At 70.8% G+C, this 55606-nt stretch carries 52 protein-coding genes, 3 tRNA genes and 1 pseudogene (2 of these 56 cut by a window edge); 31 read left to right on the top strand and 25 right to left on the bottom strand.

All coding sequences use genetic code 11. The features are described from left to right. Positions 1-852, bottom strand: the start of a protein-coding gene (locus tag HNR00_RS06810) for a chloride channel protein (protein ID WP_183566883.1). It extends 984 nt beyond the left edge of the window; the window shows 852 of its 1836 coding nt (coding positions 1-852); it begins with the start codon at positions 850-852; its stop codon lies off the left edge, out of view. Positions 853-996: 144 nt separating this feature from the next. On the opposite strand from HNR00_RS06810, the gene HNR00_RS06805 reads away from it, so the two are divergent. Beyond that, positions 997-1073: transfer RNA gene (locus tag HNR00_RS06805), tRNA-His, on the top strand. A gap of 106 nt (positions 1074-1179) precedes the next feature. Here the strand turns inward: HNR00_RS06805 and HNR00_RS06800 are convergent. Continuing rightward, positions 1180-1338 carry a hypothetical protein gene (locus tag HNR00_RS06800; protein ID WP_183566880.1) on the bottom strand — a complete coding sequence of 53 codons (159 nt, stop codon included), beginning with the start codon at positions 1336-1338 and terminating at the stop codon, positions 1180-1182. A 62-nt stretch (positions 1339-1400) separates the two neighbouring features. On the opposite strand from HNR00_RS06800, the pseudogene HNR00_RS25475 reads away from it, so the two are divergent. Continuing rightward, positions 1401-1544, top strand: a pseudogene (locus HNR00_RS25475) (IS3 family transposase); the annotation flags it as partial. Between the two features lie 242 nt (positions 1545-1786). Here HNR00_RS25475 and HNR00_RS06795 read toward each other — a convergent pair. After that, positions 1787-1862 (bottom strand) — tRNA-Lys (locus tag HNR00_RS06795). 283 nt (positions 1863-2145) lie between these two features. On the opposite strand from HNR00_RS06795, the gene HNR00_RS06790 reads away from it, so the two are divergent. Next, entirely contained in the window at positions 2146-2403 is a 258-nt protein-coding gene (locus HNR00_RS06790; RefSeq protein WP_183566878.1) for a hypothetical protein, read from the top strand. A gap of 4 nt (positions 2404-2407) precedes the next feature. On the opposite strand, the gene tgt is transcribed toward HNR00_RS06790, so the two are convergent. Together tgt and queA are read right to left on the bottom strand one after the other, a co-directional pair. Beyond that, positions 2408-3559, bottom strand: a complete 1152-nt coding sequence (gene tgt / locus HNR00_RS06785) for a tRNA guanosine(34) transglycosylase Tgt (RefSeq protein WP_183566875.1) — start codon at positions 3557-3559, stop codon at positions 2408-2410. Positions 3560-3573: 14 nt separating this feature from the next. Further along, positions 3574-4674, bottom strand: a complete 1101-nt coding sequence (gene queA, locus HNR00_RS06780; protein ID WP_183566872.1) for a tRNA preQ1(34) S-adenosylmethionine ribosyltransferase-isomerase QueA — start codon at positions 4672-4674, stop codon at positions 3574-3576. A gap of 36 nt (positions 4675-4710) precedes the next feature. On the opposite strand from queA, the gene HNR00_RS06775 reads away from it, so the two are divergent. From HNR00_RS06775 to HNR00_RS06745, 7 genes are all read left to right on the top strand, one after another. Next, positions 4711-6246: an FAD-dependent monooxygenase gene (locus HNR00_RS06775; RefSeq protein WP_183566869.1), complete on the top strand. Its 1536-nt coding sequence runs from the start codon at positions 4711-4713 to the stop codon at positions 6244-6246. A gap of 75 nt (positions 6247-6321) precedes the next feature. Beyond that, the gene (locus tag HNR00_RS06770; protein ID WP_183567365.1) at positions 6322-6570 is read left to right on the top strand and encodes a hypothetical protein; all 249 of its coding nucleotides are present in this window, start codon (positions 6322-6324) and stop codon (positions 6568-6570) included. A 10-nt stretch (positions 6571-6580) separates the two neighbouring features. After that, positions 6581-6793, top strand: coding sequence for a hypothetical protein (locus HNR00_RS06765; protein ID WP_183566866.1), 213 nt, complete (start codon positions 6581-6583; stop codon positions 6791-6793). Positions 6794-7046: 253 nt separating this feature from the next. Continuing rightward, complete coding sequence (locus HNR00_RS06760) at positions 7047-7934, top strand: cation diffusion facilitator family transporter (protein ID WP_183566863.1); 888 nt, start codon at positions 7047-7049, stop codon at positions 7932-7934. A 253-nt stretch (positions 7935-8187) separates the two neighbouring features. Continuing rightward, on the top strand, positions 8188-8967 hold the full coding sequence (locus tag HNR00_RS06755; protein WP_183566860.1) for a class I SAM-dependent methyltransferase: 780 nt from the start codon (positions 8188-8190) through the stop codon (positions 8965-8967). A gap of 81 nt (positions 8968-9048) precedes the next feature. Beyond that, positions 9049-10521: an Asp-tRNA(Asn)/Glu-tRNA(Gln) amidotransferase subunit GatB gene (gatB, locus tag HNR00_RS06750; RefSeq protein ID WP_183566857.1), complete on the top strand. Its 1473-nt coding sequence runs from the start codon at positions 9049-9051 to the stop codon at positions 10519-10521. A gap of 189 nt (positions 10522-10710) precedes the next feature. Beyond that, the gene (locus HNR00_RS06745; protein ID WP_312886010.1) at positions 10711-13719 is read left to right on the top strand and encodes a bifunctional diguanylate cyclase/phosphodiesterase; all 3009 of its coding nucleotides are present in this window, start codon (positions 10711-10713) and stop codon (positions 13717-13719) included. A 4-nt stretch (positions 13720-13723) separates the two neighbouring features. Here HNR00_RS06745 and HNR00_RS06740 read toward each other — a convergent pair whose 3' ends face one another. Beyond that, positions 13724-15082 (bottom strand): sigma-54-dependent transcriptional regulator, encoded by a 1359-nt coding sequence (locus HNR00_RS06740; RefSeq protein WP_183566851.1) that lies wholly within the window; start codon positions 15080-15082, stop codon positions 13724-13726. After that, positions 15079-16923 (bottom strand): sensor histidine kinase, encoded by a 1845-nt coding sequence (locus HNR00_RS06735; RefSeq protein WP_183566848.1) that lies wholly within the window; start codon positions 16921-16923, stop codon positions 15079-15081. Before HNR00_RS06735 ends, HNR00_RS06740 begins: the two co-directional genes overlap by 4 nt. Before the next feature lie 305 nt (positions 16924-17228). On the opposite strand from HNR00_RS06735, the gene HNR00_RS06730 reads away from it, so the two are divergent. Beyond that, positions 17229-18575: a dicarboxylate/amino acid:cation symporter gene (locus HNR00_RS06730; protein ID WP_183566845.1), complete on the top strand. Its 1347-nt coding sequence runs from the start codon at positions 17229-17231 to the stop codon at positions 18573-18575. Positions 18576-18717: 142 nt separating this feature from the next. After that, a complete protein-coding gene (locus HNR00_RS06725) occupies positions 18718-19110 on the top strand; it encodes a GFA family protein (protein ID WP_183566842.1) in 393 nt (130 codons plus the stop codon). A gap of 6 nt (positions 19111-19116) precedes the next feature. On the opposite strand, the gene HNR00_RS06720 is transcribed toward HNR00_RS06725, so the two are convergent. From HNR00_RS06720 to HNR00_RS06710, 3 genes are all read right to left on the bottom strand, one after another. Beyond that, positions 19117-19701, bottom strand: a complete 585-nt coding sequence (locus HNR00_RS06720) for an NAD(P)H-dependent oxidoreductase (RefSeq protein ID WP_183566840.1) — start codon at positions 19699-19701, stop codon at positions 19117-19119. Between the two features lie 373 nt (positions 19702-20074). Beyond that, positions 20075-21310, bottom strand: coding sequence for a lytic murein transglycosylase (locus HNR00_RS06715; RefSeq protein ID WP_183566837.1), 1236 nt, complete (start codon positions 21308-21310; stop codon positions 20075-20077). Positions 21311-21377: 67 nt separating this feature from the next. Continuing rightward, a complete protein-coding gene (locus tag HNR00_RS06710) occupies positions 21378-22127 on the bottom strand; it encodes an invasion associated locus B family protein (RefSeq protein ID WP_183566834.1) in 750 nt (249 codons plus the stop codon). A gap of 172 nt (positions 22128-22299) precedes the next feature. Here HNR00_RS06710 and HNR00_RS06705 point away from each other — a divergent pair, with 172 nt between their 5' ends. Continuing rightward, a complete protein-coding gene (locus HNR00_RS06705) occupies positions 22300-22791 on the top strand; it encodes a glutathione peroxidase (RefSeq protein WP_183566832.1) in 492 nt (163 codons plus the stop codon). Between the two features lie 14 nt (positions 22792-22805). Here HNR00_RS06705 and HNR00_RS06700 read toward each other — a convergent pair whose 3' ends face one another. The 4 genes from HNR00_RS06700 to fliL are packed head-to-tail and all read right to left on the bottom strand — an operon-like array spanning position 22806 to position 25803. Then, on the bottom strand, positions 22806-23594 hold the full coding sequence (locus HNR00_RS06700; RefSeq protein WP_183566829.1) for a MotE family protein: 789 nt from the start codon (positions 23592-23594) through the stop codon (positions 22806-22808). Beyond that, complete coding sequence (locus HNR00_RS06695) at positions 23591-24067, bottom strand: DUF6468 domain-containing protein (protein ID WP_183566826.1); 477 nt, start codon at positions 24065-24067, stop codon at positions 23591-23593. The genes HNR00_RS06700 and HNR00_RS06695 overlap by 4 nt, the downstream gene beginning before the upstream one ends. Positions 24068-24082: 15 nt before the next feature. Then, positions 24083-25297: a flagellar motor switch protein FliM gene (fliM, locus tag HNR00_RS06690; RefSeq protein ID WP_183566823.1), complete on the bottom strand. Its 1215-nt coding sequence runs from the start codon at positions 25295-25297 to the stop codon at positions 24083-24085. Beyond that, a complete protein-coding gene (fliL, locus tag HNR00_RS06685) occupies positions 25294-25803 on the bottom strand; it encodes a flagellar basal body-associated protein FliL (RefSeq protein ID WP_183566821.1) in 510 nt (169 codons plus the stop codon). The genes fliM and fliL overlap by 4 nt, the downstream gene beginning before the upstream one ends. A gap of 260 nt (positions 25804-26063) precedes the next feature. Here fliL and flgF point away from each other — a divergent pair, with 260 nt between their 5' ends. The 4 genes from flgF to flgH are packed head-to-tail and all read left to right on the top strand — an operon-like array spanning position 26064 to position 29457. Then, positions 26064-26804 carry a flagellar basal-body rod protein FlgF gene (flgF, locus tag HNR00_RS06680; protein ID WP_183566818.1) on the top strand — a complete coding sequence of 247 codons (741 nt, stop codon included), beginning with the start codon at positions 26064-26066 and terminating at the stop codon, positions 26802-26804. A 15-nt stretch (positions 26805-26819) separates the two neighbouring features. Next, positions 26820-27611: a flagellar basal-body rod protein FlgG gene (gene flgG, locus HNR00_RS06675; protein WP_183566815.1), complete on the top strand. Its 792-nt coding sequence runs from the start codon at positions 26820-26822 to the stop codon at positions 27609-27611. Between the two features lie 11 nt (positions 27612-27622). After that, entirely contained in the window at positions 27623-28684 is a 1062-nt protein-coding gene (flgA, locus tag HNR00_RS06670) for a flagellar basal body P-ring formation chaperone FlgA (protein WP_183566811.1), read from the top strand. Between the two features lie 26 nt (positions 28685-28710). After that, complete coding sequence (flgH, locus tag HNR00_RS06665; RefSeq protein WP_183566808.1) at positions 28711-29457, top strand: flagellar basal body L-ring protein FlgH; 747 nt, start codon at positions 28711-28713, stop codon at positions 29455-29457. A gap of 11 nt (positions 29458-29468) precedes the next feature. Here flgH and HNR00_RS06660 read toward each other — a convergent pair whose 3' ends face one another. Together HNR00_RS06660 and HNR00_RS06655 are read right to left on the bottom strand one after the other, a co-directional pair. Beyond that, a complete protein-coding gene (locus tag HNR00_RS06660; protein ID WP_183566805.1) occupies positions 29469-30398 on the bottom strand; it encodes an AEC family transporter in 930 nt (309 codons plus the stop codon). Positions 30399-30411: 13 nt separating this feature from the next. Continuing rightward, positions 30412-31434 (bottom strand): polyprenyl synthetase family protein, encoded by a 1023-nt coding sequence (locus HNR00_RS06655; RefSeq protein ID WP_183566802.1) that lies wholly within the window; start codon positions 31432-31434, stop codon positions 30412-30414. Between the two features lie 229 nt (positions 31435-31663). Here HNR00_RS06655 and HNR00_RS25470 point away from each other — a divergent pair, with 229 nt between their 5' ends. Further along, positions 31664-31897 carry a putative signal transducing protein gene (locus HNR00_RS25470; RefSeq protein WP_183566799.1) on the top strand — a complete coding sequence of 78 codons (234 nt, stop codon included), beginning with the start codon at positions 31664-31666 and terminating at the stop codon, positions 31895-31897. Further along, positions 31881-32627: a tRNA1(Val) (adenine(37)-N6)-methyltransferase gene (locus tag HNR00_RS06645; protein WP_183566796.1), complete on the top strand. Its 747-nt coding sequence runs from the start codon at positions 31881-31883 to the stop codon at positions 32625-32627. The genes HNR00_RS25470 and HNR00_RS06645 overlap by 17 nt, the downstream gene beginning before the upstream one ends. A gap of 38 nt (positions 32628-32665) precedes the next feature. Here the strand turns inward: HNR00_RS06645 and HNR00_RS06640 are convergent, their stop codons facing one another. Beyond that, positions 32666-33007, bottom strand: a complete 342-nt coding sequence (locus HNR00_RS06640; protein ID WP_183566793.1) for a hypothetical protein — start codon at positions 33005-33007, stop codon at positions 32666-32668. A 249-nt stretch (positions 33008-33256) separates the two neighbouring features. Here HNR00_RS06640 and HNR00_RS06635 point away from each other — a divergent pair, with 249 nt between their 5' ends. Further along, positions 33257-34117 carry a S49 family peptidase gene (locus tag HNR00_RS06635; protein WP_183566790.1) on the top strand — a complete coding sequence of 287 codons (861 nt, stop codon included), beginning with the start codon at positions 33257-33259 and terminating at the stop codon, positions 34115-34117. A gap of 38 nt (positions 34118-34155) precedes the next feature. On the opposite strand, the gene HNR00_RS06630 is transcribed toward HNR00_RS06635, so the two are convergent. Further along, on the bottom strand, positions 34156-34602 hold the full coding sequence (locus HNR00_RS06630; RefSeq protein WP_210306338.1) for a MarR family winged helix-turn-helix transcriptional regulator: 447 nt from the start codon (positions 34600-34602) through the stop codon (positions 34156-34158). Positions 34603-34617: 15 nt separating this feature from the next. Continuing rightward, positions 34618-34968 carry a putative quinol monooxygenase gene (locus HNR00_RS06625; protein WP_210306337.1) on the bottom strand — a complete coding sequence of 117 codons (351 nt, stop codon included), beginning with the start codon at positions 34966-34968 and terminating at the stop codon, positions 34618-34620. A 160-nt stretch (positions 34969-35128) separates the two neighbouring features. Between HNR00_RS06625 and HNR00_RS06620 the strand changes: the two genes are divergently transcribed. Then, on the top strand, positions 35129-35593 hold the full coding sequence (locus HNR00_RS06620) for a nuclear transport factor 2 family protein (RefSeq protein ID WP_183566787.1): 465 nt from the start codon (positions 35129-35131) through the stop codon (positions 35591-35593). A 1-nt stretch (position 35594) separates the two neighbouring features. Further along, positions 35595-36179, top strand: a complete 585-nt coding sequence (locus HNR00_RS06615; RefSeq protein ID WP_183566784.1) for a TetR/AcrR family transcriptional regulator — start codon at positions 35595-35597, stop codon at positions 36177-36179. Here HNR00_RS06615 and HNR00_RS06610 read toward each other — a convergent pair. Next, positions 36149-36382 (bottom strand): hypothetical protein, encoded by a 234-nt coding sequence (locus HNR00_RS06610; RefSeq protein ID WP_183566781.1) that lies wholly within the window; start codon positions 36380-36382, stop codon positions 36149-36151. The two genes, HNR00_RS06615 and HNR00_RS06610, sit on opposite strands and share 31 nt — an antisense overlap. Before the next feature lie 234 nt (positions 36383-36616). On the opposite strand from HNR00_RS06610, the gene HNR00_RS06605 reads away from it, so the two are divergent. From HNR00_RS06605 to glyS, 3 genes are all read left to right on the top strand, one after another. Next, positions 36617-37552: a glycine--tRNA ligase subunit alpha gene (locus tag HNR00_RS06605; RefSeq protein ID WP_183566777.1), complete on the top strand. Its 936-nt coding sequence runs from the start codon at positions 36617-36619 to the stop codon at positions 37550-37552. Between the two features lie 86 nt (positions 37553-37638). Continuing rightward, a complete protein-coding gene (locus HNR00_RS06600) occupies positions 37639-39522 on the top strand; it encodes a PhoX family protein (RefSeq protein ID WP_183566774.1) in 1884 nt (627 codons plus the stop codon). Between the two features lie 188 nt (positions 39523-39710). Further along, the gene (gene glyS / locus HNR00_RS06595; protein WP_183566771.1) at positions 39711-41957 is read left to right on the top strand and encodes a glycine--tRNA ligase subunit beta; all 2247 of its coding nucleotides are present in this window, start codon (positions 39711-39713) and stop codon (positions 41955-41957) included. Between the two features lie 560 nt (positions 41958-42517). On the opposite strand, the gene HNR00_RS06590 is transcribed toward glyS, so the two are convergent. Next, entirely contained in the window at positions 42518-42985 is a 468-nt protein-coding gene (locus HNR00_RS06590) for an Hsp20 family protein (protein WP_183566768.1), read from the bottom strand. 170 nt (positions 42986-43155) lie between these two features. Here HNR00_RS06590 and HNR00_RS06585 point away from each other — a divergent pair, with 170 nt between their 5' ends. Beyond that, a complete protein-coding gene (locus HNR00_RS06585; RefSeq protein WP_183566765.1) occupies positions 43156-44145 on the top strand; it encodes an alpha/beta fold hydrolase in 990 nt (329 codons plus the stop codon). Here the strand turns inward: HNR00_RS06585 and hisN are convergent. Further along, positions 44135-44926 carry a histidinol-phosphatase gene (hisN, locus tag HNR00_RS06580; RefSeq protein WP_183566761.1) on the bottom strand — a complete coding sequence of 264 codons (792 nt, stop codon included), beginning with the start codon at positions 44924-44926 and terminating at the stop codon, positions 44135-44137. The genes HNR00_RS06585 and hisN overlap by 11 nt on opposite strands. A 205-nt stretch (positions 44927-45131) precedes the next feature. On the opposite strand from hisN, the gene HNR00_RS06575 reads away from it, so the two are divergent. From HNR00_RS06575 to HNR00_RS06565, 3 genes are read left to right on the top strand one after another with little or no spacing between them, the layout of a single operon-like run. Beyond that, positions 45132-46139, top strand: coding sequence for an endonuclease domain-containing protein (locus tag HNR00_RS06575; RefSeq protein ID WP_312886009.1), 1008 nt, complete (start codon positions 45132-45134; stop codon positions 46137-46139). Further along, positions 46136-46885, top strand: a complete 750-nt coding sequence (locus tag HNR00_RS06570) for a hypothetical protein (protein ID WP_183566755.1) — start codon at positions 46136-46138, stop codon at positions 46883-46885. Before HNR00_RS06575 ends, HNR00_RS06570 begins: the two co-directional genes overlap by 4 nt. Continuing rightward, a complete protein-coding gene (locus HNR00_RS06565) occupies positions 46882-50016 on the top strand; it encodes an ATP-binding protein (protein WP_183566752.1) in 3135 nt (1044 codons plus the stop codon). Before HNR00_RS06570 ends, HNR00_RS06565 begins: the two co-directional genes overlap by 4 nt. 14 nt (positions 50017-50030) lie before the next feature. Here HNR00_RS06565 and HNR00_RS06560 read toward each other — a convergent pair whose 3' ends face one another. From HNR00_RS06560 to HNR00_RS06550, 3 genes are all read right to left on the bottom strand, one after another. After that, complete coding sequence (locus HNR00_RS06560) at positions 50031-52103, bottom strand: AI-2E family transporter (protein ID WP_183566749.1); 2073 nt, start codon at positions 52101-52103, stop codon at positions 50031-50033. A 360-nt stretch (positions 52104-52463) separates the two neighbouring features. After that, on the bottom strand, positions 52464-53231 hold the full coding sequence (locus HNR00_RS06555; RefSeq protein ID WP_183566746.1) for a LamB/YcsF family protein: 768 nt from the start codon (positions 53229-53231) through the stop codon (positions 52464-52466). Further along, positions 53228-53560 carry a helix-turn-helix domain-containing protein gene (locus HNR00_RS06550; RefSeq protein ID WP_183566743.1) on the bottom strand — a complete coding sequence of 111 codons (333 nt, stop codon included), beginning with the start codon at positions 53558-53560 and terminating at the stop codon, positions 53228-53230. Before HNR00_RS06550 ends, HNR00_RS06555 begins: the two co-directional genes overlap by 4 nt. A gap of 740 nt (positions 53561-54300) precedes the next feature. Here HNR00_RS06550 and HNR00_RS06545 point away from each other — a divergent pair. Both HNR00_RS06545 and HNR00_RS06540 read left to right on the top strand, forming a co-directional pair. Next, a tRNA-OTHER gene (locus HNR00_RS06545) sits at positions 54301-54367 on the top strand. A 369-nt stretch (positions 54368-54736) separates the two neighbouring features. Further along, positions 54737-55606: the 5' portion of a TROVE domain-containing protein gene (locus HNR00_RS06540; RefSeq protein ID WP_183566741.1), read on the top strand. Its footprint extends 726 nt past the window's final position; the window shows 870 of its 1596 coding nt (coding positions 1-870); it begins with the start codon at positions 54737-54739; the stop codon falls past the right edge of the window.

Below are 55606 nucleotides of genomic sequence, written 5' to 3'. Positions count from 1 at the left end.
GAAGGCGCCTTCCACCAGCGTGACCCCCCGCATGAGCACGACGCCGAGTCCGGCGCAGACGAGGCCGAGCGCCAAGCAGGGCAGCGTGTCGGCGGCATCGAGGACACCGGCCTTGCTGAGCGTGAGCGCGCCGACATCGATCAGGGCCGCATGCGGCGCCAATGCGCGGACGACGAGGCTGCCGCACAGGGCCGCGACCACGACGGGGGCAAGCGTCGCGATGGTGTAGGTGCCGATGACGAGTTCGTAGGCGTAGAAGGCGCCGGTGAGCGGCGAGCCGAACGCCGCCGCGATCGCCGCCGCCGAACCGCAGCCCACCAGCGTGCGCAGGTCCGAGCGGCGCATCTCGAAGGCGATCCCGAGCCGCGAGGCGATGCCGGCCGCGATCTGGGTGAAGCCCGCCTCCAGCCCGACCGAGGCGCCGCTCCCGTTCGAGACGACGTTCTGGGCCGCGACCTCCACGGAATCGCGCAGCGACATGCGCCCGCCATGCAGCGCGTTGGCCTCGATCGGATCGATGGCGGCCCGGCGCTTGCGCCCGCGCCCGACGGCGAGGAGCAGCAGGCCGAGGGCGATCCCGCCGAGCGCCGGCCCCAGGAAGGGTAAGCCCCACACGCCCTCGGGCGGCAGCGCCGGCAGGCCGCTCAGCCGCTCGCCCGCGGGCAGGCGATACAGCGCCTCCCGCAGCCACTGGGCGGCCCCGCTCATCCCCGCGACGGCGAGGCCGCCGATGCAGCCGGTCACGGCGGCGAGCAGCACCAGCGCGACCTCGCTGCCCCGCACCCATCCCCGCAGAAGCGACGGAACCGGCACGAGCCGGCCCCGGCCGGCGGGCGGAAGCGGCGGGCTCATCGCGGGCAGGGGTAACGGGCGGGCATCATGCGCCCGCGGTCTAGCATCCGCACGCGCCCGGCGCGATGCGGGAACGCCATGCGGGGAGAAGCCGCGACGAGGCGCTTGAAATGCCGCGAGCCCCGCGATAAGTCCCCCTCGCGTGCCGCCGTAGCTCAGTTGGTTAGAGCACTAGATTGTGGATCTAGGGGTCCCCCGTTCGAGCCGGGGCGGTGGTACCATTCTTTTCAGGGACTTAGCCGGGGTCTGGCCGATGGGTCTGGCCCCGGTTTGCCCTTTGGTTTCCATCCCCTTGCGGGGCGGTGGTCTTCCGGCTTCGCGATCGCGCTACGCTCGCCGGTGATCGTCGCGATCTCCGGCACCGGGCAGCCCCGCCTCGGCGAGCATCGTCACCGAGGTGCCGCGCAGGTTGTGGAAATAGAGACCGGCGGCGATTTCGGCCGCCTTGGCCGTCTCTGCCCCTGTCGCGTGGAAGTTGCGCTTCAACCAGGCTCACCCGGACGGCATGGTCAGGATCTTCGGTGAGTGCCGCGGCGCTGCGTCCGGGGCGGCGCGCAGCGCTGAAGGTCCCCAGCCGACATGGACCCCGAAGCCGGCTCCGGCTCATCGACGGCTCGTGCGTGCCATCACGACCCCCTCGCCGCCACGACGTTTGGCGCTTCGGCTTCGTGCAGGCTCAGACGCAGGATGGGCTGCGACCTGTACCGCTTGCCGCGCATCCTCGGGCGCTCCGGCCTCCAGATGAAAGCCCGGTACGGGCACCTCGCGTCGAGGACCTGCACGAGGAGATCAGAAGGGTTGCACAGGACCGGCCACAGGAGCGTCTGATCCAATCGTCCGAGAACGCCGAAAGGAATCATCGATCGGAGGCCCAGGGACGCTGAACGCCTACCTGACACAAAGGATGGGATCGTTCGACAAGCCCGAGTGAGCATGGTGAGCGCGCTGGGACTCGAACCCAGGACCTACAGATTAAAAGTCCGTTGCTCTACCAACTGAGCTACGCGCTCGCACGGCGTCGCCGGACCGTCCGGTGCAGCCGGGGCGGGCGTTGTGCGTGGCTCGCAATAGGGGGTCGGGGCGGGAGGGTCAACACGGGGAGAGGCGATCTCACAGCAAGCGCCCGGTCGGGCGTCGGCGGCGTGGATCGGCCGACCGGGCCGGCCGGTGCGCAGGCGTCCGGAGCATGCACGTGAGACGCTGAGGCACCTGCCATGCAATGGTCGCACTCTCGTCCAGATCGGAGCGTCTACCCTCCCCGGCCCGGCCGGACCGGGCGCAGGAGACCCCTTGATGATCGGACGCACCCTCTTCGCCCTCCTCCTCACCTCCGGCGCGGCGCTTGCCGCCCCCGCCGCGACCCAGCCGGTCGATCGCGACGCCCTGCGGCAGCACTGCACCGGCGATTACCTGAGCTTCTGCGGCGATTTCGCGCCCGACAGCGCGGAAGTGCGCGCCTGCTTCAAGACCAACAAGGCCAAGCTCTCGCCCGGCTGTCAGGCGGCGATCACCAGCTACACCAAGGCCCAGAAGCGCGCCGATCTTCGCTGACGCGTCAAGCCTTCTGCGCGGCCTCGGCGCGGGCCCAGCCCTCCTTCGTCCCGGCGACGAAATCGGCCAGGCGCCCCTCCGCGATGGCCGCCCGCATGCCCGCCATCAGCGCCTGATAGTAGGCGAGGTTGTTCCACGTCAGAAGCATCATCCCCAGGATCTCGTCCGAGCGGACGAGGTGGTGGAGATAGGCGCGGGAATAGTCGCGGGCCGCCGGGCAGTCGGAGGCCTCGTCCAGCGGGCGCGCGTCCTCGGCGTGGCGGGCGTTGCGCAGGTTGATCCGGCCGTGGCGGGTATAGGCGAGGCCGTGGCGCCCGGCCCGTGTCGGCATCACGCAGTCGAACATGTCGATGCCGCGGGTCACCGACTGCATCAGGTCGTCGGGCGTGCCGACGCCCATGAGGTAGCGCGGCTTGTCCGTCGGCAGGTGCGGCTCCACCGTCTCGATCATGGCGAGCATCACCGCCTGCGGCTCGCCGACCGCCAGCCCGCCGATGGCGTAGCCCTTCAGGCCGAGATCGGTCAGCGCCCGCGCGCTCTCGACCCGCAATTCGGGCACGTCGCCGCCCTGGACGATGCCGAACAGCGCCTTGCCCGGCTGCTCGCCGAAGGCGACCCGGCAGCGCTCGGCCCAGCGGAGCGACAGGTGCATCGCCTTCCCGATCGCCGCGTGGTCGGCGGGCAGGCGCACGCATTCGTCGAGCTGCATCTGAATGTCGGAGCCGAGCAGCCCTTGGATCTCGATGGAGCGCTCCGGGCTCATCCGGTGGGCCGAGCCGTCGACATGGGAGCGGAAGGTGACGCCGTCCTCGTCGATTTTTCGCAGCGCCGAGAGCGACATCACCTGGAAGCCACCGGAATCGGTGAGGATCGGGCCGTCCCAGCGCATGAATTCGTGAAGGCCGCCGAGGCGGGCCATCCGCTCCGGGCCGGGGCGCAGCATCAGGTGATAGGTGTTGCCGAGCACCACGTCGGCGCCCAGCTCCCGCACCTGTTGTGGATACATCGCCTTGACCGTCGCCGCCGTGCCCACCGGCATGAAGGCTGGCGTGCGAATGGTGCCCCGCGGCATGGAGATGGCGCCGGTGCGGGCCTGCCCGTCGCGGGCGTGGACCGCAAAGCGGAAATCGGGGCTGGTCGAGCGCGGGTCTGTCATCTTTTCCCAAGGACTCACGGAGCGGGGGGCGGCGCCGGAAACAGCAGGCTCGCATCGCCGTAGGAGTAGAAGCGGTAGCCGCTCGAAATCGCGTGCGCGTAGGCCGCGCGCATCGTGTCGAGCCCGGCGAACGCGCTCACCAGCATGAACAGGGTCGAGCGCGGCAGGTGGAAGTTCGTCACCAGCGCATCGACGGCGCGGAAGCGGTAGCCCGGCGTGATGAAGATCTCGGTGGCGCCGACGAACGGGCGGATCGTGCCGTCGGGGTCGGCCGCGCTCTCCAGCAGGCGCAGTGCCGTGGTGCCGACCGCGACGACACGGCCGCCGCTCGCACGCGCCGTGTTGAGGCGCTCCGCCGTGGCCGCGTCGATCGTGCCGATCTCGGCATGCATGCGGTGGTCGGCGGTGTCGTCGGCCTTCACGGGCAGGAAGGTGCCGGCCCCGACATGCAGGGTGACGTGAGCGCGCCCGATCCCCGCTCGGTCGATGGCGTCCAACAAAGAATCCGAAAAGTGCAGGCCGGCGGTGGGGGCCGCGACCGCACCGGGCTCGCGGGCATAGACGGTCTGGTAGTCGGTTGCGTCCTGGGCGTCGGTGGCGCGCTTGCCAGCGATGTAGGGCGGCAGCGGCAGGGCTCCGAGCGCCATGATGGCCTCGTCGAGGGCCGGCCCGGCGAGGTCGAAGCGTAAGGTCACCTCGCCCCCCTCCCCCTTGGCCTCGACGGACGCCTCCAGGCCTGTCAGGGCGCAGACCTCGCCCGTCCCCTCCCCCACGGGGCCGAAGCGGATGCGGTCTGCGACCGCCAGCCGCTTGGCCGGGCGGGCGAAGGCGCGCCAGCGATCCGGCGCCTCGCGCAGGTGGAGCATCGCCTCGCAACGCTGGCCGGTGCCTCCGGCGCGGTGGCGGATGCCGGACAGGCGAGCGGGGATCACGCGGGTGTCGTTGAAGACCAGCACGTCGCCCGGCGCCAGCAGTCCCGGCAGATCGCGCACGCCGCGGTCGAGCGGCGCCGCGCCCGGCCGCACCACGAGCAGGCGGCTCGCGTCGCGCGGGCTCGCCGGGCGCAGCGCGATCCGCTCCTCGGGGAGATCGAAGTCGAACAGGTCCACGCGCATGGAAGCGGCTTTGCCGCGGATGCGGCCGGGAGGCAAATGCCGGTTGCTCCGGCCGGGTCCGAGGCGCATGCAGGCGCCGAGGGACGCGCTCGACCGGAGGGACCACCGGTGCTCGAAAACATCCTTATCGTCGGGGCCGGGCCCGTCGGCCTGACCCTCGCCTGCGAATTGGCGCGCTACGGAATCGGCGTGCGGCTGATCGATCGCAGCCCCGAGCCGACGCGGACCTCGAAGGCCCTCGTGGTCTGGTCGCGCACCCTCGAACTGATGGACCGGATGGGCTGCTCCGCGCCCTTCCTGGCCGCCGGCCTGCAGGCGCGGGGCGCGACGCTCCGCAGCGGCGGCCAAGTGCTCGGCAGCGCCCGCTTCACGGAGATCGCCAGCCCCTACCCCTTCGCCCTGATGATCCCGCAGGCCGAGACTGAGCGGCTGCTCACCGAGCATCTGGCGGGGTTCGGCGTCGCCATCGAGCGCGAGGTAGCGCTCACGGACTTCTCGCAGACCTCCGACGCGGTGACGGCCCGGCTGCTCCATGCCGACGGGCGCGAGGAGGACGTCGCCACTTCTTTCCTGATCGGCTGCGACGGGGCGCATTCGCGCGTGCGCCACGGCCTCGCCCTGCCCTTCGAGGGGCAGGCGCAGGGCGACGAATGGTGGCTCGCCGATGTCCGGGTCGCGGGGACGGGCGCGCCGCCGCCGGACGAGATCGCGGTGTATCTCCACCGCGACGGGCCGCTCGTCCTCTTTCCGATCCCCGGAGGACGGGCCCGCATCGTCGCGACCGTCGGCGCGATCGATCCCGACCGTCCGCGACCGGACCCGACGCTCGCCGCAATGCAGGCACTGGTCGAGGCGCGGGCCGGGGGCGGCATGTTCCTGTCCGACCCGGTCTGGCTCAGCCCGTTCCGCATCAACGAGCGCAAGGTCTCGCAGTACCGCACCGACCGCGTGTTCCTGGCAGGCGATGCCGCCCACATCCACAGCCCGGCGGGCGGCCAGGGCATGAACACCGGCATGCAGGACGCGGTGAACCTCGCCTGGAAGCTCGCCCTGGTTCTGCGGGGCGAGGCGGCCCCGGACCTCCTCGACAGCTACGGCCCCGAGCGCAACGCGGTCGGCGCGATGGTGCTGCGCAACGCCTCGCGTCTCACGGCGGCGGCGACGCTCGCCCACCCGGCCGCCCAGGCGGCGCGCAACCTCGCGCTCCGGGCGCTGCTCGGCGTCCACGCGGTGCGCGACCGGATGGCCGCGACCATGAGCGAGATCGAGATCGGCTATCCCGACAGCGTCCTCTCCGAGGGACCCGGCGCGGGCCTGCGCTGGCCGCCCGAGCACGATGCCGGGCCGCCCCCCGGCGCGGGCGGGGCGCCGCGCTTCGTGCTCTACGCCGAGGACGGACCGGAGAGCGCCGCGCTCGGCGCCCGCTTCCCCACCCTGCTCGCCCCGGAGGCCCGTCCCTCGCCGGACGGCCTTCTCCATCTGGTGCGGCCCGACGGCTATGTGGGTCTCAGCGCTCCGGCGGGCGATGGGGAGAAAGCCGGCCGCTACCTCGCCCGGCTCGTTCCCGCTTGAGCGATGCAGCCGGGGCGCGACTGGCGCGTTGATCCGCGGTTTCGCGAACCCGATCGACGAGAATCGATGGCCGAGATGAGATGGTACGCCCTGCGCCCGCGCGATCCGGCCGATCCGCGCTGGCCGCTGCCCGAGACGCCCCAGGTCAGCCTGAAGGCCGAGGATGAAACCGACGCCCGGCGCCGCTTCGCGCAAGCCTATCCGAGCGAGCCGTTCGGCACGCCGGGCCAGCCGCTGCCGAACCGCGGCGCGGGCTCGTACGAGGGTGACGAGGACGCGCTCCTCGTCGATGAGACCGAGGCGCCGCCCGCGCCCGAGGCCTGAGGAGGGACGGATGGCCATTCCGCACGAGACCCTCGACGCGCAGACCATGCGCTACTGGGAGAAGGAGGCGGCCCGCTTCGACGGGCTGGCCGAGCGGGCCACCTTCGGCTGGCTCGCCCGCGGCTACGCACGGCGTGCCAAGCGTGCCCGCGACTTGGCCGAACGCTGCCGCGCCAGGGAGATCGCCCGCGGGCGTCTGCCCGCGGAGGCGGCCGGGGCTTGAAGCGTCGGCATGAAAGGTGGCCGCCGGCTTTCGGAAAAGCCGGTGCGGTACGAACACTTTGAGCGCATTCCGACGAAGGGGACACCGGTTCGTCGCGAGAATGCGCGACACAACAAGGACTGGAGCCGCCGGCTCGAGGCAATCAGGGCTGATACGGCGCGAGCGGATAGCTCGGGCTAAGACCTTTGCCGTGGCCTTCCGGGAGGCGAAGGCCTTAAGGGCGTGACACCCCGCCACGCCCCGACCCTCCGCCATGACCCGCTCCGAACAAGCCGCTCTCGCGAGCGCCGCCGTGGGCGTCGTCGTGACGGCGCTGAAGTTTTCCGCCTACTGGCTCACCGGCAGCCTCGCGCTCTACTCGGACGCGCTGGAGAGCATCATCAACGTGGTGGCGGCGGTATGCGCCTTCCTGGCCCTGCGCGTCGCCGCCCGGCCGGCGGACGCGGAGCACCCCTACGGCCATCACAAGGCCGAGTATTTTTCCGCCGTGATCGAGGGCGCGCTCGTCATCGTCGCCGCCGTGCTGATCCTGCGCGAGGCCTCTCACGGCATCCTCGACCCGAAGCCCCTCGACGCGCCGACGCTCGGCCTCGCGATCAACGGCGTGGCGACCGCCATCAACGCCGTCTGGGCGTTCGCGCTGTTCCGCCAGGGCCGCGCGCTGCGATCGCCCGCACTGATCGCGGACGCCCGCCACATCGTCGCCGACGTGGTCACCTCGGGCGGCGTGCTCATCGGCGTCGGGCTCGTCTACGCCACCGGCACGCTGGTGCTCGATCCGGTGGTGGCCGGGTTGGTCGCCCTCAACATCCTGTGGTCGGGCTGGACCATGGTGCGCGATTCGGTGAACGGCCTGATGGATCAGGCGGCCTCGCCCGAGATGATCACCCGCATCCGCGCCCTCATCTCGACCCACGGCGAGGGCGCCCTGGAGGCCCACGACGTCCGCACGCGCCACGCCGGCAGCGCCACCTTCATCGATTTCCACCTCGTTGTTCCGGGCGAGATGACCGTGAAGGAATCGCACGCGATCTGCGACCGGCTGGAGGACGCCATCGAGACCGAGATCGAGGGGGCGGTGGTGGTGATCCACGTCGAGCCGGGGGACAAGGCGAAGGCGCGGGGGGTGCCGGTGATCTGACGGGCGGCTGAGGCAATTATCACACGCCACCGTCATTCCGGGGCGCCGAAGGCGAACCCGGAATCCACGACTGGCCCTGACGCTCACCGTAAGGCGCGCATCACGGGTGGGTTCCGGGTTCCGCTCCGCGGCCCCGGAATGACGGCGGAAGATGGTGCATCAAGGCATGGGTGCGCTTCGAGTTGCCCTTCGATCCTCGATCGGAATCATCGGGGGCTTGACGCGGGCCGCCCGGTTCCCGAGCACGCAGGACATGAGCCGCGTCTTCGTCACGACCACACCGATCCACCGCAACGCGACCGACCTGTTCGCCGACCGCTGGGCGAGCGACCTGTCCGAGCTGGCGCCCGGCCTCCCCTCCGGCGGGCTGCCGGGGTTCCGCGCCGATCCGCGTCCCGGTCAGGCCGCCGCGCATCTCGGGGTGAACGGGCGGCTCGACGGCTACGACGTGCTCGAACTCGGGCCGCTGGAGGGCGCCCATACCTGCCAGCTCGAAGCGTTGGGCGCGAAGCGGATCACGGCGGTCGAGTCGAACTCGGAGGCGTTCCTCAAGTCGTTGATCGTCAAGAACATCGCCGGGCTCACCCGCTCGACCTTCCTGCTCGGCGACGTCAGCCGGCATCTGGAGGCGCCGGGGCCGCGCTACGACATGATCTTCTGCTGCGGCATCCTCTACCACATGCTCGACCCGCTGGAGCTGATCCGGCTCGCGGCCGCCCGCACCGACCGGATCTTCATCTGGACCCACTACTTCCGCGAGGAGCGGCGCCTGCGCCGCCACGTCACGCGATCCGTCGAGCACGAGGGGATGCGGCTGTCGCTGCACGAACTGGCCTATCGGGACCGCAAGCTCGCCAACTTCTGGGGCGGCAACCGCGACCGGACCCGCTGGATGAAACTGCCCGACCTGATCCGCGTGCTCGCCCATCACGGGCTCAGCGAGACCACGATCATCACCGACGATCCGGACTTCGTGAACGGGCCGGCGGTGACGCTGGCGGCGCGGCGGCCGGGGGCGAAACCGCCGGCTTGACCCGTCCGGCACCCGCTTCCTACACACTGCGGAAGAAACGCGCCCTTCGGGCGCTGACTGCACGAAGAATCGCGAACAGACATGACCGAGCGCGTCGATCCCAAGAAGCTGATCAAGGGCGGCCTGCACGACTGGGAGGTCGTGATCGGCATGGAGATCCACGCCCAGGTCACCAGCCGCTCGAAGCTGTTCTCCGGCGCCTCGACCGCCTTCGGGGCCGAGCCGAACGACCACGTCTCGCTGGTCGATGCGGCGATGCCGGGCATGCTGCCGGTCATCAACGAGGAGTGCGTCGCCCAGGCCGTGCGCACCGGTCTCGGGCTGAAGGCCAAGGTCCACCTGCGCTCGGTGTTCGACCGCAAGAATTACTTTTACCCGGACCTGCCGCAGGGCTACCAGATCTCGCAGTACAAGGACCCGATCGTCGGCGAGGGCGAGGTGCTGGTCGATCTCCCCGACGGCGCCTCGATCACGGTGGGCATCGAGCGGCTGCATCTGGAGCAGGACGCGGGCAAGTCCCTGCACGATCAGGACCCGACCAAGAGCTTCGTCGATCTCAACCGCTCGGGCGTGGCGCTTATGGAGATCGTCTCGCGGCCCGATCTGCGCTCGTCGGAGGAGGCCAAGGCCTACGTGACGAAGCTGCGCACGATCCTGCGCTATCTCGGCACCTGCGACGGCGACATGGAGAAGGGCTCCTTGCGCGCCGACGTGAACGTCTCGGTGCGCCGCCCCGGCGAGGGCTTAGGCACCCGCTGCGAGATCAAGAACGTCAACTCGATCCGCTTCATCGGTCAGGCGATCGAGGTCGAGGCCCGCCGCCAGATCGCGATCCTGGAGGACGGCGGCACGATCGATCAGGAAACGCGCCTGTTCGATCCGGGCAAGGGCGAGACCCGCTCGATGCGCTCCAAGGAAGAGGCGCACGATTACCGCTACTTCCCCGACCCCGATCTGCTGCCGCTCGAATTCGATCAGGCCTATGTCGATGCCCTGGCCGAGGGCCTGCCGGAATTGCCGGACGCCAAGAAGGCCCGCTTCGTCAAGGATTACGGGCTGTCGGCCTACGACGCGGGCGTGCTCGTGGCCGAGCGCCCGTCCGCCGACTATTTCGAGGCGGTGGCGCGGGGCCGCGACGGCAAGGCCGCGGCCAACTGGGTGATCAACGAGCTGTTCGGGCGCCTCAACAAGGAGGGCCGCTCGATCGAGGACACGCCGGTCTCGGCGGACCAGCTCGGCGGCATCGTCGATCTCATCGGTGAGGGCGTGATCTCCGGCAAGATCGCCAAGGACCTGTTCGAAATCGTCTGGTCCGAGGGCGGCGACCCGCGCGCCATCGTCGAGACACGCGGCATGAAGCAGGTCACCGATACCGGCGCCATTGAGGCGGCGGTGGACGAGATCATCGCCAAGAACCCGGACAAGGTCGAGCAGGCGCGGGCGAAGCCGACGCTGCTCGGCTGGTTCGTCGGCCAGACCATGAAGGCCACCGGCGGCAAGGCCAACCCGGCCGCGGTCAACGCGCTGTTGAAGGCCAAACTCGGGATCGAGTGAGATTTCCGCATCATCGCGCGGCCGAACCAGTCCGGCGGGGCTCCGGACGCCTCGGGATACTCTTTTGCCGTCGTCATGAAACAGGATTGTTAACGCTCGGCTGGACATGTCTTGCGTGTTCCGGGTCGCCCGCTCCGAAGCCCGTCTCGGCCTCGGCGGAAGATCCGAACCAAGACATTGGACCCGCCGGTGCAGAGTTTCGACCACGACGCCGCTCCTCCGCCTCCCCGGGCGATTCTGGAGACGGGCCCGCAGCAGCATCTCGATGCCCTGTGCCGGACGGCGTCCGAGCTGTTCGGGACGCCGCTCGCCCTGGTTCCGCTCATCGACGAGGATCGGTTCTGGTTCCGGGGGCGATGCGGCGTCGAGGACGACGGCGCCGACCGCGAGAGCGCTTTCTGCAGCCACACCATCCGCCGCGCCCGGGGCCAAGCGCTGGTGGTGCCCGACCTGACGCGGGACGCGCGCTTCGCTCATTCGCCCCTGGTCGTCGGCCCGCCGCAGGCGCGCTTCTACGCGGGCGTGGCGATCGGTTCGATCAGCGGCCGGACCATCGGCACGTTCTGCGTCATCGACCGCGTGCCGCGCCCGGATTTTTCGGAATCGCAGGTGCGCGCGCTGCAAGAACTGGCGCTGCTGGCCGAGGCCCATCTCCAATTGCACGAGCGGCGCGACGCCGCCGAGGCCGAGGCGCGGGAGCGCGTCCGGGCCGAGGCGCGCCTCGTCGAGCGGGAGGCGGCGCTCCGCGTCACCCAGGCGGCGCACGCCATGGCCGAACGCACCGCCTGCTTCGGCCACTGGCGGGTCGATGTGGAGAGCCGGACCATCACGTGGTCGGACGGCGTCGCCCGCATCTTCGGGCGCAACGCGGCGCTGAGCACCCTTCCCCTCGACACCCATATCGGTTTCTACCACGCGGACGACCGCGCCCGGGTGTACCGCGCGATCGAAGAGGCGCTGGCCGGGCGCGGCACCGCGGAGGGCGGCGGCTACGATCACCGCTCGCGGGTGATCCGGCCGGACGGCGAGGAGCGCGTGGTCACAGTCCACGCCATCGCCCAGCACGACGATTCGGGCCGGCTCGTCGCGATCTACGGCGTCTGTCTCGACGTGACGGACCTCGCCCGCTCCGAGCGGCAGCAGCGCGAGGCCGGCGAGGTCCTGCGCACGACCCTGGAGGCGATGGGCCAGGGATTGATGATGATCGATCCCGACGGCCGCATCCGCGTCCACAACCAGCGCGCCCGCACGATCCTCAGCCTGCCGGACGACGTGCTGCACGAGGGCGCCCGCTACGCCGACCTGCTGCGCTTCCAGGCCAAATCCGGCGAATTCCGCAATGCCCCGCCGGAGGTGCGCGACTGGCTGCTGGGCAACAGCCCGCGTCCCCCCATCAGCCGGTACGAGCGCACCCGCCCCAACGGCGTCGTGGTGGAGGTCCGAATCGCGCCGACGCAGTCGGGCGGCACCGTCTGCACCTATACCGACGTGACCGAGCGGCGGCAGGGCGAGGCGGCGCTCCGCGCGGCGGAGGCCGACTACCAGTCGCTGTTCCAGAACGCGGTGATCGGCGTCTACCGAGCCCGCCTCGACGGCGTCATCGTCCAGGCGAACCGGGCACTGGTGCGCCTGCACGGCTACGACCACGGCCGCGGCCTGCTCGTGCCCGAGACCACCTTCGGCCACGACTGGTACGTCGATCCCGAGCGGCACGCCGCCTTCCTCGACCTCCTGCACCGCGACGGGCGGGTCGAGGACTTCGTCTCGGAGGTGCGCCGCCACGCGGGCGGGGATTCGATCTGGGTCTCGGAGACGGCGTGGCTGGTGCCGGGTGCCGACGGAGCGCCCGCCGGCTACGAGGGAACGGTCGCCGATGCCACGGAGCGCAAGCGGGCCGAGGCGCTGATCGAGCACATCGCCCGCCACGACGCCCTGACCGGCCTGCCGAACCGCCGACTGTTCCATGAGACGCTTGGGCGCGCCCTCGCGGGCGCCCGCCGCTGGGGCGGCCGGGTGGCGGTGCTGTGCTGCGACCTCGACCGGTTCAAGGCGGTCAACGACACCTTCGGCCATCCGGCGGGCGACGCGCTGCTGCGCGTCGTCGCCGAACGCCTGGGCGCGGCCCTGCGCGAGGGCGACATGGTGGCTCGCCTCGGCGGTGACGAGTTCGCCATCATCCTGACGGATCAGGACGAGACCCGCCGCATCGCCGCGGTGGCGCGGCGCATCATCCAGTCGCTCGGGCGCCCGGTCGATCTCGACGGCCTATCGGCGGCGATCGGCGTCTCGATCGGCATCGCCGTCGGGCCCGAGGACGGCGACAGCCCCGAGACCCTGTTCAAGAACGCCGACATCGCCCTCTACCGGGCCAAGGATTCCGGCCGGAACGCCTTCCGCTTCTACGAGCGCGGGATGGACGCCGCGGTCGCGACCCGCAACCTCCTCGAACTCGACCTGCGCGACGCGCTGCGCACCGGCGGCTTCGCCCTGCACTACCAGCCGATCTTCGCCCTCGCCGACGGCACCCCGAGCGGGTTCGAGGCGCTGCTGCGCTGGAACCATCCGGTGCGCGGGCCGGTGTCGCCGGCCGAGTTCATCCCGGTCGCCGAGGAATCCGGGCTGATTGCCCCGATGGGCGCTTGGGCGCTCAACGAGGCCTGCCGCGAGGCGGCCTCCTGGCCCGGCGAGATGCGGGTCGCGGTCAACGTCTCGGCAGTGCAGTTCCGCAAGCAGGGGCTGGAGCAGGCGGTGATCCGGGCGCTCGCCGCCTCGGGCCTGCCCGCGCGGCGGCTGGAGCTGGAGATCACCGAGAGCGTGCTGATGCAGGATTCGGAGGCCGTGATCGGCTGCCTGCACCGCCTGCGGGCGCTCGGCGTGCGGATCGCCCTCGACGATTTCGGCACCGGCTACTCGTCCTTGAGCTACCTGTGCCGGTTCCCCTTCGACAAGATCAAGGTCGACCGCTCTTTCGTGCGCGACCTCGACAATCCGGTGGCGGCGGCGATCGTGGGCGCCATCGTCGGCATCGGCGAGCGGCTCGGCTCCACCATCACCGCCGAGGGCGTCGAGACCGAGGAACAGCTCGGGCGCCTTCGCGAAAAGGGCTGCACCGAGGTGCAGGGCTTTCTCCTGTCGCGCCCGATGGCGGCGGAGGACGCCCGCAGCTTCATGCGCGGGCGGACCAGCGTGGCGGCGTGACGGGCTACCGGAAATCCGTCGGCGCGAGGCCGTAGCGGGCGATCTTGTCGTAGAGGGTTTTTCGCGGGACGCCGAGGGATTCTGCCGCCACCCGCACGTCGCCGCCGGCCATGATCAGCTCCTCGCGGATCAGGCCGCGCTCGAACCGCTCGACCTGCTCCGAGAGCGTGAGCGCCGTCGTCGGCGCGGGCGCGTCCGGCGGCGCTTGGCCCGCGAGCCCCAGGGCACAGCGCTCGGCGAAGTGGTCGAGTTCGCGCACGTTGCCGGGCCAGGAATGGCGGGTGAGGTGATCGCGCATCGCCCCCGTCACCGGCGGCGGCTCGCGCCCGAATCGGGCGGCGGCGCGGACCAGGAAGTGCTGGAACAGGAGCAGGATGTCCTCCCGCCGCTCGCGCAGCGGCGGAATCGAGACGGTCACCACGTTGAGCCGGTGATAGAGGTCGTCGCGGAACGTGCCGGCGGCGGCCTCCTGGCCGAGATCGACCTTGGTCGCCGAGACCACCCGCATGTCCACGGGCCGGCGCTCGTTGGTGCCGAGCGGCTCGACCACCCGCTCCTGCAGCACGCGCAGCAGCTTCACCTGCAGCGCGAGCGGCATGCTCTCGATCTCGTCGAGGAACAGCGTGCCCCCTTGCGCGTGCTCGATGCGCCCGACCCGGCGCTTGAGCGCGCCGGTGAAGGCGCCGGCCTCGTGGCCGAACAGCTCGCTCTCGACCACGCTGTCGGGCAGCGCGCCGCAATTCATCGCGACGAAGTTCTTCGATGTACGCCGGCTCCAGCGGTGGAGGGCGCTGGCCACCACCTCCTTGCCCGAACCGGTCTCCCCGAGCACCAGCACGTCCACGTCGGCCGAGGCCACGTCGCGCACCAGACGGCGCAGGCGCACGATCTCCGGCGAGATGCCGAGGAAGGCCGGGTCCTCCTCGATCGCGGCATCCAGCCGGGCGTTGAGGCGGCGGTTCTCCAGCACGAGCCGGCGGTGGTACAGGGCGCGGCGCACCGAGCCCATCAGACTGTCCGCCGGATAGGGCTTGGCCAGAAAATCGTAGGCGCCGCCGCGCATCGCCGCGACCGCCATGGAGATGTCGCCGTGGCCGGTGATGAGGATCACCGGAAGGTCCGGGTCGTCGGCCCGCACCCGCTCGAACAGGGCGCGCCCGTCCATGCCGGGCAAGCGCACGTCGGTGACGACAACGCCCGGCGGCTCGGCCCGGATGGCCGCGAGCGCGGCTTCCGCGGTTTCGAAGGTCTCGACCGAGAAGCCGTCCAGTTCGAGGCTCTGGCGGTTGGCCCGGCGCACGTCCTCCTCGTCGTCGACGAAGACGATGCGCTCGGATCGATCGGGTTGGGGTTCGCCGCTCATGAGGTCTCCTGAACGGCCTCTCGCACGGCCACGCCCGCGCGCAAAAGGTCCATGCGGAACACGGTGCCGTCAACGCCCGACGTCACCGACAGGGTGCCGCCGCATTCCTCGACGATGCCGCGGGAGATGGCGAGCCCCAGGCCGAGGCCGTCGGCCTTGGTGGTGAAGAAGGCGTCGAACACCTGCGCCCGCGCGGCCTCCGGGATGCCGGGGCCGTTGTCCGCCACCGCGAGGACCACCCGCTCCGCGTCCTCTTCGACCGAGAGCCGGACCCAGGGGGCGGGCCGCCCGGCGACCGCGTCGAGGGCGTTCTGGACCAGATTGACCACGACCTGCTCCAGGCGCGGCCCGTCGCCGAGCACGGCGAGATCGGGGGCGAGCGCGGGCACGTCGAGGCGGATGCCGGTTTCCCGAGCGCGGGTGCCGAGCACCTCAAAGCTGCCGCCGACGATCTCGGCGAGCCGCACCGGCTCGCGCCGGCCGGAGGCGCGCCGGGCGAACCCCTTGAGCTGGCTCGTCAGCCGGCCGATCCGCTCGGTCAGCCGGCCGATGGCGGAGACGTTCTCGGCGGCGTCCTCGATCCGCCCGCGCCGCACGAGGATCGCGGTGTTGTCGGCGTAGGAGCGGATCGCGGCGAGCGGCTGGTTGATCTCATGGGCCATGCTGGCCGCGAACTGCCCGAGCGCCGCCAGCCGACCGGCCTGGGCGAGTTCGCGGTCCAGCCGCTCGCGCTCGGCCTCCGAGCGGCGCCGCTCCTCCATCTCGGCAACGAGCTGGCGGTTGGCGTCGCTCAAGGCCTGCGTGCGCTCGGCGACGCGCCGCTCCAGTTCCTCGCGCCGCGCCGCCTCCTCGGAGAGACGGTCGCGGACCCGCCGCTGCCGCGCGAGCCAGGTCGCCAGGGCGCCCCAGGCGAGGCCGGTGGCGAGCAGCGCGATCAGCCGCCCCTGCACCCGCTCGCGCTCGACCGCCGCGGCGATCGGGGTCAGGGTGTGGAGCCGCCACGTGGTGTCGGGCACCGCGGCATCGAGCATCAGGGCGGGCCAAGCCGGCCGTCCGCCGTTGCCGACCCGCACGAGGTCGTCCGAGGCCCCGTCCGGATAGATCGGCAGCGGCGCGAGGGTCGCCTCGCCGAAATCGCGCGTTTCGCCGATGCGTCGGCGCTCCGCCGCGTCGAGGCCGCGCAGGGCCGTGAAGCGCCATGCCGGCTCGCTCGCCACCAGCACGATCCCGCGGGCATCCGTGACGAACACGTTCTCGCCCGCCGCCCGCCACGCCGCCTCGACCCCGTCGAACTCGATCTTGACCATGACCACGCCGGCCGCACCCGGCAGGCGCCGCGACAGGTAGAAGCCGGGCCGGCCGCTCACGGTGCCGAGCGCGAATTGCGAGCCCGCTCCTGTCTCCATCGCCTGACGGAAGTACGGGCGGAAGGCGTAGTTGTTGCCGACGAAGCTGCGCGGCTCCTCGGCGTTGCTCGCCAGCACGGTCACGCCGTCGGCGCGGGCGACGTAGATCACCGTCGTTCCCGTGGCGCGGGCGATCTGCGCGAGCCGGCCGTTCACGCTGTCGGTCAGCGCCTTGTCCGGCGCGGGCCCGACGGCGCGCAGGATCTCGGGATCGGTGGCGAGCGCCAGCGGCAGCGCGCTCTGGCGCTGCATCTCGGCCGAGAGCGCCGCGACCTGGAGGCTCAGAGTCGACTGGGCGGTGCGCCGCAGGTCGGCGAGCGCGAACCGTTCCGCCAGCCGCCCGCCGAGCCAGACCGCGAGCGCCAGCGCGACGAGCCCGGCGATCAGGAAGAGGCCCGTGCCGGGACGCACCTCGCCGGAAGCAGGCTCGCTCATCGCCCCCGACCCCGTGCGGAATCCCGGAACGAATCCCGCGGCCCCGTGCGGAAAGCCGCAGAGGCCTCTTCGGAGCGCTGGGCACCAACGTGAAAAATAAGTCTCATTTCAAGGCGTTAGCAAAAAGTTACCGGCCGTTCGGAGCTGGCACGACGGTTGCCATTCATATCGCGAAACGCAGCCATGCCCGAACCGCAGAGCTGTGTGCCGGAAGGCCAAAAGCAAGAGTGGACGTCGACGAGATCCCAGACGGGACCGGCGGCCGATCCCACCGAACCGATCCATCTCTCGCAGGGAGAAGCCCCATGGGTGCCGTACCGTCCCCGCTGACCGCGCCGCACGCGCCGTCCGCCCCCAAGCCGTTCTACCGCACGCTCTATTTCCAAGTGCTCGTCGCCGTCGCGATCGGCATCACGCTCGGCCACTTCTATCCGAAGCTCGGCGCCGACATGAAGCCGCTCGGCGACGCCTTCATCAAGCTCGTCAAGATGATCATCGCCCCGGTGATCTTCCTCACCGTGGTCTCCGGCATCGCCGGCATGACCAACCTCGAGAAGGTCGGCCGCGTCGGCGGCAAGGCGCTGGCGTACTTCCTCACGTTCTCGACGCTGGCCCTGATCGTCGGCCTGATCGTCGCCAACGTGCTCCAGCCCGGCCACGGCCTGCACATCGACCCGAACTCGCTCGATCCCAAGGCGGTCGCGACCTACGCCGGCAAGGCGAAGGAGCAGAACATCGGCGACTTCCTGATGAACATCATCCCGACGACCGCCGTCGGCGCCTTCGCGGGCGGTGAGATCCTTCAGGTGCTGTTCTTCTCGGTGCTGTTCGGCTTCGGCCTCGCCTTCCTCGGCGACCGCGGCAAGCCGGTCCTCGACATCATCAAGATCATGTCGGAAGCCGTCTTCGGCGTCGTCAACATCATCATGAAGGTCGCCCCCATCGGCGCCTTCGGCGCGATGGCCTTCACCATCGGCAAGTACGGCATCTCCTCGCTCGCCAACCTCGCCTACCTCGTCGGCGCCTTCTACCTGACCTCCGCGATCTTCGTCTTCGGCGTCCTCGGCGCGGTCGCCCGCTACAACGGCTTCTCCATCGTCAAGCTCATCCGCTACATCAAGGAAGAGCTGATGCTGGTGCTCGGCACTTCGTCCTCCGAGTCCGCGCTGCCGACCCTCATCGAGAAGATGGAGAAGGCCGGCTGCTCGCGCCCCGTCGTCGGCCTCGTGGTCCCCACCGGCTACTCGTTCAACCTCGACGGCACCAACATCTACATGACGATGGCCGCGCTCTTCATCGCCCAGGCCACCGACACCCCGATCACCTTCGGCGAGCAGATCCTGCTGCTGCTGGTCGCGATGCTCTCCTCGAAGGGCGCGGCGGGCGTCACCGGCTCGGGCTTCATCACGCTGGCCGCGACGCTCGCGGTGGTCCCCTCCGTGCCGGTCGTCGGCATGGCGCTGATCCTCGGCATCGACCGCTTCATGTCGGAGTGCCGCGCGCTCACCAACTTCATCGGCAACGCGGTGGCCTGCATCGTGGTCGCCCGCTGGGAGGGTGAGGTCGACGAGGCCAAGCTCCACGCCGCGCTCGGCGGCAAGCCGATCGAGGCGGCCCCCGCCCCGGCGCCGGTCCTCCAGCCCGCCGAGTAACGAGCTCCGGGCGGGTACCGTCCCACGCCTTACGCCCCGCCCGTGAGGGAGCCGCGGCAGCCGAAGGGCTGCCGCGGTTTCCTGCTTTTTCAGGAGAGGTCCGAACGCTACGGTCCGGCCTCGCGATTCGAGGGAGAGGCCGATGCCGACCGGACGCTGCCATTGCGGAGCCATCCGCTACACGATGCGGGGCGAGCCGGTGCACAACGCGCTCTGCCACTGCTCCGATTGCCGTCGGCACGCGGGCGCACCGATGGTCGGCTGGGCGATGGTGCCGGCGGACCAAGTGACGATCGAGGGCGAGCCCACCGTCTACCGCTCGTCGGAGCACGGGCGGCGCCATTTCTGCGGCCGCTGCGGCACCGGCCTGTTCTACGTCAACGAGCGGATGCTGCCGGGGATGATCGACGTGCAGACCGGCACCCTCGACGATCCCGCATCCCTGCCGCCGCAGGCGCATATCCAGGTCGCCGAGCGCATCGCCTGGATGGCGGACGCGCACGACCTGCCGCGCTTCGAGCGCTATCCGGGCTGAGGCCCGTCAGAGGCGCGACAGATTTCGCCGGACTTGCCCGATGAAGCGCTCCCGCGCCTCGAGCGTCGCGCCGTCCATGCCGGTGAGCGCGATCCAATCGAGCCGGCAGCGCGGGGCGCAGAGCACGCCGATGCCCCGCCGGACCAGCTTTCGATCCGGCCAGCCGACGAGCCAGAGCAACCAGCGCGGCGAGCCATAGGTCGTCACCACGGCGATCCGGCGGATGTTGGTCAGCCGCGGCTGCAGCACGCGGGCGCCGCCGAGCGCGAAGGCGACGCCCGGCCGCCACACCCGGTCGAACCAACCTTTGAGCATCGCCGGCATCCCGAACCACCATGTCGGGTAGACGAGCACCAGCATCTCGGCCCGCCGCAGCGCCGCGACATGCCCGGCGATGTCGGCCGGGATCGCGGCCTCGTCGTAGTAGTTTTCGCGCTCCTCGGCGCTCAGCCGCGGATCGAAGTTTTCGGCGTAGAGATCGATGGTCTCGACCGTGTGGCCCGCGGCTTCGAGGGCGGCGAAAGTGGTCGCGCGGAGGGCTGCCGAGAAGCTGTCGGCGCGGGGATGGCAATGCACCAGCAGAACGCGCATCGGCAGGGCTCCTTCGCCGAGTCCGTTTACCAACGCTTGGGATGTGCGCGGCGATGATGGCGACCGTGATCGCGCGGGAAGCGCCAAGCCGGCAAGGGCTCGCGTCCGGTCAGCCGCCGGGCGTCCGCGGGCGACGGCATCGCCCGGTCACGACCCAGGAGGCGACGATGGTGTGGTTTCTGCCGCGCTTTCGCGTTTCGGTGGTGTTCAAACGAGTGCGGAGGACCAGCTTGCTCCTGATCCTCCGCGTACAGCTCGGGTAGTCCATCGCTGAAAGGAGCGGGGAGGTTCGCGCCTCCCCGCTCCGCTCCCGGATAATCGATCTTCGCCGCTGAATTGCAAGCCGAGCCCCCGCGTTGTCCGCAGGCGCCCGTCACGGCGCGGGCGAAGCCGCCCTCACCTTCTCCAGCAAGCCGGCCTCGGCGTAGCCGTCCGGAACGAGGCCCTGCGCGGACTGGAAGGCGCGGATCGCCGCGCGGGTCTTGGGGCCGACTTTGCCGTCGGCGCCCCCGGTCGGATGGCCCAAGGCCTCCAGGCGGGTCTGGAGGTCGGTGCGCTCGTCGTTCGTCAGCATCCGGTCGCCCCGCGGCCAGTCGCGGGCGAAGGCCGGGCCGCCGGCGAGCCGGTCGGAGAGGTGGGCGACGGTGAGCGCGTAGGCCAAAGCCGTGTTGTAGCGCAGGATCATCTTGAAGTTCGGCTCCAGCAGGAAGGCCGGTCCCCGCGCGCCCGCGGGCACCACGAGCGTGGCGCGCCGTTCCGCGCCCGCGGGAAACCCCTTGCTGCCCGCGGGCTTCAGGCCGAGCGCCGCCCACTCGGAAAAGGTCCGCTCGGTGGTCTCGTCGGCGAGGCGATAGTCGAACCCGTCCGGCAGGACGACCTCCTGACCCCAGCCCTCGCCCGGCCGCCAGCCGTCGCTCTTCAGGAAATTGGCGGTCGAGGCGAGCGCGTCGGGCACGGAGCGCCAGATGTCGCGCTTGCCGTCACCGTCGAAGTCGACGGCGTGCTTCAGGTAGGCGCTCGGCATGAACTGGGTGTGGCCCATGGCGCCGGCCCAGGAGCCCGTCATGCGCTCGCGATCCGCATCGCCTTGCCCGAGGATCGTCAGGGCGCCCAACAACTCGTCGCGCCAGAAGGCGGGGCGGCCCTCATCCTGGCAGGCGAGTGTCGCGAGCGCCGGGATCACCGGGCGGACGATCCTGGGATCGTCGAGCACGCTGCCGTAGCCCGACTCGACGCCCCAGAAGGCCACCAGCACGTGCCGGTCGACGCCGTAGGCCGCCTCGATGCGCCCGAGCACCTCGGCCCATTCGGCGAGCTTGGCCTGCCCCGTCGCGATCTTCTCCGGGGTCACCGAGGCGTCGATATAGTCCCAGATCGGCCGTACGAACTCGGCCTGCGTCCGGGTCGCGGGCAGCACCGCCGGGTCGGGGGCGACGTCCTTCAGCGCCTCCCGCGCGGTCGCGGCGGGCACGCCGCGCTCCGCGGCGAGGTTTTGGAGGCGGATCAGGCATTGTTCGAAGTCCGGCCGCGCCTCCTCGGCTCGCGCGCCGCCAGTCGTGAGGACGAGGAGCGGCAAGAGCAGAAGAAGAAGCGTCGTGTCGAGGCGCATCGGATGTCCGTCATCCTTGAGGGGCGGGACGCAGCCTATCACCGCCTGCCCCGATCCCGATGACGCCTCAGCTGCCGAAGGCGGTGGAGCGGGCGAAGGCCGCGGCGAAGCCGGAGAGCGGCACGGTGATGACGGTCGGCTCCTTGGTGTCCGGCTTAGCTGCCGTCACCGTGAGGTTCTGACCGGTCTTCATCGCGTCGGTGGCGAGCGTCGGCAGGCTGATCGGCACGAGGCAGCCGTCGGCGACGCAGTAGGAGAACGGCGCGCCCTTGCCGAGCGCCCGGTCGTCGAGCTTGAACGTCACGCCGGGCTCGATCTGCAGCCCGAACGGCATCAGGATCAGCCCCTCGGTGCGCCCGTCCTTGGGCACGCGCAATTCGACGCTGAACAGGCGCTTGCCGGTGCGGCGGTCGCCCTGGGACTGGATGATGACGCAGTCGGTGCGGTTGTCCTCCCGCGTGCAGTTCATGGTCCAGTCGCCGTAGCTCTCGCTGACCGAGCGGGCACCCGCGGGCCATTGCGCCGGGCCGGACGGAGCGGCGGCCGGCTCCAGCACCGTCCCGGCTCCAGCGGCGGGCTCCTTGGTCTCCTTGGCCTCCTCCGCGGGCTTCGGCTTCGCCGCGGGCGGCGGGCGGCGCGGCCTGGGCTTGGGCTTGGGGGCCTCGTCGGGCGCCGCCTCGGGGGCGGCGTCCGGTGCGCCGTCCTGGGCGTAGGCGCGCGGCGCCGGCCCGGACCAGAGGCCGACGGCCAGCCCGGCGAGGAGAAGCAGCGCGCGCGGAGGGACGAGCGGTGGGGTCCTGCGGGGAAGGGACGGCATCACGGAACTCCTGCGCATTGTTCCGGGCCGCCTAGCCCCGCGGGACGCCGGATGCAATGTCCACGGCCCGATTCCGGTCAAGCCTGGAATCGTTCCATGAAATCCGGCACATAGGCTTTGGACAAGGCCAGGATCATTCGGCAAAAGCCGACCGCCCCATGAGAGACCTTCGATGAGCGACATCCTCGCGCACGCGCCGCTCGACGCGCGCGGCCGGCCGCATCCGCTGTCGCAGTACCGCGGCAAGGTTCTGCTCGTGGTCAACACCGCCTCGAAATGCGGCTTCACCTCGCAGTATCAGGGTCTGGAGACGCTGTGGCGGCGCCATCGCGGGCGGGGGCTCGTGGTGCTGGGCCTGCCCTGCAACCAGTTCGGCGCGCAGGAGCCGGGCGATGCCGAGGAGATCGAGCGGTTCTGCTCGCTCACCTACGACGTGACGTTTCCGGTGCTGGCCAAGATCGAGGTCAACGGCGCGGGCGCCGATCCGCTCTTCGTCGATCTGAAGCGGGAAAAGCCCGGCCTTCTCGGCACGCAGAAGATCAAGTGGAACTTCACCAAGTTCCTGATCGGCCGCGACGGCCGCGTCGTCGCGCGCTTCGCCCCGGCGACGAAGCCGGCGGCCTTGGAAAAGGCGATCGAGCGGGCGCTGGACGAGCAGGCCTGATTCAGGAAGACGCCTCAGCGCCCCTTCGGCCCCGGATCGATCGCGGGCAACTCCCCCGGCGGCAGGTTCTGCGCGGCGGAGGCGGTCTGCGGGGCGTCGAGGCCGCGGGCGCGGTTGGCGAGCGCCACGGTGAGCCGCTCGGCCGGCTCGGAGCCCATCAGGGCCAGCACCTCGGCCATCTTGCGCGGGTTCATCGCCAGCACGATCGGCACCAGGGTCTCGAGGCTGAGCCGGTCGAACACCCGGGCGGCGTCCTTGGGCTTCATCGTCTCGTACATCGTCACGATGGTCTTGAGGCCGGCTTTTTCGGCGTCGCCCTTCTTCGCGCCGCCGGCCTCCGCCTTCTCCTCGGCCTCCTTGAGGTCGGAGACGCCCGATTCGAGCTTGCGCTCGGCGTCCTTGAGCATCTGCTCGCGCAGGTCGAGCGCGTCCTGGCGCTGCTTGAGCGCGTCGCGGCGGGCCTGGAGCTTTTCCAGCAGCGCCCGCTCGGTCGGCGAGACCGGCTCGGCCACCGGAGGCTGGTAGACCGGCGGCGCCGCGGGCGCCGCCTTCTTCTCCGGCGGCGAGACCGAGCCCGTCGTCGTCGGGTCGGCGGGCTCGTAACCCGAGCGCGCATGCGCCAGCACCTTGGCGAAGTCGGGCAGCGGCGCTCCGGGCGGAGGCGCCTCGCTGCCCATGAGGGCGGTCAGCTTCAGCACGAGGAGGCCGATCGCCGCCAGGATCACGGCGTCGATCAGGCGCAGCCGGAAGGGGCGTGCCGGCAGGCTCGCGAGCGTGGCGAGGCGGCGCGCGGGCAGCTTCATGCGGCCCTGGCCCGCAGACGGTCGAGGGCGCGCTCGGACAGGGCCTGGGCGGCGGCGAGCGCGGCCCCGACCCGCTCGCCGTTGCCGGGCGTGGTCTCGACGGCGACGGGGCGCGGCGCGGGCGCGACCGGCACGGCCGCCGCCGGGCGGGCCTGCCCGACGATGGCGGCGATGCGGGCGATCACGCTCTCCCCCGCCTCGACATGGGCGGCGATGTCCGCGGAATAGCGCTCGGCGGTGCCGAGGCGCTCGGCGAGCGTGCGGTCGCACTCGTCCAGCGTGGCGCGCAGGCCCGCGATGGCCCGCTCGGCGGTGGCGCTGGCGACGACGAGGTCGCCGATGGTGGTGCGCAGCGCGGCCTCGTCCGCCTTGAGCTTGCTGATCCGCCGCGACAGCCGGACCGACGAGGCGATGGTGGCCACCAGCAGGATGGCGACGAGGATGTCGGCGGCGAACGAGACGAAGAAGGTCATGGGGGCGCCGCGGTCCTAGCCGTCGTTGACGTTCTGCATCGAGGCTTCGTAGGCCTGGAGCGTGGTGCGGGACTGGCGCAGCGGACGGGCGACCTGCACCGCGATCGCGTCGTCGATCCGGCCGATCCGCCCCTGCGTCAGCGCCCAGTCGCCGCAGCGGACGGTGATGAGGTCGGTGGGCTTGCGGTCGAACATCAGCGTGTCGCCGACCTTGAGGTTCAGCACCCGCTTCAGCGGCAGCGTCACCTCGTGCAGCACCGCCTCCATCTCGACGTCGGCCTGCCAGATCTCGGTGGCGAGATGGCTCTCCCACACCTGATCGCGCCCGAGCCGCTCGCCCATGAAGCTCTGCATGAGCAGGTCGCGGATCGGCTCGATCGTCGCGTAGGGGAACAGGATCTGCATCCCGCCGCCGCGCCCGTCCATGTCGAGCTTGAGGCTGATCAGGATGGCGGCGTTGCCGGGCCGGGTGATGGTGGCGAAGCGCGGGTTGGTCTCGATCCGGTCGATGCCGAAGCGCACCGGCGAGAGCGGCTGGAACGACATCTCCAGGTCGGTCAGGATGATCTCGACGAGGCGGCGCACGAGACTCATCTCGATCGTCGTGAACGGGCGTCCGTCGAGCCGGCTCGACGAGCCGCCGCGCTTGCCCCCGAGCAGGAGGTCCATGGTCGAGTAGGCGAGCGTCTGCTCCACCGTGACGAGGCCCGAGCCCTCCCACAGGTCGGCCTTGAACACGCCGAGCAGGGTCGGCAGGGGAATTGCGTTGAGGTAGTCGCCGAACCGGACCGAGGTGATGTTGTCGAGCGTGACCTCGACGTTGTCCTGGAAGAAGTTGCGCAGGGACGTCGACAGCAACCGGATCATCCGGTCGAAGACGATTTCCAGCATCGGCAGGCGTTCGTACTGGACGACGCCCGAATCGACGATGGCGCGCACGCCCCCCGCGCCGGAGGCGGAGAGTTCGCGCAGGGAGAAGCCGAGGACGCCGTCGATCTCGTCCTGGTTCAGGATGCGGTCGTTGCCGGCGAGTTCGGGGAGGTTCTCGGTCTCCCCGTCCTCGATCATCGTCGCCCATTCGGCGGCGACGTCGCTCGCGCTCTTCGTCGTGCCCTGCTCGGCGAGCGCCGCGCCCCATTCCTCGGCGAGCGAGGCGTCGCCGCCCTCGGCGCCCTGCTCGGCGAAGGCCGCTGCCCAATCGTCGTCGAGGTCGTCCTCGGGGCCCATCATTGGACGATCACGTCCTTGAACAGCACCGCCTCGACCTTGGCCGGATGGATCGCGATGTTGACGCGGCGCAGCAGTTCCTCGCGCAGGCGGTAGAGGCCGGCGGAGCCCGCGAGGTCGCTGGCGCGGATCTCGCGCAGGTAGGTCTGGAACGCGTCCTCGACCCGCGGCATCAGCGGCTTCACCTCGGCCTCGACCTTGGCGTCCTTGAGTTCCAGCGCGATGCGCAGCTTGAGGGTGTTGATCTTGGTCTGGCCGGGATCGGCGCTAAGGTTAACCAGCATGTCGCGGACATCGACGAAGACGGCGGGCATCTTCACTTCCGCATGGGCGCCGTGCTCGGCTTCCGCGGCGGCGGCCTTCTTCTTCATGAACATGTAACCGCCGCCCCCGCCGCCGAGCAGCAGCACCGCGGCCGCGATGACGATGAGCTTCTTCTTCGACTTCGGCGCGTCCGCCTCGCCGCCTTCGCCGTCCGCCTCGGGCGCCTTCTTCGGCTTCTTGGCCATGGGATGCTCGTGACCGGGGACGGGGTGGGCGCGGGGCGCGCGTGTGGCCCCGCTTCCGTTCTCGGCCGGCGTGGTTAACGCCCGCTTAAGCCGGGCAGAATTTGCCGGGTCGGACTTGCCGCCGGGTCCGCCCGTCCCGGCTCGGCCGGCGGGCCGGAATCGGCCAAGCCACTGATATTAAGACGAAAAGACGAAAAACCGGAAATGGCACGGACCCTGCGGTGACCCTCTCGTCCGTCGCCGTCATCGGAAGGCCAGCCATGCAGAACGCGCTCTTCGTCGGGGTCTCCGCCCAGACCGCGCTCGCCCGCGAGCTCGACGTCATCGCCAACAACATGGCCAACGTCTCGACCACCGGCTTCAAGGGCCGCTCGGCGCGGTTTCAGGAATACCTGATGCCGGTGGCCTCCGCCGACAGCTTCCAGCGCCAGGACCGCCGCGTCTCCTACGTCATCGACCAGGGCACGCCGCTCGACCTCTCCCAGGGACCGGTCGAGCCGGACGGCAACCCGATGCATGTGGCCGTGCGCGGCGACGCCTTCCTGGCGGTGCAGACGCCCTCGGGCCTGCGCTACACCCGCAACGGCGCGTTCGAACTCGACGCCGGAGGCAACCTCGTCAACTCCGACGGCCACGCCGTCCAGGGCGACGGCGGCGCGATCACCATCGGCCCGCAGGAGACGGGGCTGACCATCGCCCCCGACGGCACGGTCTCGACCAATCTCGGCGTGCGGGGCCGCGTCCGGCTCGTGCGCTTCGCCGACCCGCAGGCGCTCAGGAACGAGGGCGCCAACCTGTTCTCCTCCGAGGCGCCGGCTCAGCCCGCGGGCGCGGAGGGGCGGCTGGAGCCCGGCGCGCTGGAGCGCTCCAACGTCAAGCCGGTGATCGAGATGACCCGGCTGATGGACGTGAACCGCACCTATTCCATGGTGTCGAGCATCGTCTCGCGCCTCGACGACCTGCGCGGCACGGCGATCCGCCGGCTCGCCGATATCGCCTGATAAGGACCCGCCCCGATGCGCGCCCTCTACGCCGCCGCCACCGGCATGGCGGCCCAGGAACTCAACGTCCAGGTCATCTCGAACAACATCGCGAACCTGCGCACCACCGGCTACAAGCGCCAGCAGGCGCATTTCCAGGATCTGCTCTACCAGAACCTGCGCCGCTCCGGCTCCTCGACCTCGGACCAGAACACCGTGCTTCCGGCCGGCCTCGCGCTCGGCTCGGGCGTGAAGACGGTCTCGACCGCCCGCGTCATGTCCCAGGGGACGATGACGATGACCGAGAAGGACTACGACGTCGCCATCCGCGGCGAGGGTTTTTTTCGCGTCCGCATGCCCGATGGCAGGACGGCGTATACCCGCGACGGCTCGTTCGACCTCGACGCGCAAGGGCAGATGGTGACCCGCGACGGCTACCTGCTCGATCCGGGCATCACCGTGCCGAACACCGCGACCTCGGTGACCATCGGCGCCACGGGTGCGGTGCAGGCGACGATCCCCGGCCAGACCGCGCCCCAGGCGCTCGGCCAGTTCCAGATGGCCCGCTTCGTCAACAAGGTCGGCCTCGAATCGATCGGCGACAACCTGTTCGTCGAGACCGCGGCCTCCGGCGCGGCCGTGACGGGTCTGCCCGGCTCCGAGGGCTTCGGCAACCTGCAGCAGAACTATCTCGAGGAGGCCAACGTCAACGCGGTCACCGAGATCTCGTCGCTGATCGCGGCCCAGCGCGCCTACGAGATGAACTCGAAGGTCGTCACCGCCGCCGACCAGATGCTCTCCACCACCTCGCAGATGTTCCGCGGCTGAGGAGCCTCCTGATGCACGCGCTGCGCCCGATCCGCCGCCCCGTCCGCCTCGCCGTCGTGCCGCCGACCCGCGGCGCGCTCGGTCGCGCCGCGCTGACGCTCGCCGTCTTCGCCATGGCGGCCCTTCTCGCCGCGCCGCTGATGGCCGCCGACGCGAGTCCTCGCCTGCGCGGCGACGTGACGGCGCGGGGCGACACGCTCAGTCTCGGCGACCTCGTCGAGGGCGCGCCCGCCGACCTCGCGGCGCGTGCGATGTTCCGTGCCCCCGGCCTCGGGGCGGTCGGCACGATCCAGGCCCGGCGCATCGTCGAGGCGGCGGCGGCGCTCGGGATCGTCGGCATCGAGACCGGCGGCCGGGTGCAGGTGAGCGTGCAGCGCGCCGCCCGCCGGGTCGGCGCGCCGGAGATCGAGGCCGCGCTCAAGCGCACCCTCGAATCCGCCTACGGGCTCGATCCGAAATCCCTGTCGGTGCGGCTCGACGGCGAGGCGCCGCTCCTGCTCGCCCCGCTTGACCTCGACGGCCCGGCGGCGGCGGTCGATGTCACCTACGATCCGCGCAACCGCCGGGTCGCCGGCCTCGTCGTGCTCGGCGAGCGGCAGGCTTCGCTGCGCGTCTCCGGCGTCGCGGTCGAGATCCGCGAAGTCGCGGTGCTGACCCGCAACCTGAACCGCGGCGAGGCGGTGAGCGCCGCCGACCTCGCGACCGAGCGCCGCCCCCGCGAGACGGTGCCGGTCGATGCGATGGGCGCGACCACCCTCGCGGTCGGTCAGGTGGCCCAGCGCCCGGTCGGCGCCGGCCAGATCCTGCGCTCCGGCGACGTGGCGCCCCCGGACCTCGTCGGCCGCGGCGAGGCCGTGACCATCGTGTTCGAGACCGCGGGCGTGTCGCTCGCCCTGCGCGGCACCGCCAACGAGAGCGGGCGCCTCGGCGCCAGCGTCGCGGTGACGAACGGCGCCTCGAAGAAGGTGCTCCAGGCCGTCGTGGTCGGCCCCGGCCGCGTCTCGGTCGGCCCGCTCGCGCCGCAGCCCGTGCTCCAGGCCAGCGCGCTCCCCGCGCGGCCCGGCCTCAACTGATGTTCTCCTGTAAGGCGTCCCGTCCGATGGCCCCTCGCCTCTCCCGCCTCCTGCTTGCCGCCGCCACGATCGCGCCGCTGGCCGCCTGCAACACCGCCGACCGCCTTACGCAGATCGGCGCGACGCCGACGCTGTCGGCGATCGAGGACCCGACCAGCCAGCCCGGCTACAAGCCGGTGCGGATGGCGATGCCGGACATCCAGCCGGTGAGCTACGCGCCGAACTCGCTATGGCGCACCGGTTCGCGGGCCTTCTTCAAGGACCAGCGCGCCGCGCGGATCGGCGACCTCCTGACCGTGAAGGTCAACGTCACCGACCGGGCCAACCTCAACAACGAGACCAAGCGCTCGCGCTCGAACGCGGAAGGGCTCGGCCTTCCCAACGCCTTCGGCCTGGAGAGCAGCGCGGCCATCGCCGCCGCCGGCATCACGCCGGGCAAGCTGGTCACCGGCTCCTCGACCTCGTCGAGCGACGGTGCCGGCTCGGTGCAGCGGGCCGAGACGGTGACGACCAACATCGCCGCGGTGGTCAATCAGGTGCTGCCCAACGGCAACCTCGTGGTCGAGGGCAAGCAGGAGATCCGCATCAATTTCGAGGTGCGCGAGCTGATCGTCGCCGGCGTGGTCCGCCCCGAGGACATCGAGTCGGACAACACCATCGACTCGTCGAAGATCGCCCAGGCCCGCATCGCCTATGGCGGCCGCGGCCAGATCACCGACGTGCAGCAGCCGCGCTACGGCCAGCAATTGGTGGACATTCTGTTGCCGTTCTGACGGCCGACGCGTCAAAGCGGCACGGCCAGCGCGATCACCGACAGCACCAGCGGGATCGCGGCGAGCGCCAGCAGGGTCTGCGCCGCGACGATGCCGGCCATCAGGGGCGCGTCGCCGCCGAGCTGGCGCGCCATGATGTAGGACGAAGAGGCTGTCGGCAGCACCTGGAAGAGGAGCGCGACGGTCAGCGCCGGTCCGCTCAGGCCGAGCGCCAGGGCGATCAGGACCGTGGCGAGCGGCATCGCCAGGAACTTGACGGCGGACGCCGCCGCGATCGGCCGGATCCAGGCCCGCACCGCGCCGAATTCGAGCGCCGCGCCGATGCAGAGCAGGCCCAACGGCAGCGAGGCGGCGCCGAGCGTGCGGAGCGCCGGCTCCAGCCCCGGCGGCAGGTGGAGCCCGAGCAGCCGGAAACCGATCCCGGCGAGCGAGGAGACGACCAGAGGGTTCGTCACGATCTGCCGGGCGATGCCGAGGCCGGTCGGCCGGGCCGAGCCGTGGCGCGCGAACACCATCACGCAGAGGATGTTGACCGTCGGCACGATCGCCGCGTTGCAGATGGCGGACAGCGCGATGCCCTTGCCCCCGAAGAGGCCCGCGGCGAGCGTAACCCCGACATAATTGTTGAAGCGGATGGCGCCCTGGAACACCGAGGTGAAGGCCGGGCCGTCGATCCGCAGGAGCGGCCGCAGGGCCAGGACGAGGCCGGCGACCGCGCTCGTCGCGACGATCAGGGTCAGGGCGAGGTCGGCCACAGGCAGCGCGTCGAGCTGCGCGGTGGCGAGGCCGTGGAAGAACAGGCTCGGCAGCAGCACGAAATAGGCGAGCCGCTCGGCCCCCGCCCAGAACGCGGCGTCGAGGAAGCCGCCCCTCCGCAGCCCCATCCCGAGCGCGATCAGGAGGACGACCGGCAGCAGAGCCAGGACCACCGCGCCGGTCACGATACTGGAAGCGTTAGTGCGCGCGGGCGATGCAGAAATCGACCGCCTGGAGCAGGGCCGCCTTCACCGGGCCGCCCGAAAAAACGTCCAGCGCCGAGCGGGCGGCGTCGCCGTAATGGCGGGCGCGCTCCATCGTGTCTTCCAGCGCGCGGTGGCGCCGCAGGATCGCCAGCGCCTGTTCGAGATCGCCCTCGGCCAGTTCCTCGCGCTCCAGCGTGCGGCGCCAAAACATCCGCTCCTCGTCGGAGGCACGGCGCAAGGCCAGCACGATCGGCAGGGTGATCTTGCCCTCGCGAAAATCGTCGCCGACGTTCTTGCCCAGCGCGGCGCTGGTGCCGCCGTAATCGAGCACGTCGTCGATGAGCTGGAAGGCGATGCCGAGGTTCATGCCGTAGGCGCGGCAGGCCGCCTGCTCGGCCTCCGGCCGTTCGGCCAGCACGGGGCCGACCTCGCAGGCGGCGGCGAACAGTTCCGCCGTCTTGCCGCGGATGACGGCGAGGTATTCCTCTTCCGAGGTCTCGGTGTTCTTGGCGGCGGTGAGCTGCATCACCTCGCCCTCGGCGATCACGGTGGCGGCCGAGGACAGGATGTCGAGGGCGCGCAAGCTGCCCACCTCGACCATCATGCGGAAGGCCTGGCCGAGCAGGAAGTCGCCGACGAGAACGCTCGCCTCGTTGCCCCACTTGATGCGGGCGGCGACGCGCCCGCGGCGCATGTCGCTCTCGTCGACGACGTCGTCGTGCAGCAGGGTCGCGGTGTGCATGAACTCGACGGCCGCCGCGAGCTTCACCGCCCCGTCCCCGCCCGCGTAGCCGGCGAGGTCGGCGCAGGCCAGCGTCAGGATCGGCCGCAGGCGCTTGCCGCCCGAGTCGATCAGATGGTTGGCGACCTCGGGGATCATCGCGACGTCCGAGCCGGTGCGCGACAGGATCGTGGTGTTGACCCGCTCCATCCCGCCCGCGACGAGGCGGACGAGGTCGTCGAGGCTCGCCTCCGGATCGGTGCGGCCTTCTTCGAACGGAACGACGACGCCCAAGCGCGGAGCCTCCGGATGGCGTGCCGGCGCGGCGCCGGCCCCTCTTCCCCGTGGCGCCCCCTCTCGCATGCGGCCGCCGGCATCGCAACACGCGCCCGCGCCGCGCGACATCCGCGCCGCGGGCATCCCTCTCCCTTTCGGCGACAATGCTATAGGGAAGGCCACGGCCCAAGAAGGCCGGTGGCAACGCGGCCGGTTGCAAGACGGCCGGAAGGCAGGCACGGGCCCCGTGACGGAACTCATCCGCAGCAACGACATCGTCCTGATCGGCTTCGCCCGCTCGCTGCTGGAGGGGGCGCAAATCCCGCTGCTCGTCGCCGACGAGCACATGAATGCGCTGGAAGGCTCGATCGGGGCCTTCGGGCGACGCCTGCTGGTGCCGGACGACCATGCCGCCCAGGCGCGGCGCATCCTGACGGATGCTGGCCTCGCCTCCGAACTGCGCGATGATCCCCGCGGCTGAACCCGACCGCTTCCTCGGCGACGCCCTGCTGCTGCATCAGCCGCCCCGCGGGGCGCATCGCGCCGGCACCGATGCGGTGCTGCTCGCCCGGTGGCTCGCGCCGGAGCCGGGGGGGACGGTCTACGATCTCGGCGCGGCGACCGGCGCGGTCGGCCTCGCCGTCGCGCACCTCTCACCCGAGTGCCGCGTGGTGCTGGTGGAGCGCGATCCCGCGCTCGCCGCGCTGGCGCGGGAGAACGCCGCCGCCAACGGGCTCGACGCGCGGGTCTCGGTGATCGAGGCCGACCTGCTCGCGTCGGGCATTGCCCGCCGCGCCGCGGGGCTGGCGCCCAACAGCGCCGATCTCGTGCTGACCAACCCGCCCTTCTTCGAGGGACCGGGACACCGTGCCTCGCCCGACGCCGGCCGGGCCGCCGCCCACGCCTTCCCGGACGCGGGCGGGCTCGAGACCTGGATGCGGGCCTGCGCCGACCTCGCCCGGCCGGACGGGCGGATCGGGCTGATCCACCGGGCCGACGCCCTGCCGGCCTGCCTCGACGCGCTCAAGGGGCGGTTCGGCGATTGCGCCGTGCGCCCGGTCCATGCGCGGGCGGAGCGGCCGGCGATCCGCGTGCTGATCGCGGGGAGGAAGGGCAGCCGCGCGCCGTTCCGGCTGCTGCCGCCACTGGTGCTGCAGGAGGCCGACGGGCGCTTCACGCCGGAGGCCGAGGCTTTGCATGGGCGGACATGAGAAAGGGGTGCCCGGACGGGCACCCCTCGGATGGCGGCTCAATAGAAGCGGCGGTGCCAGAAGTGGCGCCGGTGCCAGTGATGGCGGCGATGCCAGTATGGCCGCGGACGCCAGTAATGGCGGCGATAATAGGGCCGCGGGCGCCAGTAGTGACGGCGATAGTAGTGGCGCGGACGCCAGTAGACCGGACGGTAGTAGACCCGCGGGCGCCAGTAGTGGCGGCGATAGCCGTAGTAATAGGCCTTGGCGACGAGCGGCGCCTCGGCGGACTGACCCGTGATCGGCGAGACCGGAAGCGGCGCGGCCTGCGCGGTGGCGTTCAGCCCGGCGAGCCCGCCGAGCATCCCGAATGCCAGGATGAACAAACGTAGGAGACGCATCGTACGATTCCCTCCGTTCCGTCCCGTTGGAGCGGACGCGCGCGGACGGATCGCGGCCCGGCCGCGCCCGCGACGACGTCCGGAGACGGCTCGGAGGAACGTCCTGCGGCCGAGTTTGGTTCTCCGGTGTTCGGCTTCGTGATCGATGCCGGGGGAACCGGCCCGATGGATCGCGATTCGGCCTCCTGTTAACGAGGTGCATCCCCGGAGCGGCGCCCCGCCGCCCTCGCGTTCGCCGCCGAGCCGTTCATGCCGTTTCGCCTGCCCGAAAGCCTTCGCTTCCTCCTGCCGCGCCGTTTCCGTACGGAGACGCCGCGGGTCGCGGTGGTGCGGCTCAGCGGGGTGATCGGCGCGGTCTCGCCAATCCGGCCCGGCCTGTCGATCGGCTCCGTGGCGCCGAGCCTGGAGCGGGCCTTCGCGATGCCCCGCCTCGCGGCGGTGGCGCTGATCGTCAACTCGCCCGGCGGCTCGCCGGTGCAGTCGCACCTGATCTTCAAGCGCATCCGGGCGCTCGCCGAAGAGAAAGAGTTGAAGGTCTTCGCCTTCGTCGAGGATGCGGCGGCCTCCGGCGGCTACATGATCGCCTGCGCGGCCGACGAGATCGTCGCCGACCCGGCCTCTATCGTCGGCTCCATCGGCGTCGTCTCGGCGGGCTTCGGCTTCGACCGGCTGATCGAGCGCATCGGCATCGAACGGCGCGTGCATACGCAGGGCGAGGCCAAGGCGATGCTCGACCCGTTCCGCCCCGAGAACCCCGAGGACGTCGCCCGCCTGAAAGAGCTGCAGGCCGACGTGCAGGACCTGTTCACCGGCCTCGTGCGCGCCCGCCGGCCAGGGCTCGATGCGGGCCAGAACCTTTTCACCGGCGCGGTCTGGACCGGTCGAAAGGCGGTGGCGCTCGGCCTCGCTGATTCGGTGGGAGACCTGCGTGGGACCCTGCGCGAGCGCTACGGCGAGAAGGTCGAACTGCACGTCGTGCCGGAGACCCGCGGCTCGCTGCTCGCCCGCCTGCTGCGGCGCTCGACGCCGGGCCAGACCTTGGCCGACCTGCCCGACGCGACGCTCGCTGCCGCCGAGGCGCGGGCCGCCTGGGCGCGGTTCGGGCTGTAGGTCGTTTCGGCCATGCCCGCGGCAGGGGCGTACCGCCTCTATCGAAGAGGCTTTTGCATTTCCTCGGCGATGATGGCCAAGTATCCGGGAAGCAGCGCGTCGAGCGTCTCCTTTCCGATCCCCGTCAAGCCGACATGCTTGACCCTGGCATCGCGGCTATCCTTGGCCTGGGCGATCAACCCATCTTCGAGCAGGAGGCGCAACGTTCGCGCGACGACGGGGCCGGCGACGTCCAGGCGTTCGGTGAGTTCGCCGACGGTCAGCGTGTCGCGGTCGGGCTCACGGTCGATGACGATCAGGACCAGGAAGCGCAACTGCGATAGACCCCGTTCGCTGAAGTAGCTTTCCAATCGCCGGATCATCAGACTCGCCCGGCGCATCATGGCAAGGCCCGACGCGATCGTTTCCGTCTCGACGCCATGGGCCTCGGCATAGCCTTGGACCATCTGTTGCGACGGGAGGTCTTTCAGGAAGAACACGCGCATACCCTCGTCGTCGGATCACGCCACGGGCTGCAGGAACGTGAGCTCGACTGGTTGGGCCAGCCAAGCGTCATATCGCCGAAACACCGCCTGGGTGTAGGACTGGGCGTGATGATGGTCGAAGGCGGTCCGATCAGCCCAAATCTCGTATATGTGGAGCTGTCCCGTATCGATCCCGCGATGGAGATCGAAGCGCAGACAGCCATCGTCGGCCCGAGTTGCGGCCACAATCTCCTCGATTGCCGCCACGGCGTCCGGCAGGTGCTCCGGCTTGGGCGTGATGGTGGCAAAGATTGCGAGCGGCATGGAACCCTCTCCCTTCCATAACATATCAAGATATATATCCAGGTAATCGATCAGGCAATCCATTCCTCGACCGGCCCGTCGCTGGCCGATGCATCCCCGACGGTGCTTGCGCGCTCACGGTCCGTCACGGTTGCAGGCATCCTCAGAAAAATGTACCGATCGGTACATACTCAGAAAAATGTACCGATCGGTACATACTTGACCGATCGGTACGGAGCCCCGCATGTCACGCCCGCCGCTGCCCCCCTTCACCGCCGAGACCGCCGCGCAGAAGGCCCGTATGGCCGAGGACGCCTGGAACAGCCGCGATCCACACAAGGTCGCGCTCGCCTACACCCCCGACAGCGTGTGGCGGAACCGCGCCGAGTTCATTCAGGGCCGCGACGCCATCGCCGCCTTCCTCACCCGCAAGTGGGCGCGCGAACTCGATTATCGCCTGATCAAGGATGTGTGGGCGCACGAGGGCAACCGGATCGCCGTGCGCTTCGCCTATGAATGGCGCGACGACAGCGGCCAGTGGTTCCGCTCCTACGGCAACGAGAACTGGGAGTTCGACGAGGCCGGGCTGATGGCCCGCCGCATCGCATCGATCAACGACCTGCCGATCGCCGAAGCCGACCGCAAGTATCATTGGCCGCTCGGCCGCCGGCCGGACGACCATCCGTCGCTGAGCGATCTCGGCCTGTAGCGTGGCCCGCGCGATCGCCCAGCGGAACGACCTCCTGCCCGTGCTCGCCGAGACCTTTCGCGAGCACGGCTACGAGGGCGCGAGCCTGTCGCTGATCGCGACGGCGACAGGGCTCGGCAAGGGCAGCCTCTACCACTTCTTCCCCGGCGGAAAGGCCGCGATGGTCGAGGCGGTGCTGGCCGAGATCGAGACGTGGTTCGAGGCCCACGTCTTCGCCCCCCTGCGACAGGCCGACGATCCGGCCGCGGCGATTGCCGCGATGTTCACGACGGTGACCGACTATTTCCGCTCGGGCCGGCGCGTCTGCCTCGTCGGCGCGCTGAGCCTGAGCGACGCCCGCGACCGGTTCGGGCAGGCTTTGCGGCGCTACTTCGCCCTGTGGGTCGAGGCGCTGACCGGGGCTCTGACCCGCGTCGGCCATCCGCCGGAGACTACCACGGCGCTCGCCGAGGACATCGTCGGCGGCATCCAGGGTGCGGTGGTGCTGGCCCGCGCGCTCGACCGGCCCGAGACCTTCGAGCGGATTCTTGAGTGTCTGCGGGCGCGGAGCCTGCCTCAGCGGCAGGCGGCCGGCGCGGCACCGTAGCCGTTATAGACGACCCGCACCTTGCGGACACAGGTCTCGGCAGGAGCCGCGACCGGGGCGACCTCGACCGGCGTGACCGTCACCTTGGTCTCGACGGTGTCGGTGCCGTCGGAGGTCGCGAGGGCGGAGGCGCCCATCACGATCGGCGTGGCCGCTAGCGAGGCGGCGACGAGGGCGGCGAAGACAGTCATTCCCTTGCGCATGATCTTCCGAGCCGTGGTTTGGGCTGCCCCCGTGGGGCGAAGCGTGGCTATTCCCTTGCCGCATTAACTTGGCGGCAACCTTTGCAGTTCCCCGTCTCCAAAATTCGGCGAAGAAAAGATGTGCCGGGCGGCACCGGGGTGGCGAACGCCCCCCTTCCCCCCTCGCTTGACACCCCGCCCCCCGCTCGTAAACGAGCCGGCGTCCCCTCCTTCCGCCGTCGGACCCCCCAAAAGATGAGCGACGCCGATCTCTCGCCCACACGCTCGTTCCAGGGCCTGATCCTGACGCTCCAGCGCTTCTGGGCGGCGCAGGGCTGCGTGATCCTCCAGCCCTACGACATGGAGGTCGGCGCCGGCACGTTCCATCCGGCCACCACGCTGCGGGCGCTCGGCCCCAAGCCCTGGAAGGCGGCCTATGTCCAGCCCTCGCGCCGCCCCAAGGACGGGCGCTACGGCGAGAACCCCAACCGGCTCCAGCATTATTACCAGTTCCAGGTGATCCTGAAGCCGAACCCGCCGAACCTCCAGGAACTCTACCTCGCCTCACTCGACGCGATCGGCGTCGATCTCAAGCTCCACGACATCCGCTTCGTCGAGGACGATTGGGAGAGCCCGACGCTCGGCGCCTGGGGCCTCGGCTGGGAATGCTGGTGCGACGGGATGGAGGTGAGCCAGTTCACCTACTTCCAGCAGGTCGCGGGGTTCGAATGCGCGCCGGTCGCGGGCGAGCTGACTTACGGGCTGGAGCGTCTGGCCATGTACGTCCAGGGCGTGGAGAACGTCTACGATCTCAACTTCAACGGGGGCGAGGGCGAGGCCAAGGTCACCTACGGCGATGTGTTCTTGCAGGCCGAGCAGGAATACTCGCGCCACAATTTCGAGGCCGCCGACACGGCGATGCTGTTTCGCCAGTTCGCCGACGCGGAGAAGGCCTGCCGGAGCTACCTCGACGCTGGCGCGCCGACCGACGAATCCGGCCGCCACCGCATGGCCCAGCCAGCCTACGACCAGTGCATCAAGGCGAGCCACGTCTTCAACCTGCTCGACGCCCGCGGCGTCATCTCGGTGACCGAGCGCCAGAGCTACATTCTGCGGGTGCGCGAGCTGGCCAAGGCCTGCGGCGCGGCCTGGCTCAAGACCGAGAGCGGCGGCGCTGCCGCGGCGGCGTGACGCTTGAGCGCGGGCGCCGTCATCGAAGCGACATGCGGTCGGGATAGCGCCGGGGCTTCGACCGACGCTTTGGCGACGAGCCCGCGATGTCCGATCTACCCGCCTCCCCCGACCTCGATGCCCTCATCGCTGTCCGCTTGTCCCGGCGCGGCCTGATCCGCGGCGCGGGCGCCGCCGCTTTGGCCGCCGGCCTCGGACCCGTGCCCGCGATGGCCGCCGAGCCGTCCGCCTTCGACTTCCCCGAACTGGCCGCGACCGTCGACGAGCATCTCCACGTGGCCGAGGGCTACGAGGCGCAGGTGCTCTTGCGCTGGGGCGACCCGCTGTTCCCGGACGTGCCGGCCTTCGATCCGACGGCGCAGACGCCGGAGGCACAGGAAGAACGCTTCGGCTACAACAACGACTTCGTCGGCTTCATCCCGCTCGACGGCGCCCCGGACCGCGGCCTGCTCGTGGTCAACCACGAATACACCAATGCCGAACTGATGTTTCCCGGTCTCGGCGCCTCCGACCGAAAGGGCGTGATCGCCGCCCTATCCCCTGAGCAGGTCGCGATCGAGATGGCGGCCCATGGCGGTTCGGTGGTGGAGATTGTTCGGAATGGCGAGCGCTGGGCCCCGGTGATCGGGTCGCGCTACACCCGCCGCATCACCGCCTACACGCCGATGACGATCACTGGCCCCGCGGCGGGCGATGCCCGGCTCGCCACCACCGCCGATCCCGAGGGGCGGCGCGTCGAGGGAATGATCAACAACTGCTCCGGCGGGGTCACGCCCTGGGGGACGTGGCTCTCGGGTGAGGAAAACATCCACTACTATTTCCAAGGCAAGCTACCGGAAAATCACGTCGAGGCCGCCAACGCCAAGACGATGGGGATGGGTACGCCCCAATACGGCTGGGGCCGCTTCCACGAGCGGTTCGACCTGTCGAAAAACCCCAACGAACCCAACCGCTTCGGCTGGGTGGTGGAGATCGATCCGTTCGATCCGGCCTCGACCCCGAAGAAGCGCACGGCGCTCGGGCGGTTCAAGCACGAGGGCGCGGCAGGGATCACGGCGGGCGACGGGCGCTACGTCGTCTATCTCGGCGACGACGAGCGGTTCCAGCACGTCTACCGCTTCGTCAGCGCCGCGCGCGTCGGGGCCACTCGTACAGCGAACGCGAATCTACTCGATTCCGGAACGCTCAGCGTCGCGCGCTTCGAGGCCGACGGCACCGGCCGTTGGCTTCCCCTGACCCACGGCCGGAACGGGCTCGACGCCGCCAACGGATTTTCCAGCCAAGCCGAAGTCCTGATCGAGACCCGCCGCGCAGCCAAGCTTCTGGGGGGCACCCCGATGGACCGGCCGGAGGATATCGAGGCGAACCCCAGGACCGGCCGCGTCTACGTGATGCTGACCAACAACAGCAAGCGCACGGCCGACCAGATCGACGCCGCCAATCCGCGCGCGGCCAACGCCTTCGGCCACGTGATCGAGATCACGCCGGACGGCGCCGACCATACGGCGGAGGTTTTTCGCTGGGAGGTGCTGGTCCGCTGCGGCGACCCGGCGAGACCTGAGGTGAAGGCGACGTTCTCGCCGCTGACCTCGTCCGACGGCTGGTTCGGCATGCCGGACAACTGCGCCTTCGATTCCAGCGGCCGGCTCTGGATTTCCACCGACGGCAACAACCGCCGCGCCACCGGCCGGGCCGACGGCATCTGGGCGGTCGAGACCGAAGGCCCGCGCCGGGGCACCTCGAAGCACTTTTTGCAGGTGCCGGTGGGCGCCGAGATGTGCGGCCCCTGCTTCAGCCCGGACGACCGCACCTTCTTCGTCGCGGTCCAGCATCCGGGCGAGCCCGACGAGGAGGGGGGGCTGGGCTCCTACGAGAAACCCTCGACCCGCTGGCCCGACTTCTCCCCCGACATGCCGCCCCGCCCATCGGTGGTGGCGGTGACGCGCAAGGGCGGCGGGCGGATCGGCTGATCCTCAGCTCTCACCGTCATTCCGGGGCCGCGGAGCGGAACCCGGAAGCCACGACCGGTCGCGACCTCGTGCGATGCCGCGCATCACAGGTGATTCCGGGTTCGCTTGTCAGTGCCCCGGAATGACGGAGGCCGGTTCCAAAGACTCCCGTCTCGACGCGGCCCGACCGGGCCGCTATTCCCGCGCGCATGCCCGACCTTCTCCTCGAACTCCTCTCCGAAGAAATCCCCGCGCGCATGCAGCGGCGTGCGGCCGAGGATCTGAGGAAGCTCGTCACCGATGCGCTGGTGGAGCGCGGCTTCCTCTACGAGGGCGCCAAGGCCTTCGCGACGCCGCGGCGCCTCGCGCTGCACGTGGCCGGCCTGCCGGCCCGCGGCGAGGCGGTGCGGGAGGAGCGGCGCGGGCCCCGCGTCGGCGCGCCCGAGGCCGCCGTCCAGGGCTTCCTGAAGGGCGCGGGGCTCACGAGCCTCGATCAGGCGACCACGGTTACCGACCCGAAGAAGGGCGCGTTCTACCTCGCGGTGATCGAGCGGCCCGGCCGCGCGACGCTGGACGTGCTGGCCGAGATCCTGCCCGGCATCGTGAAAAGTTTTCCGTGGCCGAAATCGATGCGCTGGGGCGCGGCCTCGGCCCAACCCGGTAGCTTGCGCTGGGTGCGCCCGCTGCAATCGATCGTCGCCACCTTCGGCCCCGAGACCGAGAACCCGGAGACCGTGCCGTTCTCGGTCGACGGGATCGCGGCGGGCACCACCACGCGCGGCCACCGCTTCCTGGCGCCCGAGCCGTTCGAGGTGCGCCGCTTCGACGACTACGTCCAGGCGCTGGAGCGCGCCCACGTCATTCTCGACGCGGACCGGCGCAAGGACATCATCCTGCACGACGCCCGCGACCTCGCCTTCGCCCGCGGCCTCGACCTCGTGGAGGATGACGGCCTGCTCGAAGAGGTGGCCGGCCTCGTGGAAAAGCCGGTCGTGCTGATGGGCTCGTTCGACGAGCGGTTTCTGGAGATTCCGGCGGAGGCCATCCGGGCGACGATCCGCGCCAACCAGAAATGCTTCGTGCTGCGCAAGAGCGGCACCGAAGAGTTGGCCCCGGCCTTCCTGCTGGTCTCGAATCTGGTGGCCTCCGACGGCGGCGCCGCGATCACCGCGGGCAACGAGCGCGTGGTGCGCGCCCGGCTCTCGGACGCGCGCTTCTTCTTCGAGACAGACAAGGCTGTGAGGCTGGAAGACCGTCTCGCGAAACTCGACACCATTGTGTTCCACGAAAAGCTCGGCACGCAGGGCGAGCGCATCGCCCGCATCGCGGCTTTGGCCAAGGAAATCGCCCCGCTGGTCGGTGCCGACCCGGCGCTGGCCGAGCGCGCCGCCCGCCTCGCCAAGGCCGACCTCGTCACCGAGATGGTCGGCGAGTTCCCGGAACTGCAGGGCCTGATGGGCCGCAAATACGCGGCGCTCCAGGACGAGCATCCGAGCGTCGCCGCAGCGATCGAGGAGCATTACAAGCCGGTCGGCCCCTCCGACCGGGTGCCGACCGATCCGGTCTCGATCGCGGTGGCGCTCGCCGACAAGCTCGACACGCTGGTGGGCTTTTGGGCGATCGATGAGAAGCCGACGGGGAGTAAGGATCCGTTTGCGTTGCGGCGGGCGGCGCTCGGCATCGTTCGCCTTCAGATTGAGACAAACCTGCGGCTCAGACTGCTTGAGCTGGCAACAAAAGCTGCGTCCGCGATTTTAGCTTTTAGAATTTGGCATCAGGGCGACTCAGACCGCGATATCGTTGATACCGTCAATCGTCTACTAGATGGCAAAGATGCTGGATTGATACCTAGCCTCGTTTTCGCTTTAGCGGATCGGCGTGATCTGGATTGGAGCACGCTTCAATATCGATCCGTTCCTATTGCGGCCGACCTCCTCGCCTTCTTCGCCGACCGCCTCAAGGTCTACCTCCGCGACCAGGGTGCCCGCCACGATCTGATCGACGCCGTCTTCGCCCTGCCCGGCCAGGACGATCTGTTGCTGGTAATTCGCCGGGTCGAGGCGCTCGGCGCATTCCTCGGCACCGACGACGGCAAGAACCTGCTGGCGGGCTACAAGCGCGCGGCCAACATCCTGCGCATCGAGGAGAAGAAGGACGGCCGCGCCTACGACGCCGCCCCCGACGCCGCCCGCGCGGCCGCCGGCCAGCCCGAGGAGCGGGCGCTGGCCGAGATGCTGGACGCCGCCCGCGCCGAGGCCTCCGCGGCCGTCGCGGCCGAGGATTTCGCCGGGGCGATGCGGGCGCTGTCACGCCTGCGGGCGCCGGTGGATGCGTTCTTCGAGAAGGTCACGGTCAACGCCGACGATCCGGGCCTGCGCGAAAACCGCCTCCTCCTCCTCAATGCGCTCCGCGCCGCCACCCGCGAAGTCGCGGACTTTTCGCGCATCGAAGGGTGAGCGCCCGACCGGCATCTCTCCAACCCTCCCCCTCATCCTGAGAGGCTGTGAGCCAAACAGTTTGCGCGGGCGGTATACGGCCGGCGGGTGAGCTCTATCGGACGGTGCGAGCACTCGCCCGCCGGTTCGATCGGTTCTACGGGCCTGGCAGCCAAGCCCCGCGGAGTTCCGGGCGCCTCAGGCCGGCCGGGTCAGGCGCAGACCGTGCCGCACCTGCTGCTGGTGCTGTGGCTCTCTGCGACCCGCGACGGGGTCGGCAGCGCACGGGCGGTGGCGCGGCTGTGCGTGAGCGCGCCGGCCTATCGCTGGCCGTGAGGGGGCGTGGGCGTGAACCACCACGCCCTGTCGGACTTCCGCAACGACCCGAGCGTGGACATCGACGATGCGAAGCGTCTCACACAGAAGGCGCGGATCGATGCCCGCACGCAGAAGGACGTTTGGCTCACAACCTCTCAGGATGAGAGGTTCGGGTCGGATGAGCGAGGTAAAGTGGTCTGCCCGCACATGAAAACGCCCCGGCCTTTCGGCCGGGGCGCGCCCCTGAACGGGTGACCGCGAGACTACGCGGCCCGCTGGACCGAGCCCTCGATCACCGGCTGGCTCGACGCGCGGCTGGCGATCTCGATGCGGCGCGGCTTCTTCGCCTCCGGGACCTCGCGGACGAGATCGACGTGGAGGAGGCCGTTCTCGAGGCTCGCGCCCGTCACGTGGACGTGGTCGGCGAGCTGGAAGCGGCGCTCGAAGGCGCGGGCGGCGATGCCCTGGTGCAGGACCTCGGCCTTGTTCTCGGTCGGCGGGCGCTCGCCCTTGATGGTGAGGGCGTTCTCCTTCACCTCGATCGAGAGGTCGGCCTCGTTGAAGCCCGCCACCGCGACGGTCACGCGATAGACGTTCTCGGCGGTGCGCTCGATGTTGTAGGGCGGGTAGGTCGGGGCCTGCTCGGCGCTCACGAACCCGTCGAGGGCCGCGAACAGGCGGTCGAAGCCGACGGTGGAACGGTACAGGGGAGCCAGATCGAACTGACGCATCACATATCCTCCGAAAGAAGCAACATGCTGTGTATGAACAGGTCCGCCCGAGGGCCGGACCTTCGCGCCGCCGTATCGGCCGGCGCATCCGTGATATTGGTGGGGCTCGAAAACCGCGCAAGAGTGCCGTTTCGACAATTTTGCGAGGCCAATGCGGGGATGAGCCGGCCGTGCTGACGCTGCGACCCACCCCCGGCCAAGCCGTCCCGCCGGGGGCTCGGCTCGTGCCGGTCGAGACCGCCGACGGCGTGCCGCTGCGGGCGGCGACGTGGCGCCCGACCACGCGGACCGTGAAGGGCACGGTCTGCCTGCTCCAGGGCCGGGCCGAGTTCATCGAGAAGTACTACGAGACGATCCGGGACCTGCGCGGGCGCGGCTTCTGCGTCGTCGCCTTCGATTGGCGCGGCCAGGGCGATTCCGGCCGGCAGGTGCGCGACCGGCACAAGGGCCATGTCCGCCACTTCGACGATTACCGGCTCGACCTCCTGGCGATCGCCGAGCAGGTGCTGGTTCCCTCCATGCCGGAGCCGCATTTCGGGCTCGCCCATTCCATGGGCGGCGCGGTGGCGCTGACCGGCGCGGCCGAGGGCTGGCTGCCGTTCCGCCGCCTCGTCGCGGTCGCGCCGATGCTGGCGATCCGCATGGTGCGCTGGCCGGCGGGCGCCTCGGCGCTGTCGCGCGGCCTGCAGCGGCTCGGGCTCGGCCGTTGCTACATCCCCTTCGGCAAGCCGACCTCGATCGCGACGAAGCCGTTTTCGGGAAACCGCCTCTCGACCGATCCGGTCCGCTACGCGCGCAACGCCGAGGCCGCCCGCGTCGTCGGCGCGGGTGCCGTCGGCGACCCGACCGTCGCCTGGCTCGCCGCCGCCTTCCGGGCGATGCGCCGGCTGGCGAAGCCCGCCACGATCCGGCGCATCCGCACGCCGATCCTGATCGTCGCGGCCGGCGCGGACCCCGTGTGCAGCACGCCGGCCATCGAGCGCTTCGCCGCCCGCCTCAAGACCGGCCATCTCATCGTCCTGCCCGGCGCCCGCCACGAGATCCTGACGGAATGCGACGCGGTGCGCGCCGATTTCTGGGCGGCGTTCGACGCGTTCGTGCCGGGCCATGGGGTGATGGCGGAGGCGCCTGCGCGCGAGCGGGCAGCGGCTACGGGTTGAGCCGCTTCAGCGCCGCCTCGTGCAGGCGCGGGCTGCCCGCCGCCACGATCCGGCCGCCGCCGGTGGCCGGGCCGCCGTCCCAGGCGGTGACGACGCCGCCCGCGCCCTCGACGATCGGGATCAGCGCGACGATGTCGTAGGGCTTCAGGCCGGCCTCGACCACGAGGTCGATCTGGCCCGCCGCGAGCATGCAATAGGCGTAGCAATCGGCCCCGTAGCGGGACATCCGCACGCTGCCCTCGACCGAGCGGTAGCGCTCGGCCTCCTGTCCTTCCGCGAACAGCCGCGGATCGGTGGTGGAGAGGATCGCGCCCGAGAGCGCGTCGCAGCGGCGGGTGTGGAGCGGACGCTCGCCCTTCGGGCTTCGCACGCTCGCGGTCTTGCCGTCGCCGAGGAATCGCTCCTGCAGGTAGGGCTGGTGCATCAGCCCGCGCACCGCCGCGCCGTGATGGGTCAGCCCGATCAGCGTCCCCCAGGTCGGCAGGCCGGAGATGAAGGCGCGGGTGCCGTCGATCGGGTCGAGCACCCAGACGCATTCGGCGTCGGTGCGCTCGGCGCCGAACTCCTCGCCCAGGATGCCGTGGCCCGGGAACCGGTCCTGGATCATCCGCCGCATCACGACTTCCGCCGCGCGGTCGGCCTCGGTGACCGGATCGAAGGCGTGGCCGGTGCCGTGGGACTTGTCGTCCAGGCCGAAATGCGCCCGGAAGAACGGCAGGATCGCCGCTCCCGACTGGGTGGCGAGGTCTTCCATGAACCGGGCGAGATCGACGACGCTCATCGAAGGGGCAGTCTCCCATTGATCCGGGCGAGCGAAGCCGCAGGCGGCGGCGGCGTCAACCCGCCGCGCGCGCTTTCGTATCGGAAGGCGAACCGAGCGAGACAACCGGGTAGCCAGCGGCGACAACCTGTGCTCCAAATCCGCTACATGCGACCGGGCCGCGCGCCCCTGGATGGAAGCCCGGCGCCGGGAGAGTCTTCGGCCCGTGCAGTCCTCCGCCCCGTTCGGCCCGCCGGCCCGGCCGCGGCTCGTCCTCGCGGACGTGGCAGGGCGCGTCGCCTGCCTCGCGCCCGGCGGCCGGCTCACCGTGATCGGCCTCGGCGCCGACCGCCTCATGGACATCCTGGATCCCGCCCGCGGCGCCCTGCTGCTGGCGGCGGACGGCCTGCAGGGTGCCGGGGCGATCCTCGACCGGCTGCTCGACGACCTCGCCGAACTCGCGCTCCTTCGCTGGCCGGACCGGTACGGCGGGGACGCGCCGGGCGAGACCGCCGATCCCCGCATCTCCGGCCCGTGGCGGCGGGCGGCGGTCAAGCGCGTCGGCCAGGGGCGGCCACCCCGGTTCCGCCGGGCGGCCCGCGAACTCGAGCTCGCCCAGCTCCTGCTCGCCATCGACCCGGCCGGGCTGATCCTCGTCGCCGAGATCGATTCGGCCTCCCCGGTTCGGGCCGGGCCGGTGATCGAGGCGCTCGGCTGGTGCGCGGGCGCCGGGGCGACGATCGTCGCCGCCCTGCCCGCCGCCCCGCCGGACACGCCGCCCTACGACCGCATCCTCTACGGTGCCGTGGCGATCGAGCGCGAGACCGCCCCGCTCGCCGCGCGCTTCGTTCCCCCGCCGCTGCCTCCGTCCTCGCGGGCCCATCCGGCCAGCGCCGTCGAGCGCCGGGTCGAGGCGGCGCTCGCCCGCGATGCCGAACTCGCCGGCCTGTTCTCGGGCAACGAGGCGGTGACGCTGCCGGGACACGAATCGAGAGTCCGGGTCGACCTGCTCTGCCGGGCCCACCGCGTCGTGGTCGAACTCGACGGGCCCGAGCATCGCGCGCCGGCGGTGTTCGAGGCCGACCGTCACCGCGACTACGCGCTTCTGGCGGCAGGCTATCTGGTCCTGCGCCTCACCAACCGTCAGGTCGAGACGGACCTCGCCCGCGCGATCGAGAAGATCCGCGACGTGGTCCGGCTGCGCCGTCCATACGGGGAGACACCGAGCCGATGACCGACACGCCGACGCCGAAGCAGGCGCTGATCCTCTGGTGCCTGCTGGGCCGCCACGGCGGCGCCCTCCAGAGCGAGGTCGCGCCGAAGATCGACAGGGCCGACCGCGAGGCCCTGATCGCAGGCCGCTACGTCGAGGCGGCCCGGCAGGGCCGCTCGCTCCGGCTCACGGTGACCGATCGCGGCTGGGCCTGGGCCGCCGATCACATGCGCGATCCGCTGCCGCCCGGCGCCCGCGTCCTGCAGGACTGGCTCGCCCTGATCCACCGGCATCTCGACGCCACCGGCGCGACGCTCGCCGACCTCGTCGGGCTCGCGCCCGAACCGGAGGCCGCGCCCCCGCCCGCCGCGAAAGCCAAGCGACCCGTCAGGAAGGATGCGGACAAGAAGACCGCAGCCAAGCCGAAGACTGCGCCGAAGCCGAGACGCGCTCCGGAGACCAAGTCCGCCAAATCGCTCACGCCGAAGACGCTCACGCCGAAGACGCTCCGGGCCAGGATCGAGGATGCCTATCTGGCGATCACCGGCGGCGAGCGGGCCACGGCGGTGCGGCTGAGCGCGCTGCGCGCCCGCCTCTCCGATCTCGACCGGGCGACGGTCGATGCCGGCCTCGCCGCGATCCTTAAGGGCGACGCGCGCGCGCGGCTGAGCCAGTTCACCGACCCGAAATCCCTCGACGCGGCCGAGCGCGCGGCCGCCTACAGCCCGGCCGGCGAGCCGTTCCACCTCCTCTGGATCCAATCATGAGCCAAGCCCTCGACGCCCTGCGCCGGGTCGATTTCGACTGGGTGCGCACCCTCGACAGCGTCTGGCTCGACGCCGAGCCGACCGGCGGCCCGAACGACGCCCTGGTGCCGCGTCTGGTCGCCGAGCTTCATCGCAAGCCGCGCGATCCGGGCAGCCGGCCCCTGGGGCGGACGCTCGTCGGCCAGTCGGGCATCGGTAAGACGCACCTGATCGGGCAGTTGCGCCGGGAGGTCTGGCAATCGGGCGGCTGGTTCGTCCTGCTCGACGTGCTCGGGCTCACCGATTTCTGGCGCAGCGCCGCGCTGAGCTTCGTCACGGCGCTGCTCAAGACCATGCCGGACGGGCGCCGCCAGTCGGACGCGGTCCTGGCCGGCGTCGCCCGCCGCTTCAACGTCGAGCGGCAGGTCGAGCAGGCCTTCGACACGCCCAACATCGACGCGCGCAAGATCGTCGATCTCCTGGTCAAGGCGCTGATGAGCGTCGATGCCGGCAACGCCCTCAAGCATCAGGACGTGTTCCGCGCCCTCTGCCTGCTGCGGGCGAGCGACCTCTCCGCCGTCGGCCTCGCCCATGCCTGGCTCCAGGGCTACGAGGCCGACCCGTCCGAGCGCGCCGCCCTCGGCTTCCGCACGCCCCCGCCCGCGCCGATCGAGATCGTGCGCGGCTTGTCCTGGATCATGGGCCTGAGCGGACCGACCCTCGTCGCCCTCGACCAGATCGACGGCGTGATCGACGCGAGCCGCTCGGTGGCGACCGACGATTTCGAGGAGGCGACGCCGCTGGCCAAGGTCTTGGCCGCGGGACTGCTCGAACTGCACGACGGGGCCGGCCGCGGCATGACGGTGGTGGCGTGCCTGTCGGATTCGTGGATGAAGCTCCAGGAATGGGGCCTGAGATCCTCGCGCGACCGGTTCGAGGCACCGGACATTCTCGTCGGCATGAACGACCGTGCGGCGGCGGATGCGCTGATCCGCGGCCGGCTCGCGCCGGCCTACCGGGACGCCGGCTTCGAGCCGCCCACCCCGACATGGCCCTTCTCGGAGGCCGCGATCACGCGCGCCGCCGAGCTCGGCATGATGCCGCGCACGATCCTGATGCGCTGCGACGCGTTCCGTCGCGATTGCCTCGCCCGGGGCGAGGCCGCGGAATGCACAAGCCTCATCGACGCCGAGCCGCCCAAGGCGCCGCCGGAGGTCGAGCGCTTCGACCTCGCCGCCGAGAAGCGCGCCGCCGAGATCGGCGGCCTGCTCGCCGACGACGAGAATACGCTGGGCGAGTTGCTGCGCGCCGCCTTCGACCTCTACGCCATAGAGGACGATCCCGACGACGCCCTCGACATCGCCAGCAAGGGCGAGCCGGAACAACGAATCCCGCCGCTGCACGGGCGGCTGACCTTCATCCACCGGGACGAGAACGACCGCGAGCGCCATGTCTGCTACCGGGCTCTGCCGCAGCAGAACGCCATCGCCTTCCAGGCCCGGCTGCGGGCGGCGCTGACCGCCTCGGGCATCTCGACCCGCATTCCGGGGCGCGATTTGCTCGTGGTGCGCCGCGGGCCGGTGCCGAGCGGGGCCAAGACCCGCCAACTCTTCGAAGCCTTCCTGGCCGCGGGCGGCATCCTGATTGATCCGAACGACGACGATCTGCGCACCTTCGCCGCCCTGCGTTCCTTGCGCGAGCGGGCGACCGCCGAGGGCCGGTTCGACCGGTTCGAGCGCTGGCTGCGCGCCGAGCAACCGCTGCTCGCCACCGACTTCTTTCGTGCGGCAGGACTCGCCGGAGAGCCCGCTTCGACCCCGCCGGGGCCGCCGCAGGAGACGGCTCCGATCGCACGGCCGGACACGCGCGCCTCGGAGGTTCATGGAGAGAATCGGGACAAGCCGCCCGCGGTGCAACCCGATAGGCCAGCGCCGGACGCCATTCCGGTCGGGCACCGGATCGCGCCCGACGCGCCGCCGGTGGCGCTGCCGCTGCGGCTGCTGCCTCGGCACACCGCCATCATCGCCGGGTCCGGCTCGGGCAAGTCGGTGCTGCTGCGCCGGCTCGTCGAGGAGGCGGCGCTCGCCGGCATTCCGGCCATCGTGGTCGATCCCAATAACGACCTGTCGCGGCTGGGCGATTCCTGGCCCGATCGGCCGACGGCCTTCACGGCCGAGGACGACGCCAAGGCGGCCCGCTACCGGGTGAGCGTCGAGGTGACGGTGTGGACGCCGGGCGTCCGCGCGGGCAACCCGCTGTTCCTGCCCGCGATGCCGGACTTTTCCGGGATCGGCGAGGACCCGGACGAGCGCCAGCACGCGATCGAAATGGCCGCCGAGACCCTAGGGCCGCTCGCCAACGCGACGAAGAACCTCCAGCGCGGCGTGCTCGCGGGCGCGCTGCGCCGCTTCGCGAAGAAGGGCGGCGGGACGCTTGCGAACTTCACGGCCCTGCTCTCCGACCTGCCGGACGGGGTCAGCGACATCGGCAGCGCCCAGAAGCTTGCCGCCGACATGGCCGATCAACTCCGCGCTGCCGTCGCCACCAACCCGCTCCTGCGGGTCGAGGGCGCGGTGCTCGACCCCGCGAAACTGTTCCAGGGCCCGGACGCCGCGAAAACCCGCGTCTCGGTGGTGAATCTGTCCGGCCTTGGTTCCGACGCGGCCCGCGAGGACTTCGTCAACCGGCTGCAGATGACGCTGTTCGGCTGGATCAAGAAGAACCCCTCGCCGCGGGGCATGCTCTACGTGGTGGACGAGGCCCAGACCTTCCTGCCCTCGGGCAAGGGCACCGCGAGCCTGAGCAGCGGGATCAAGCTCGTGGCGCAGGGGCGCAAGTACGGCCTCGGCATGATCGTCGCGACGCAGGTGCCGCGGGGCATCCACAATCAGGTCGTCTCGAACTGCACCACGCAGTTCTTCGGCCGCCAGAGCGCGCCGGCGACCATCGCGGCGGCCCAGGAGATCCTGGCCGCGAGCGGCGGGAGCGGGGCCGATATCGGCCGGCTCGGGGCGGGCGAGTTCTACTTCGCCACGGAAGGTTCGGGGCGCCCGTTCAAGCTGCGCACCCCGCTCTGCCTCAGCCACCATCCGGCCAATCCGCCGACGCCCGATCAGGTCGTCGCCCTGGCGCGGCGCTCGGCGGGCGGCTGAGATTGCCCGCCGCGTCAGGCCGGCTCCGGCAGCGCCTGACGCGGCGGGACGGCGGCCTCGCGGCGCTCGGGCTCCCGCGCCGTGCCGCCGGAGCGGGCAAGGGTCAGGACCGTCTCGACGAGATCGCGCAGAGAGGTGACGTGGTCGTCGGCACCGAGCTTGGCCCGCAGACTCTCGTCCGAGAGCATCGGCTCGTCGAGGCGCCACAGGCCGGCGACGATCGGGGCCGCGTCGAGTTTGCGCCGCAGACGGCCGACGAGGCGGCTCAGATGGGTCGGCTCGCCGGCGAGCGCCAGCGAGATCACGCAGACGGCCTGCGGCGAACCGGGATCCCAGTCGGCGAGCCGCACCCGCGCGACCTCGGCGAAGGGGACCTGGCGCGTGCCGAAGCCGCGCTTGCGCAGGAGCTGGTCGGCGATGGCCGTGGCCGCGCCGTCGAGGAACCCTCGCCCCGAAACGAGAAGCACCGCCCCCTCCCGCCGCCAGACGTCCGGCAGGTCGTCGGGGGACGGATCGGGGATCGGTTCGGACGAGCAGGCGACGTCGTCGTCGGCCGGCGGGATCAGCTTGGCCGATTTCGAGGCGGGCTCGGGCAGCCCGTCCTCGCGGTCCTCCAGATCCTCGACCAGGGCGGTGATCGAGGCGCGGATATCGGCCTTCTGGTCCGGGGTCAGCACGCCGCGGGCGGCATCGCGGGCGGCGAGTTCGAGCCCTTTCAGCACCACGTCGTCGTAATAGGCCGAGAGCGAGCATTGCTGCAGGATCATCTCCGCATGCTCCTGCGCCTCCTCGGGGTCGTCGGCGAGCATGCGCTGGTAGAAGTTCTCGACCGGGGTCAGGGCCGGGCGGTTGCTGAACAGCACGTCCAGGAATTCGAGCCGGTCGACGTGGCGCCCGAGCACGACGAGGCAGACGGTGAGCGGCGTCGAGAGCAGCAGGCCGACCGGCCCCCACAGCCAGGTCCAGAACAGGGCCGAGATCAGCACCGAGAACGGCGAGAGCCCGGTCGAGTGGCCGTAGACCAGCGGCTCGATCACGTGGCCCACCAGGGGCTCGATCACCGCGAACAGGATGAGGGTGGCCAGCACCATGCCCCAGCCGGGATCGACGGCGGCGGCGAGCGCCAACGGCAGGATCGCCGAGAGGACCGCGCCGATATACGGCACGAACCGCATCATCGCGGAGAAGATCGCCCAGAGCACCGGGTTCGGCACGCCGATGATCCAGAGGCCGAGGCCGATCACGACGCCGAAGGCGGTGTTGAGGGCGAGCTGGCCGAGGAAGTAGCGCGACAGGCGCCGCGCCGCGTCGTCCATCGCCACCGTGGTGCGGTGGAGGTCGCTGGAACCGGCGAGCCGGATCAGACGGTCGCGCAGATCCTCCCGCTGCATCAGCACGAACAGCAGCACCACCACGACGATGCCCGCGGTGGCGAGCGGCTGCATGACGGGTGAGAGCACGGTGGTGGCGAGTTCCAGCGGGCTCGGGCGGCGCTCCTCCACCTGGACCAGCATCGGCTTGGCGGGTTCCGGCTCGGGCTTGGCGCTGCGGGCGGAGGGATCCTTGCGCGCCTGTTCCCGTGCCTGCTGCTCCTTGGCCTGCTGCTCGCGCTTGGCCCGCTCGGCCTCCTCCTTACCCTCCTCGGCGCCCCCCTGGTGGATCGCCCGGTTCATGTTGGCGATGTAGTCCATGGTGCGGCCGAGCGAGCCCTCGCGCAGGCCCTGGATCTTCTTCTCGATCGTCACCTGATAGCGCGGCACGTCCTGGACGAGTTCGGCGACCTGCACGCCGATCACCGTCGAGAGGGCGCCGATGATGCCGGTGGCGAACAGAACCGCCGCCAGCACCGCGACGAAGCGGCCGAGCCGCAGGCGGCGCAGCAGGTTCACCAGCGGTCCGAGCACGAAGGACAGCAGCGCCGCGATGGCGATCGGGATCAGCACCTCGCGGCCGAGATAGAGCCCGGCGACGATGATCGCGAACACGATCATCGAGGAGGCGAGCGGGGCGCCCGGCGTCTCCGCGGCGGCGATCCGGGTGGGACGGGGCGGGACGACGAAGCCGTCGCCGGAGGTGAACTTTTTCATTTCGGCCCGGATGTCCCGACGCTGCCACGCTCGGCGCAAGGACCGAAGGCCGCGCCGCTCAAGAAACCGTGAGCGAGGCCGTTTCGATCCCCGTGCCGTCGCTTGCAGCGATTGCACGGGTTTCATGCCTAGCCTCAGACGCTGGCGGTCGCATCCGCGACCTTAGAGCATCGTCCTGGATATCGGATCCAAGACGATGCTCTATGTTTCTGTGCCGCATCGTCTTTTTCCGAAAGCCGGAAACCACCTTTCGGAACGATGCTCAAGGCTTCCCGCTCCGCTGGACGCCTCGGCCGAAAACCGAGGCCGCTGCGCGGGGCGCTCTTCGCGCCCGGCTATACGGTGCTGCCGCACCGCCCGTTACGGCTCCGCAAAGGGTCGGATGGACAAACCGGCGGCTTCCAATTTCGTGCGCACCGCCCGCGCCATCGTGAGCGCCGCCGGATTGTCGCCATGGACGCAGACCGTGTCGATCGCGACGGAAATCTTCTGGCCGTCGCCCGTGAACACCGCTCCCTCTTCGACCATGCGGACGACGCGGCGTGCGGCCTCGTCGGCGTCGTGGATCACCGAGCCGGGCATCGCGCGGGGCATCAGCGTGCCGTCGGCGGCATAGACCCGGTCGGCATAGACCTCGCGTATCAGCCTGAGACCCGCGCGCTCGCCCGCCCGCTCGGCGGGCAGGCCCGGCATGACCATGAGGACGAGGCTGCGGTCGACGCCCGCGACCGCGCGGGCGAGGGCTTCGGCGACGGCTTCGTCCTCGTTCGAGAGGTTGGCGAGCGCCCCGTGCGCCTTCACGTGGGTGACGCGGGCGCCGGCCAGCGCCGCGCAGGCCTGGAGCGCGCCGATCTGGTAGGCGATGTCGCGTTCGATCCGCCGAGGGCTCTCTTGGATGCGCATCCGGCCGAAGCCGCGCAAATCCAGGAATCCGGGATGGGCGCCGATGGCCACGCCCCGCGCCCGCGCCGCCGCGGCGGTCTCGACCATGATGTCGGGATCGCCCGCGTGGAAGCCGCAGGCGACGTTGGCCGAGGTGACGATGTCGAGGAGCCCGGCGTCGTCGCCCATGCGCCAAGCCCCGAAGCCTTCGCCGAGATCGGCGTTGAGATCGATGCGGGCGCTCACTCGGCCGCCCGCATGGATCTCGACGTCGTTTTCTTGGGGCTTTCGCTTCTCGGACTCGGACCTCGGGAGGATTCTTCGGCGCCGGCCCTCGGCCGCATCATCACACCGAAACCCTCGCTCTCGCTGCCGATGAAGCGGATGCCCTCCCCTTCCAGCACCGAGCGGATCGAGGCGAGCGTCCGGGTCCGCGGCGCGACCTGATCGCTCTCGATCATGTTCAGCGTCACCACCGAGACCGCGGCCCGGCTGGCCAACGCGCCTTGCGTCCATTTGAGGAGGCCGCGGCCGGCGCGGATCTGGGCGGGGGTGATCGGGTGGGTCAGGTCCATGGAGGGGAGATGGTCGAAACTGAAAGAATTTTCAAGTTTCAGGTTGACGCGGCTGGGGCGTGGCCGTACTCAACCGCCATCGGCCTGCCGGGCCGGTGATCCGAGGTTACCTTGCCAAGCGGACGTTCTGCGGCGCGCAGGCCGTGGGGGCGCAATGCCCAGTCCACCTCGATCGTTCATGACCGGCAGACCGTTCACGATACCACCGGCGCGGGCCGGTGGGCGTTCGGTTATCCGCCTGCAATGCGAAAACCCCGATCGCCCGTTTTCACGCCCGCGTCTCCTTCTGGCCCCGCCTCGACGGTGCATCGCATGTATCGGAACGACCTCAGCGTCGCCGCCTGCGCCCGTCCGGGTCGTGAGCGGCCACTATCCGGCAAAAGTATCGGCCACGCGGGCCAATAGCGGACGGTGATCTGTTAAATCGGTTTCCTCACGTCTTCGGATGTGAGGCCCGGTGTCCGCAAGGACACGATCGTCCGCTGCCCCATGCCCGCGTGACCACCGCGCCGCCCTCCCCCGAGGCGGCGGGCCGGATTCGCACTTCCCCATCCCACCCTCTCGACGGCCCTGCGGGCCGATCGGGGACGGTCATCGGTAGAGCGCCGCGCGTTTTTCTCGCGGAGGTCGCGGATTCGAATTCCGCCGGGCTGCGAGGTCCGTAGCTCGGTCTTCCCGTCCCCGGCACCCACGCCCGCAGGACCGTTCGCGGGCCAGCAATAGGAAAATCATCCGGCCACGCGGGCCGAAGAGGAAAGGTTACCATTGTCCTGGGGTTGTCGCGGGTTCGAGTCCCGCCGGGCCGCAAGGTCCGTAGCTCAGTCGGGTAGAGCGCCAAACGCCTTTCCTCGCACCATGACCGCGTGACTTCGGACGGCTCGGCACGGGCCGGACGGCGACGGTGATCGAGGGACCGGGTCGGGCTTTCCGGAGCCCGCGCCGCTCGCAGGCGCCCGGTGAGGTCCGTCGTCCGAGACCACACGCCCGTGTGGCAAGGCACGGAAAAACAAAGAGATTCGGCCGCGCGGGCCGGAGGGTGAGGGTTATCTGGGTCCCAGGGTTCGACTCCCGAAGGCGCCGAAAGGCGTCTGGAATCCCTCGCCCATCCCACGACCGCGCGGCCGCAATGAAGCACGGGACGCCCATCGGCGCCCCGCGGCAGAGAAGGAGCGAGTGATGTTGAACTATGGCAAGCTGTTCTCGCTCCGGCGCAATCCGCAGTCGGAGCCGATTCCCCGCACCGTGCCGAACGCGGCCGGCGGCCACGCCTTCCCGGTCGGAGACTGGGCGCGGCTCGACCGCTTCCTTGTGCTGGGGTGCGAGGGCGGCTCGTACTACGCGGGCGAGCGCACGCTGACGCGGGAGAACGCGGCGGCCGTGATGCGGTGCATCGCGGAGGACGGCGCGCGCGCCGTGGCGGCCATCGTCGCGGTGAGCGAAGGGGGCCGGGCTCCGAAGCAGGACCCGGCGATCTTCGCGCTGGCGCTCGCGGCCTCCGCGGAGTCCGAGGCCACGCGCCGCCTCGCGCTCGCCGCCCTCCCCCGCGTCTGCCGCACCGGCACGCACCTGTTCGGGTTCGCCGACGCCGTCGAGGCGATGCGCGGCTGGGGCCGGGGCCTGCGGCGCGCGGTCGGCGAGTGGTACCGGGCGAAGTCCGTGGAGGCGCTCGCCTACCAGGCGGTCAAGTACCGGCAGCGGGGTGGCTGGTCGCACCGCGACCTGCTGCGACTGGCCCACCCGGAGACGGACGAGCCCGCCCGCAAGGCGCTGTTCGACTGGATCTGCCGCGGCACGCTCGGCGAGGACGCGCCCGCGCTCGTCCACGCCTTCGCGGCGGTGCAGTCCGAGGGCGTCGACGGCGCCTTCGCGGCGGCGCAGGTGCGCTCGCACGGTCTGCCCTGGGAGGCTCTGCCGACCGGGCTGATGACGAGCCGCGCGGTGAACGAGGCCCTGATCGAGCGCATGCCGGTCGGCGCCCTCGTGCGCCAGCTCGGCCGGCTCACCGCGGCAGGGGCGCTCGCGCCCTTCTCCGCGGGGACCGAGCAC

It is taken from the genome of Methylorubrum rhodinum (assembly GCF_014199935.1).
GTDB classification, from domain to species: Bacteria; Pseudomonadota; Alphaproteobacteria; order Rhizobiales; family Beijerinckiaceae; genus Methylobacterium; species Methylobacterium rhodinum.
Note: the sequence above shows the minus strand (reverse complement) of the source record. Positions and strands in the feature narration are given on the sequence as shown.

Coding starts and splice junctions, on each gene's coding strand:
- HNR00_RS06765 (WP_183566866.1), top strand. CDS start 6,581: ATGGCCATTCCGCACGAGACCCTCGACGCGCAGACCATGCGCTACTGG.
- fliL (WP_183566821.1), bottom strand. CDS start 25,803: ATGGCCAAGAAGCCGAAGAAGGCGCCCGAGGCGGACGGCGAAGGCGGC.
- flgH (WP_183566808.1), top strand. CDS start 28,711: ATGGCCCCTCGCCTCTCCCGCCTCCTGCTTGCCGCCGCCACGATCGCG.
- HNR00_RS06550 (WP_183566743.1), bottom strand. CDS start 53,560: ATGGACCTGACCCACCCGATCACCCCCGCCCAGATCCGCGCCGGCCGC.
- HNR00_RS06645 (WP_183566796.1), top strand. CDS start 31,881: ATGATCCCCGCGGCTGAACCCGACCGCTTCCTCGGCGACGCCCTGCTG.
- HNR00_RS06755 (WP_183566860.1), top strand. CDS start 8,188: ATGAGCCGCGTCTTCGTCACGACCACACCGATCCACCGCAACGCGACC.
- HNR00_RS06625 (WP_210306337.1), bottom strand. CDS start 34,968: ATGGATTGCCTGATCGATTACCTGGATATATATCTTGATATGTTATGG.
- HNR00_RS06610 (WP_183566781.1), bottom strand. CDS start 36,382: ATGCGCAAGGGAATGACTGTCTTCGCCGCCCTCGTCGCCGCCTCGCTA.
- HNR00_RS06705 (WP_183566832.1), top strand. CDS start 22,300: ATGAGCGACATCCTCGCGCACGCGCCGCTCGACGCGCGCGGCCGGCCG.
- HNR00_RS06620 (WP_183566787.1), top strand. CDS start 35,129: ATGTCACGCCCGCCGCTGCCCCCCTTCACCGCCGAGACCGCCGCGCAG.
- HNR00_RS06640 (WP_183566793.1), bottom strand. CDS start 33,007: ATGCGTCTCCTACGTTTGTTCATCCTGGCATTCGGGATGCTCGGCGGG.
- HNR00_RS06735 (WP_183566848.1), bottom strand. CDS start 16,923: ATGAGCGAGCCTGCTTCCGGCGAGGTGCGTCCCGGCACGGGCCTCTTC.
- HNR00_RS06560 (WP_183566749.1), bottom strand. CDS start 52,103: ATGAAAAAGTTCACCTCCGGCGACGGCTTCGTCGTCCCGCCCCGTCCC.
- HNR00_RS06695 (WP_183566826.1), bottom strand. CDS start 24,067: ATGACCTTCTTCGTCTCGTTCGCCGCCGACATCCTCGTCGCCATCCTG.
- flgF (WP_183566818.1), top strand. CDS start 26,064: ATGCAGAACGCGCTCTTCGTCGGGGTCTCCGCCCAGACCGCGCTCGCC.
- HNR00_RS06725 (WP_183566842.1), top strand. CDS start 18,718: ATGCCGACCGGACGCTGCCATTGCGGAGCCATCCGCTACACGATGCGG.
- tgt (WP_183566875.1), bottom strand. CDS start 3,559: ATGACAGACCCGCGCTCGACCAGCCCCGATTTCCGCTTTGCGGTCCAC.
- HNR00_RS06770 (WP_183567365.1), top strand. CDS start 6,322: ATGAGATGGTACGCCCTGCGCCCGCGCGATCCGGCCGATCCGCGCTGG.
- HNR00_RS06790 (WP_183566878.1), top strand. CDS start 2,146: ATGATCGGACGCACCCTCTTCGCCCTCCTCCTCACCTCCGGCGCGGCG.
- flgA (WP_183566811.1), top strand. CDS start 27,623: ATGCACGCGCTGCGCCCGATCCGCCGCCCCGTCCGCCTCGCCGTCGTG.
- HNR00_RS06590 (WP_183566768.1), bottom strand. CDS start 42,985: ATGCGTCAGTTCGATCTGGCTCCCCTGTACCGTTCCACCGTCGGCTTC.
- HNR00_RS06730 (WP_183566845.1), top strand. CDS start 17,229: ATGGGTGCCGTACCGTCCCCGCTGACCGCGCCGCACGCGCCGTCCGCC.
- hisN (WP_183566761.1), bottom strand. CDS start 44,926: ATGAGCGTCGTCGATCTCGCCCGGTTCATGGAAGACCTCGCCACCCAG.
- fliM (WP_183566823.1), bottom strand. CDS start 25,297: ATGATGGGCCCCGAGGACGACCTCGACGACGATTGGGCAGCGGCCTTC.
- queA (WP_183566872.1), bottom strand. CDS start 4,674: ATGCGCGTGGACCTGTTCGACTTCGATCTCCCCGAGGAGCGGATCGCG.
- gatB (WP_183566857.1), top strand. CDS start 9,049: ATGACCGAGCGCGTCGATCCCAAGAAGCTGATCAAGGGCGGCCTGCAC.
- HNR00_RS06760 (WP_183566863.1), top strand. CDS start 7,047: ATGACCCGCTCCGAACAAGCCGCTCTCGCGAGCGCCGCCGTGGGCGTC.
- glyS (WP_183566771.1), top strand. CDS start 39,711: ATGCCCGACCTTCTCCTCGAACTCCTCTCCGAAGAAATCCCCGCGCGC.
- HNR00_RS06565 (WP_183566752.1), top strand. CDS start 46,882: ATGAGCCAAGCCCTCGACGCCCTGCGCCGGGTCGATTTCGACTGGGTG.
- HNR00_RS06630 (WP_210306338.1), bottom strand. CDS start 34,602: ATGCGCGTGTTCTTCCTGAAAGACCTCCCGTCGCAACAGATGGTCCAA.
- HNR00_RS06720 (WP_183566840.1), bottom strand. CDS start 19,701: ATGCGCGTTCTGCTGGTGCATTGCCATCCCCGCGCCGACAGCTTCTCG.
- HNR00_RS06700 (WP_183566829.1), bottom strand. CDS start 23,594: ATGAAGCTGCCCGCGCGCCGCCTCGCCACGCTCGCGAGCCTGCCGGCA.
- HNR00_RS06635 (WP_183566790.1), top strand. CDS start 33,257: ATGCCGTTTCGCCTGCCCGAAAGCCTTCGCTTCCTCCTGCCGCGCCGT.
- HNR00_RS06775 (WP_183566869.1), top strand. CDS start 4,711: ATGCCGGTTGCTCCGGCCGGGTCCGAGGCGCATGCAGGCGCCGAGGGA.
- HNR00_RS06715 (WP_183566837.1), bottom strand. CDS start 21,310: ATGCGCCTCGACACGACGCTTCTTCTTCTGCTCTTGCCGCTCCTCGTC.
- HNR00_RS06605 (WP_183566777.1), top strand. CDS start 36,617: ATGAGCGACGCCGATCTCTCGCCCACACGCTCGTTCCAGGGCCTGATC.
- HNR00_RS06740 (WP_183566851.1), bottom strand. CDS start 15,082: ATGAGCGGCGAACCCCAACCCGATCGATCCGAGCGCATCGTCTTCGTC.
- HNR00_RS06710 (WP_183566834.1), bottom strand. CDS start 22,127: ATGCCGTCCCTTCCCCGCAGGACCCCACCGCTCGTCCCTCCGCGCGCG.
- flgG (WP_183566815.1), top strand. CDS start 26,820: ATGCGCGCCCTCTACGCCGCCGCCACCGGCATGGCGGCCCAGGAACTC.
- HNR00_RS06570 (WP_183566755.1), top strand. CDS start 46,136: ATGACCGACACGCCGACGCCGAAGCAGGCGCTGATCCTCTGGTGCCTG.
- HNR00_RS06600 (WP_183566774.1), top strand. CDS start 37,639: ATGTCCGATCTACCCGCCTCCCCCGACCTCGATGCCCTCATCGCTGTC.